Source organism: Serratia sp. ASV30 (assembly GCF_016428815.1).
Lineage (GTDB): Bacteria > Pseudomonadota > Gammaproteobacteria > Enterobacterales > Enterobacteriaceae > Chania > Chania fonticola_C.
Genome location: NZ_JAELTL010000003.1, coordinates 1 through 57,671 on the forward strand (window position 1 = coordinate 1; position 57,671 = coordinate 57,671).

Below are 57,671 nucleotides of genomic sequence, written 5' to 3' on the forward strand. Positions count from 1 at the left end.
CCCGTCCGCCGCTCGTCACCCAGGAGCAAGCTCCTTGTGCTACCGCTCGACTTGCATGTGTTAGGCCTGCCGCCAGCGTTCAATCTGAGCCATGATCAAACTCTTCAATTAAAAGCTTGATTTGCTGACACTGTTCATTAAAGAACGGTGCAGCGATGCTCGAAAATTTACTTTCGTAATAATTCATTCACATGAATTACTGCTTGGTCACTCTTCAAGACTTGATATTTTTTTGCTACCGAAGTAGCTGGATATCGTCTTGTGAGTGCCCACACAGATTGTCTGATAAATTGTTAAAGAGCAGTGAGTTACGCGCTTTCGCTTGCTAACTCGAGGTGGCGTATATTACGCTTTCCTCTTTCAGAGTCAACCTTAATTTCAGTTTTTTTCTCTGCGACCTCCGGAGACTCTGTGAAGTTGTTCACATGTTCCGTGTCGATGGAGGCGCATTATAGGGAGCTGGTTCAGAATGACAAGGGTTAATATGCACTTTTCTTCCGACCGCTCACTATTCATGCATAACGCTGCTTAAACCCGCTTTTTAATCGCTGCAGGCAGCTCTTGCAGGCTGTTTAGCACCCAATCCGCCGCTTTCTCACCTTCTTCAGTTACTGGCTTGCCGGTGCGTACCAACACTTTAGTGCCGACACCTGCCGCTGCTGCCGCCTGCATATCCTCGATTTTGTCGCCAACCATATAAGAAGCGGCCAAATCGATATTCAGTTCTTTCTGCGCCTGTAGCAACATGCCCGGCTGCGGTTTGCGGCAATCACAAACCTGGCGATACTCTTCTATTACTGCTTCAGGATGATGTGGGCAGAAATAGATGCCGTCCAGATCGACATCGCGGTCGGCCATCGACCAGTCCATCCATTCTGTCAGACGCATAAACTGGTCTTCGCTGAATTTGCCGCGGGCAATGCCAGACTGGTTGGTGACCAGCACCAGCGCGAAGCCCATGTTTTTCAGTTCACGACAGGCGTCAATCACGCCATCGATAAACTGGAAATCATCTATTTCATGGACGTAGCCATGATCGATATTAATCGTGCCATCACGATCTAAGAAAATTGCTGGAACGCGTTGTGTCACCGGTATGCTCCTGAAAGCCTGAAAACCGCCCCAGTATCGCATGTTTTCGCCGAGACTGAGAATGATGAAGAATAGCGTTAACGTTGACTTGGACGTCTAGACGCCTTAACATCTGATCCAGACCTTGGCGCTGACCAAGGTCTCTCTTTATTAGGCCACGGCAACCAAGCTAAAAATAAGAAGAATATGATTAAACTTTCCAACATCACCAAAGTGTTCCAGCAGGGGTCGCGTTCCATTAGCGCACTCACCGACGTGACTCTTCACGTTCCTGCCGGACAGATTTATGGCGTCATCGGTGCCTCCGGCGCCGGTAAGAGTACGCTGATCCGCTGCGCCAACATGCTTGAGCGCCCGACGTCAGGTACCGTTCTGGTTGATGGCCAGGATCTGACCTCTCTGTCTGAAGGTGAGCTGACGCGCGCACGCCGCCAGATCGGCATGATCTTCCAACACTTTAATCTGCTCTCTTCACGTACGGTCTTCGGTAACGTTGCCCTGCCGTTGGAGCTGGACAACACCCCACGCGCGGAAATCAAAAAACGCGTGGTCGAACTGCTGGAGCTGGTTGGTCTGTCAGACAAGCACGATGCCTACCCCGCCAATCTGTCAGGCGGCCAAAAGCAGCGTGTGGCCATCGCCCGTGCTCTGGCCAGCAATCCTAAGGTGTTGCTGTGCGACGAAGCGACCAGTGCACTGGATCCAGCCACCACCCGCTCCATTCTCGAACTGCTGAAAGACATCAACCGCCGTCTGGGGCTGACCATACTGCTAATCACCCATGAAATGGACGTAGTGAAACGTATCTGCGATCAGGTTGCGGTGATCAGCCAGGGCCAGTTGATTGAGAAAGACAGCGTGAGCGAAGTGTTTTCACACCCCAAGACGCCGCTGGCACAGCAGTTTATCCAGGCTACGCTGCATCTGGATATCCCGGACGACTACGCCGCGCGCCTGGTGCCTGAGCGTACCGGTGGCCGTCAGCCGCTGTTACGCCTGGAGTTTACCGGCCGCTCGGTTGATGCACCGTTACTGTCAGAAGCGGCCCGTCGCTTCAACGTGAACAACAATATTATCAGCGCACAGATGGATTACGCTGGCGGCGTGAAGTTCGGCGTGATGCTGGCTGAACTGCACGGCTCCGATGAAGATGCACAGGCAACGATTAAGTTCCTACAAGAAAATCAGGTAAAAGTAGAGGTTCTGGGTTATGTCTGAGGCAATGATGTGGTTAATGGCACGTGGCGTGTGGGAAACCGTTACGATGACCTTTGTCTCCGGCTTCTTTGGCTTTGTGCTTGGCTTGCCGGTTGGCGTACTGTTATATGTGACCCGCCCCGGGCAAATCATTGCCAACAATACCGTTTATAAGGTGTTGTCCGGGTTGGTGAACATTTTCCGTTCCATCCCGTTCATTATCCTGCTGGTCTGGATGATCCCGTTCACTCGCATGATCGTTGGCACCTCTATCGGTTTGCAGGCGGCTATCGTTCCACTGACCGTAGGCGCGGCTCCCTTTATCGCCCGTATGGTAGAAAACGCCCTGTTGGAGATTCCGTCAGGTCTGGTTGAAGCCGCTCGTGCCATGGGTGCGACTCCTATGCAAATCATCACCAAAGTGCTGTTGCCTGAAGCGCTGCCAGGTTTGGTGAATGCCGCTACCATCACGCTGATCACCCTGGTGGGCTATTCTGCAATGGGCGGTGCCGTCGGTGCCGGTGGCTTAGGTCAAATTGGTTATCAGTATGGTTATATTGGTTATAACGCTACCGTGATGAATACGGTATTAATATTACTGGTGGTGCTGGTGTATCTGATCCAGTTTGGTGGCGACCGTATCGTGAAGGCCGTTACCCACAAATAGCTTTACCCACGCGCTGACATCTACTCGATAGCTTTGCTGCACCCGGCAGGATAAAGAGTAAAGCGTATTTCATATGCGAGTCTAATTGAGGAAGGGATATGTCGTTAAAATTTAAATCCATCGCAACAATCGGCGCACTGATCGGTACTCTGGCTCTGGCCGGTTGTGGCCAGGATGAAAAAGATCCAAACCATATCAAAGTGGGTGTTATTGTTGGTGCTGAACAGCAAGTGGCTGAAGTGGCACAAAAAGTGGCAAAAGATAAGTATGGCCTGGACGTTGAGCTGGTCACCTTCAACGACTACGTGTTGCCAAACGAAGCCCTGAGCAAAGGCGATATCGATGTCAACGCCTTCCAGCACAAGCCTTACCTGGATCAGCAGATCAAGGATCGTGGTTATAAGCTGGTTACGGTAGGTAACACCTTTGTGTACCCGATCGCCGGTTACTCCAAAAAGATCAAATCCATTGATGAGCTGCAAGAAGGTTCACAGGTAGCACTGCCTAACGATCCAACCAACCTGGGCCGTTCACTGTTGCTGCTGCAAAAACAGGGTCTGATCAAGCTGAAAGACGGTGTTGGCCTGCTGCCAACCGTACTGGACGTGACCGAGAACCCGAAAAACCTGAAGCTGGTTGAGCTGGAAGCACCACAGCTGCCACGTTCACTGGACGATCAGCAAATCGCGCTGGCCATCATCAACACCACTTATGCCAGCCAGATTGGTTTGACGCCGGCCAAAGACGGTCTGTTTGTTGAAGATAAAGACTCACCTTACGTCAACATCATGGTTGCCCGTGAAGATAACAAAGACGCGGAAAACGTGAAGAAATTCGTTCAGGCTTACCAGTCTGACGAAGTTAACGAAGCGGCCAACAAGATCTTTAACGGTGGCGCAGTAAAAGGCTGGTAATCGTTCCTTAGCCATTTTATTCCGATAATTGCAAGACGGGCTACGGCCCGTCTTGTTATTTGCGCCAGAGATTGCTTCAATAGCGCCACTTTGATTATAAAATGGCAGGGACTCTCAATGCGTGTTTTACCTCTCTGTTTGTTAGCGCTCGCGCTGACTGGATGCTCAACGCAGCACACGGCTCCATCCACAACAAACAGCACAACAACTACGGCCGCTCCCGCTCCGGTAAAAGCCACCCCAGCAGCCCGCCCGGCCCCGGTAAAACTGTACAAGAGTGCAGAAGAGCTGGTCGGCAAGCCTTTCCGCGATTTAGGTGAGGTTTCTGGCGAATCCTGTCAGACCACGGTTCAGGACTCTCCGCCAAATCTGAATACCGCACGTAAGCGTATGCAGACCCGGGCTTCCTACATGAAGGCCAATGCGGTGCTACTGCATGACTGCCAGATTGTCAGCGGCGTCGCCGGTTGTTACCAGCAGGCCATCTGCCAAGGCTCTGCGCTTAACGTCTCTGCCAAATGACCGAATTTGTTTTTGAGCAGATCGGCACCATCCGTTCTCCGTATAAAGAGAAATTCGCGGTTCCCCGTCAGCCAGGGCTAGTGGAAGACGGCGGCGGTGAACTGCTGTTGCTGCCGCCTTACAATCAGCCCGAAGCGGTACGTGGCCTCAGTGAGTTCAGCCATCTGTGGGTGATGTTTGTGTTTCATCAAACCATGGAAGGAGGCTGGCGTCCTACCGTGCGGCCTCCTCGTCTGGGCGGCAATGCGCGTATGGGTGTGTTCGCCACCCGTTCGACCTTTCGCCCTAACCCGTTGGGTATGTCCCTGATCGAGCTGAAAGGCATTCGGACTCAAGGGGGCGAGGTGGTACTGGAGCTGGGCAGCCTGGATTTGGTTGACGGTACGCCGGTGGTCGATATCAAACCCTATTTGCCGTTTGCCGAAAGCCATCCGCAAGCGCGAGCCGGGTTTGCTCAGGCGGCTCCTGCTGGCGATATGCCGGTGTATTTCTCGCCCGAAGCGGAACAACAGCTGCAGCAACATGTGCGGCGCTATCCCAACCTGCGCCGTTTTATCACTCAGGTTCTGGCGCAAGATCCTCGCCCCGCCTATCGAAAAGAAGAAGCCAGCGGGCGCGAATATGCGGTATGGTTATTGGAGTTCAACGTGCGCTGGCGGATCGTTGATAGTCAAAGCGAAGTGTTGTCGCTCGACGCCCGTTAAAATTCCGCCCGCTCTCTTTTGACAACCGGCTTGCGCTGGTAAACTAAGCCACTTTTGAAAATTTTGGCGGCCAACCCTGGCAGCCCGATGCAATTTGCAGTTCTAACGGAACCAAAACACCATGCGTACAAGCCAATATCTGCTCTCCACACTGAAGGAGACACCTGCCGACGCCGAAGTGATCAGCCACCAGCTGATGCTACGCGCCGGGATGATCCGCAAGCTGGCCTCCGGTCTTTATACCTGGTTGCCGACCGGCCTGCGCGTTCTGAAGAAGGTTGAAAACATCGTTCGCGAAGAAATGAACAATGCTAACGCGATCGAAGTTTCCATGCCGGTTGTTCAGCCCGCCGACCTCTGGCTGGAAAGCGGCCGCTGGGAGCAATATGGCCCGGAATTGCTGCGCTTTGTCGATCGCGGCGAGCGTCCCTTTGTGCTTGGTCCAACCCATGAAGAAGTGATCACCGATCTGATCCGCAACGAAATCAGCTCCTACAAGCAGCTGCCGCTGAATTTCTTCCAGATCCAGACCAAATTCCGTGACGAGGTTCGTCCACGTTTTGGCGTAATGCGCTCGCGTGAATTCCTGATGAAGGACGCCTATTCCTTCCATACCACCCAGGAATCCTTGCAGGTCACCTACGACGCGATGTACGAGGCCTACAGCAAGATCTTCAACCGCATGGGTCTGGATTTCCGTCCGGTGCTGGCCGATACCGGTTCTATCGGTGGCAGCGCTTCGCATGAATTCCAGGTGCTGGCAGACAGCGGTGAAGACGATATCGTGTTCTCAACCGGTTCCGACTATGCTGCCAACATCGAGCTGGCCGAAGCGGTTGCCCCTGCACAGCCACGTGCTGCGGCAACGGAAGAACTGCGCATCGTCGATACGCCGAACGCCAAAACCATCGCCGAGCTGGTAGAGCAATTCCAACTGCCAGTAGAGAAAACGGTGAAAACCTTGATGGTGCACGCCCGTGAAGAGAGTGGCCACAAGCTGGTTGCCCTACTGGTGCGCGGCGATCACGAGCTGAATGAAATCAAGGCCGAGAAACTGCCACAGGTCGCGGTTCCACTGACTTTCGCCACGGAAGAAGAAATCCGTGCAATCGTCGGCGCAGGCCCAGGATCCCTTGGCCCAGTCAATTTGCCGATCCCAGTGGTTGTCGATCGCAGCGTAGCCGCTATGAGCGACTTCGGCGCGGGTGCCAACATCGATGGCAAACACTACTTTGGCATCAACTGGGAGCGTGATCTGCCGCTACCACAGAGCGCCGATATCCGTAACGTGGTGGAAGGCGATGCCAGCCCAGACGGGAAAGGTACGCTGCTGATCAAGCGCGGTATCGAAGTGGGCCACATCTTCCAGCTGGGTACCAAGTATTCAGAAGCGATGAAAGCCACCGTTCAGGGTGAAGATGGCCGTAATCAGGTGCTGACCATGGGTTGCTACGGCATCGGCGTGACGCGCGTGGTGGCTGCTGCCATCGAACAGAATCACGATGACCGTGGCATTATCTGGCCGGACGCAATTGCCCCGTTCCAGGTAGCGATTCTGCCAATGAACATGCACAAGTCATTCCGCGTGCAGGCACTGGCTGAAGAATTGTACGATACCCTGCGTTCACATGGCATCGACGTGATCCTGGACGATCGTAAAGAGCGCCCAGGCGTGATGTTTGCCGATATGGAACTGATCGGCGTACCTCACTCCATCGTGATCGGCGATCGTAACCTCGACAGCGAAGAAATTGAGTATAAAAATCGCCGTGTTGGCGAGAAGCAGATGATCAAAACCGGCGAAATCGTTGATTTCCTGCTGGGCCAGATCCAACGCTAATCGCTAGACAAAGCCCCCCAGATGGGGGGCTTTATTGATGGATGTTGTTGTTAAAGGATTAACTTATGCCATTACGCAGCCCCCCGGCTACCCGCCTGTTTGCTTTGCTTTCAGTTTTTTTGACCGGTTGTACCATGGACGTAGGCCTATCCGACCGTGATAAACACTCCATCAATCCCGTCAACGTTCAGTTCCAATCGTTAAGCTCCGCCCCTGGAAAAACTCTGCGCGAAATCAATCAGGCCGATCTGCAAGAGGGAGACCTGCTGTTCTCCTCAACTATCGGTTTGAAATCACTCGGGATCCGTATCTTGAGTACTTCGTCAGTCAGCCATGTGGCCGTGTATATTGGCGAAGGCCAGGTTGCCGAAGCGGTAGGGGAAGGCGTGCAGATTATCAGCCTGAAAGATGCGCTGACCCATAGCGACAAGATGTTTGCTTTGCGCATCCCCGATCTGACACCGGAGCAGGCTAGCCAAATCCGCCAATTCGCCAGCCAAAAAGCCGGCAGCCGGTATAACTATCTGGGCATTGCCGAGATGGTGCCCTTTATGATGACCAAGCAGCTGTGTTCGCTGAACCCCTTCTCTGCCGATTTCCGCCAGCAATGTGTCAAAGGCCTGGCCGCAGCCCAGCTCAAGGCGCCGACCGGTGCCGAGTCGTCGTATTTCTGTTCGGAGTTTGTGATTGCCGCGTTTGAAAACGCGGGGCATCCGTTGACATTGGCCGCCCCAGGCTGGGTCAGTCCGGGCGATTTACTGCATATGCGGGAAGGGGATATTGCCACGCTGGCACCTAGCAAAGCGCTGGTTTACGTTGGCCATATCAAGCCGGGGATCTATTTACGCTCGCGGGCGTTGGCAAAAAATCAGGCCCCTCACCCTAACCCTCTCCCACAGGGAGAGGGAACCGATCGAGTTCGCTGATTATTCTGCGTAATACCTTAACTTTTTGTTCCTACTCCCCACATTCCAAAGTCGCACGAACTAATCGAGAGGGAGAGGGAACCGATCCAGTTCGCTGATTATTCTGCGTAATACCTTATCTTTTTGTTCCTACACCCTACATTCCAAAGTCGCACGAACTAATCGAGAGGGAGTGGGAACCGATCGAGTTCGCTGATTATTCTGCGTAATACCTTATTTTTTGGTTCCTACTTCCTACATTCCGAAGCCGCACGAACTCATCAAGAACTCCGGGCAGCTCCCTCTCCCTGTGGGAGAGGGTTGGGGTGAGGGGGATCAGTTAGCACAGCTCTTGCTGCTGTCGAAAGTGATCTTGCCACCGGGTTCCGGGATCAGCGCTTTTTGCATCTGCCCTTCTTCCATGGAAGGCTGCACGCTGAAATGCCCGTTCAACATCAGGAATACCGGTTCGCCCGGCGCCCGCTGAGCCTTCAGATAGCCCTGCTCCAGCGCGATATTATTCGCTACCGGGAAGGTTTTGCCAGTGGCACAATCCTTAAATACCGCCGCGTCGGCCATATAGGTATACAACCCGGTCAACGGCATCGGCGTTTTCGGCAAGGCTTTGGTCACCGGCGACAGCACATAATTAAGCTGAGAGACAATCGGTGCTCCACTGCGGTCCAGCATTCTCAATTGCTTGCCTTCCGGGTGGAAATAACGTTTTTCACCGTTGCTCTCGGTCAGCACCAGCTTATCTGCCGTACGCGCCCATGTGCCGTAACTGGCAAAGGTTTGATCGCCATCTTTAGCGCCACGATAGGTTTCCTGCAACACAAAGGTGCCGTCCTCATCGAGGAACAGCGATGTGTCCAGCCCGGAGCAGTCCGCACAAGGCAATAAGCCCTGATAGCTCTGCTGCATCGGCTGAAGCGCTTGTTCTTTTGGCTGGTATTGATTGTTACATCCCAGCAATGAAAGGGCTCCTGCCGCTAAAAACAGGGCGATAGTTATTTGCTTCAAGTTATTCTCCTGTTGTCATCCATTGATATCCACGGCGTAGGCTAAGGCTGAACCTTGCCGCGCAGTGCCTTGGTGGCACCTTTGCGCACCTTGCCTTCAAGACGGCGTAATTTGGCCCCTTTACTGGGTTTGGTTGCCCTACGCGTCTTTTCGACCACTATCGCCTGCTGGATCAGCGCCACCAGCCGGGCCAGTGCCGCTTCACGATTCATTTCCTGGCTGCGATATTCCTGCGCTTTGATAATCACCACCCCATCACCGGTCACTAAATGATGGTTAAGCGCCAACAGCCGTTCTTTATAGCACTCTGGCAGGCTGGATGCCCGGATGTCAAAGCGCAAATGGATCGCCGTTGAGGTTTTATTCACATGCTGACCACCCGCACCCTGCGCGCGGATCGCCGTTAATTCTATTTCGTTGTCCGGTATGGCTACGTTTCTTGACAGTTCCAGCACCGGTTATTCCTGCGCCTGCTGCCATTCGGCAAATTGAATTTCCAGACTATTCTGAAGGTCTGACAGCCAGATGGTCCCTTCCTGCAGCGTGGCCTGTAGCGTCATATTGCGGCTGGCTAACGCGGTCAAGCGGGACAGTTGTTCATCATCGAGAAAACGAATACTCAGGTTCTTGTGGTTGGCGACTTTGCTCTGCATAGACTGCCACCAGACATGCCCGGCACGATCACCATAGGCGTAAAGCACCACCCTAGGTGACTGATTGCAGGCCTTTTTGATGCGTTTCTCATCCGGCAGCCCCAGCTCTATCCACATTTCCAGCCCGTTATGGTCGTTGCGCCGCCAGATTTCCGGCTCGTCTTCCGCACTCAGTCCCTTGGTAAACACCAGGCGCTCATCGGCATGGCAGATCCAGGCCAGCAGGCGCAGCATCATGCGCTGTTCGGTTTCTGAAGGATGCTGGGCCAGGGTGAGTGTGGTATCACAGTAAAAGTGACGATCCATATCAGCGATATTGAGCGTGGCTTTATAAATTGTTGCTTTCAGCGCCATGGGTAACCTCATTATTAACAGGCCACATTGTACTTGATCAGGGCAGCCCGCAGCCAGCACGGGGAGCATCAGGAGTGGACTAATGCCCAAAAAGAGGAACTAATAACTCCCTAACACCTGTGCTATAGTCCTTTAGATAGGATTTAACCCCGAGTGTCTGTGCCTTATTGCAGCCTGCGTGGCAATAATGCAGAGATCCTAAAGGGAGGCCATTGTGCAACAATACTGTGAGTTAGTACGACGTTTTTACGCTCAGATCGGCAGTGGAGATCTAGGCTACGTGCCGGATGCACTAGCATGTGTGTTAAAGGCATTGGACGAGGTTGCCGCGAATAGCGAGCTGCCGTCCTCCGTTAGGGAACAGGCGGCATTTGCCGCCGCTAACTTATTGGTGAGCGACCATGTTGATGAATGATGAGTACCAATCCATCAATTGCGATGACTATGAAAGCCTGGAACTCGCCTGTCAGCATAACTACATTCTGAAGCTAGAGTTACGCGACGGAGAGAAGTTCGAAGGCATTGCCACCGAGTTGAAATTTACCAAGGGCGTTGAGTACCTGATTGTCGATCAGGCCGGAAGTGCTCTCAGCTTGCGTCTGGATCACATCCTCAGTTTCAGTCATCCGGAAATCGGTACCGTGGTTGTCAGCCTGTCAGACTGACTTTGCGGTAACGCCATCTCCACAGGGCAGCCCAAGGGCTGCCCTCGTCATTTAAGGCTTCAGGCTGGCGTAATAGGCCGCCAGGTCGGCAATATCCTCATCCGACAGACCTGAGACATAGGCCTTCATCACTTCCGCCTGCCCGCCAGAGCGCTCCCCTTTCTTGTAAGCCTGCAAAGAGTGCTCCAGATACATTTGATTCTGCCCGGCCAGATTCGGGTACATCGGAACCGAAACTTTGCCTTCCGCGCCGTGGCAGGCCATGCAGCTGGCCGATTTATCCTTGCCTGCCACCGCATCGCCCGCCGCCATCGCGGAAAAACTCAGTACGCTGGCCATCACTACCATTACGCTCACCAATTTCATTGCCCACTCCTCACAGCAGATTGTTATTATTTTTTTTCCAGCCAAGCCGCCAGGCCGGTTGCCCCGCAGACGCTTGCCCTTCCTCAGTAATAAATACGCCCACGGCAGCGATTAACTGCTCATCATAATAGAGCAACGGGATACGTTCACGCTGCCACGGTGGAATAGCCAACTCTTGCCACAGTTTTTTGATCGGACGTGAACCGGCACGGCCAACAATCCGCGCCCTGCCCTTGGCGGTAAAGCGCACACTGACCGACTCATGCTCTAAAGGGGCGCGTATCAGGCATTCACCTTCGCCCACGTACAGAGTACCCAGTCCGTCTGGTAATGCCAGTGGAGCCTCATTAGGCCAGGTCAATCGTGTGCCGCTCAGATCAGCCATCAGCGGTAGCAGGTACAAGCGCTGGCGAAAACGGCGGATCTGGTAGTTCCCGAGTTGCAGCTGCGGTTCGGCATCTTCCCGGCTTAATGCCACTTCCTGCCATAGCCGATGCAAGCTATCTCGCGCAGGCATGGTGACACCAAACAGCCCAATCCAGCGCCGTAGCAAAGCATAGCGCCTGGCAGCAGAGCAGGTAGCCAATTCGGCGATAGCGAGCGAGTTTTCGCCATCCAGCAGTTGGGTTAATTGCTCAGCCAGCAGCTCATCAAGCAGTTGCTCCTGCTCGGCACATAATTCAGCGCTGCGTGCGGTGGCGGCAGCAAAATGCGGCCAACGTTGATTCACTATCGGCAAAACGTTCAGACGTAAGAAGTTGCGATCGAAGCGGGGATCCTGATTGCTGTCATCGTCGATCCACTGCAGTTGATGCTGGTGTGCGTAGGCTTCCAACTGCTGGCGCGATATTCCCAACAGCGGGCGCAATAAGGGATTGTTACCCAAGCGGGTTTGTGCGGCCATGGCAGACAGGCCCGCAGGGCCGCTGCCGCGTTTTAAGGCCAGCAAGAACGTTTCACATTGATCGTCAAGATGTTGCGCCGTCAGCAAAGTCTCGTCTGCGGTCAACGTTTCTGCGAAAACAGCGTAGCGGGCCGAACGGGCCGCGGCCTCGATCCCCCCAGGCCGCCCCTCTAGCTGAACATGTTTTACCACCAGCGGGACCTGCCAGCGTTCACATTGCTGCTGGCAATGTGCCACCCAATCATCGGCAAAACGGCTCAGGCCATGGTGCACATGCACCGCGCGCAGGGCGATGTCCGGTTGCTGCTGGCGCAACAGCACCAGCAGGTGCAGCAGTACGCTGGAATCCAGACCGCCGCTGAACGCCAGCAGCAGTTGGCGTTCAGCCCCTAGATGGTCGGCAATCTGTGTCAGGAGGTGGTGGGTCTTCATCAATTGAGCTTAGTGACATCTACATAACTGCACGTTAACCAGCCCACCGCCATCAATCAAGCATTAACCGCGCTATCATTGCGACGGGTCATTCCCCACCACAGCACCAGAGCCACCAACACCAAGGCCGCACTGCCTGCTGCTCCCCAGCCAATCTGGGTGAAAACCTTGCCGTAAGCTTCAATCATCGCATTACCCAACTGGCTTTCGGTGGTCTGGTTGGCAATCAGGCCCGCGAGATAATTAGCCACCGAGCCCGTCGCCAGCATATAAATACCGGTCAGCACGCCAGTGACACCGGGAATATCCAACCGGGTGATTTGAGCCATCGCTACCGGATCGATAAACAGTTCGGCAAATCCCATCACCGCCAGCCCTGCCACCATCATCCCCATCGAGGCCTGGCCGTGCAGTTCCCCCCAGCGCGCATTTAATGCCATCAGCATAAAGCCCACAGCAATCAACAGCAGGCCAAAGGCAAACTTGCACCAGATGCGCACGGTCTGAGCGTTTCCCTGGCTGTTACGCATCAGGCAGGCCAGCAGCACGCCGCCGAGCATGACCGCAAAGGCGTTTACCGACTGGAACAGCGCCGTAGGCACCGACCAAGAGAACCATTGCCGGTCAACAAAGTGATCGATAAACAGGCTGATCGAACTGCCGCCCTGTTGGGCAAAGGCCCAAAACAGCGTTCCCAGCAGCATCAAGATGATGATTTGCCATAACGCTCGCCGTTGCTCACCGCTCACCCGCCAGAGGATACGCATGACGATCACCACCGCAGCGGCGCACACCACGCCAAGCAGATACCCGGCCCAGTTGTGAATGAACAACAGCGCGAAAAACAGCGGAGCACACAGCCCCCCTGCCACCAGCCAGAACCAATGCGGCAAGCGTAACGTGGTGGCCTGTATCAGCGGGATATTCACCCCGCGCGTATGCCGAAAGTGTTTGCTCCCCGACAGGAAGATCATCAGCCCGGCAAACATCCCTATTCCCGCCAGTGCAAAGCCGACGTGCCAACCATAGCGTTCAGCGGCTAACCCACAGGCGATCGGAGCCAGGATGGAGCCAACGTTCCCCGCGGCATACAGCAGAGAAAACCCGCCTTCCCGCCGTGGGTCCTGCGCCTGGTACAGCTCTCCCAGCAGGCAGCTGATATTGGATTTAAACAGGCCGTAGCCGCAGATGATGATGCCCAGCGCCAGGTAAAGGGCGTTGGCCGAGACCGCTCCCAGCCCCAATACGATATGGCCCAAGGTCATCAAGGCCGCCCCAGCAATCACCGAGACGCGGTTGCCCAACAGGCGATCGGCCAGCAAGCCGCCCAGAATGGGGGTGACATAAACCAAAGAGGCATAAGCGCTGAAAAGGGTGATGGCGTGGCTATCGGAATAGCCTAACTGGTGGGTCAGGTAGAGGATCAGTAACGCGCGCATGCCGTAAAAACTAAAATACTCCCAGATTTGTATCGCAACGACGTAGTAGATAGCGCGCGGCTGTGAGGGTGTTTTCATGGTGTACTCCCATCAGGATAACAAAGGGGAAAGCGTCTGTGCTTTCCCCTGTGATGCCATTATTCCGCTTTCAACACTTTCACCGTGTAGCGACCATCCGGCTGGCGGTAAGCCCCGTGAATATCGGTCTCAAAGCCCGGATAATGCGCGCCGATTTCACACAGCATTTGCAGGAACTCGAGCACCGGGCGGCTTTCTTCGGTCAGCATTTCACCCGGCATCACCAACGGCACGCCTGGAGGATAAGGCAGGATCATATTGGCATTGACCTTGCCGACCATATCCTCCAGATAGACTTCCTCCACTTCGCCGTGCAGCTCTTTCTGGAAGGCGTGGTAAGGGTTCATCACCATGGTTGGCAGCACTTCAAACGCACGGTACATCAAGTCCGGCAGGTTGTGATGCTCGACCAGGCGATGGATGTTCTGCGCCAGATCCTGGATGCGCATGTTTTCATAGAACTCAGGCGCTTCCTGATACAGCGATGGCAGCATGTTTTTCACTCGCAGGTTCAAATCGAACGAGCGTTTGAAATCGGTCATCGCACGCAGCAGGCTCAACGCCTTGGTTTTATCGATACCAATGCTGAACAGGAACAGCAGGTTGTACGGGCCGGTTTTCTCCACGATGATACCGCGCTCATCCAGGTATTTGGCTACCAGGCTGGCCGGGATACCGAACGGCTGCATCTCACCTTCTTTGCTCATCCCTGGGGTGAGGATGGTCACCTTGATCGGGTCGAGATACATGTGTTCGTTATCGATGTTTTTGAAGCCGTGCCAGGCGCTGTCGGAACGCAGCGGCCAGCATTCTGGCTCATCGATATGCTCCGGCTGCCAGACGTCAAAGAACCAGCCTTCGGACTCCACTTTCAGCCGTTTGATTTCCTTACGGAACTTGATGGCACGCTCGATGGAACCGTTAATCATGCGCTTACCAGCGTTGCCCTTCATCATCGCAGCGGCGGTTTCGGTGGACGCCACGATGCCATAATGCGGCGAGGTGGTGGTGTGCATCATATAGGCTTCGTTAAAGGTCTCTTCGTTGATGTCACCCTTCACGTGGATCATCGAAGCCTGCGAGAACGCCGCCAGCAGTTTGTGGGTCGACTGGGTTTCATAGATCACCTTGCCTTCAACCCGGCCGCCGCTCATGCCGCATTTGCCTTTATAGATCGGATGGAAGTTGGTGTAAGGCACCCAGGCAGAATCGAAGTGGATCGATTTAACATCCAGAGTCTGTTTGATGAAATCGGTGTTGTACAGCAAGCCGTCGTAGGTGGAGTTGGTGATCACCGCGTGCGCTGGCCAACTGGCGTTCGGCGTTTCTTTCACCCGTTTAGCGATGGTGGCACGGCTGAATTCGCTCTGCGGGATGCCACCGAGAATACCGTAGGCATTACGGGTTGGCCGGAAGTAAATCGGCGTGATGTCACTCATCATCATCAGATGGGTCAATGATTTGTGGCAGTTACGGTCGATCAGCACGGTGCTGCCGGCCGGAGCGGCATACATGCCGACAATCTTGTTGGCGGTGGAGGTGCCGTTGGTCACCATGTAGCTGCGTTCGGCATTGAACACGCGGGAAATGTACTCTTCAGCCTCTTTGTGCGGGCCGGAGTGATCCAACAGCGAACCCAGTTCGGAAACCGAAATGGAGATGTCAGACTTCATGGTATTCGGGCCGAAGAAGTCATAAAACAGGCTGCCTACCGGGCTTTTCTGGAAGGCAGTGCCGCCCATATGGCCTGGAGTACAGAAAGTATATTTGCCTTCACGCACGTATTTGAACAGCGCCTTGGTCAGCGGCGGCAGGATGGCATCGATATACTCGTCGGTGTTCTGTTTGATCTTGGCGGCGATATCTTTTGCCGCGCCCAGCGCATATTCGAAGAAACGCACCTGCATACGCAGATCGTTGAGGCTGACATCGAGCGTCGAATAAGTGTTGGCGAAGGCATACAGCGGCATGTATTCATTGAGCTGGCTGATCTCTTCGCACAGCTCAAGGTTGTATTTGTCCCAGTCGAAAATCACGCCGCACAGGCGGGCATTGTTTTCGATCAGCTTTAATAAATCTTCGCGGTCATTAGGGTAGACGATGCGGAAGTCCAGGCTTTCCAGCGCCTGATGCAGTTCGCGGATCGGCTCTTCTTTGAAGTAGACACCCATGTGATTCATGATGGCAATAACGTTCATAATCATTTCTCCAGGCAAAGCGGGCCCCTTCCCGTCGCGGCTGACAGGTCGGAAAGAAAGGGGCTGGGTAAATTCAGTGGGTCAGAGCACGCAATCTCAGTGCGCTTTGGCCGTGGCGCTGTCGTTGACCGCAGCGGCTGCTTTGGCAACCTGGCGGGTATTCATTTTGCGGGCATAGAACATCAGGATGATCAGGCTGACGATAAAGGTGCCGGACAGTTCGAAGGAGTTGGCGCCCATCAGGGCGATAAAGCAGAACCCACAGCCCAGTACCGACGCCACCAGGCTCAGCAGGTTACGCACGTTGACACCTTCAAAGCGGATCAGGTCAACGCAGGAGTAGAAGTAAGGCAGCATGGTCAGCAGCACCGCAATCCCGGTCAGTTCGCCGAACAGGTCGGAAGCTTTGCCGCCGCTGGAGTTCATCACGGTGATCAACACCATCAGCGCGGTCATTTTGCAGCTTGCCAACAGCAGGCCCTTCTTCGGAATGCCGTTTTTATCCAGTTCGCCATACACTTTCGGGAAGTTGCCGTCGTTGGCTGCACGCACCCCGGCCTGACCTACCAGCATCATCCAGGAACCCAACGAGGTCAGGCAGGCAAAGGCGGTGAAAGCGGATACCATCGGAGCTGCCCAGTTGCCCATAATGGCGGAGGCGCTGATGGCGAAGGGAGCACCACTGGCAGCCATTTGCGCTGCAGGGAACATCCCGCTCATCACCTGAGTGGCGGCAATATAGATAATCCCTGCCAGGCCAGTACCGAGCATGGTCGCCAGTGGTACGGTGCGTTTGGGATTTTTCACCATCCCGGTGCTGACGGCGGCGGATTCAACGCCGATAAACGCCCACAGGCAGAGCAGGATACTTTTCACCACTGCATGGCTGTCGGTGGTACCGGAGGTATTCCAGTTGGCTTGATAGGTTGCAACATCAAACCAGTGCCAACCGGCCACGGCGGTGATCACTATCGGGATCAAGACCAGTACCAGACCCAGCGTGGTCAAGCGACTGACCCAGGTACCCCCCAGCAGATTGACAAAGGTGAATATCCAGACGATGGCGATACAGGCAATCCCGGCCGGAACTGGATTATTCAACGCGGGGAAGAAAGTCGAAAGATAAGAAACGGCGGTAATACCGATTGCCAGGTTACCGATCCAGTTGGCATGGTAGTAAAGCACGCCAGTCTGGAAACCAAACGCCGGGGAGATTTCCCCCGCATAGGCAATTGGCCCGCCTTGCTGTGGGTTTTTAGTTGCCAGGCGGGCGTAAACATAAGCCAATGACATCGCGCCGACGATAGAAATCACCCATCCCCAGATGGCGATAGACCCCAGACTTGCCAGGTTTGCCGGTAATAAGGCAATCCCGCTCCCCATCATATTACCGGCGACGACGCCGGTGCAGGCAATAAGCCCTATTTTCTTGGATGAAGCCATGGTCAGTTTCTCCTGATTATCGATGCTGATAAGTGCTGAGCATTAAGAAGCGAGATTAATGAACAGACTTGATAATCAGGATGCTAACGATAGGCCAAAATAAAGTCCTAAAGATAAGGTGAAATTACGCTCATGATCCTACAAATGACAACTTGAGGTTTATGGTGAAAATATCAAGGTGGCAGCATGAGCTAAAGAAAAGGTAAACATTGTTTATAAACAACAGGATACTGGCACGAAGTGGCGGTAGTCAAGAGGGAAGCCGATGGGAGTCATGCAGAACACCGACGCGCCGTAAATCCATTTCTGGGGGCTCGAATCGCGCATCCTTGCGCTCAACGGTCGTAACCGTATGGCTCCCACCTGCCTTGGCTTATAGTGTCGCTGTATTTGTGCCAACGGTTGGCAATGGAGTTATTTTTGTGTGTCGTAGTTGTCTAAATAAGGAACAACTGCGGTGACTGAGGTCTGGAATACACCATTACGGATCCAATGCAGCGTATTTTCACCGGGGCGAAGGTTGAAGGCAGTAATATAAGAATCCGCAGCCTGATGGTTATGGCCCTGCATTTCGTAGACTTTGCCTAGTAATACATAGTTCAACCATGACATCTGTAGATCGATAGCTTTATTAATGGCGCGGTAAGCCTCATCCGTTTTCCCTTGGGAAAGCGCATCGACGGTCACTATCTGCTGCAAGATGGGGGAATCAGCCAATATCGGCAACGCCTCCAGGCGGGTAATTTCCGTTCGTAGCTGTGCCAGCTCGGCCTCATCAAGAGGTTGGTAGGAATTACGCAGCAAATCCACCAGCGCTTTTTCGGCAACGGCATACTCAAAATCCGGCGAGGCTTTGATTATCGCCTCCAATTGGCTGCTGGCGCGGGTCAGTGAGTCCGCATCTCCCTGTACCAGCAATTGATGTGCCTGATAGAAACGCTGCAGCGCCGGGCCATTTTGCGGCAGCAGCAGCGCCAAACGCTGTGCCAGTTGCTGCGGCCAAGGCTGTTTCAACGCCGCCGACAGGCTGGTAAGGAAATCCTGCTGAATTTTTAGCTGATTATCAGTGGTAATAAAGTAGCGCTTATCCAGCATGATCGAGCTGTCGGCATTATCCACCAGCCGCACCGACAGGAAGCATTGCTGGGCACGGTAATGGCGTTGATTGACGAACTCGATATACAGCGACTTGCCGGAGCTGCTCGGCCCGGCAAAGTTGTAGTTGGTCTGATCGTGCACCAGGAACGTGGAATAGGTATTCAGCGCGTCGGTGACCAGTTCACTCACGCCAACCACATAAGAGAGCTGTGGCGTCCAGTTGCTGCAGCTGTTACCACCCTGGATACGAATATCGATATCACGCGGGTTGAGCAACACCGGCATGGTGGACACAGGTATGCGCTGAGACAGGGTCGCAATACCGACAAAGGCGACGCAGGCAGACAGCGCCGCCAGGAAAGTCAGCCAGACCCAAAAGGGTGAGCGTTGATAAAAACGACCTGCCGCAGTGGGTAACAGGGTCTTTGGCTTGGTAGCCGGACGCGGCGGGACATAGGCGGGAGCCTCTTCCTCGCTGCCATCTTCTGGCTCATGCATCACCACGGCCACCTGGGGTACCAACGGCGGCGCGTCTTCCCCTTCCTCACACCACATGACCGGTGCCGTCAGTTTATAACCGCGTTTAGGGACGGTGATGATGTATTCGGGGCTGTCTGGATCGCCGTCTTTCAGATATTTGCGCAGTTCCGAAATACACTGGGTCACCACATGGTTGGTGACGATATTGCGCTTCCAGATGTTATCAATCAGCTCGTCGCGGCTGAGCACCACGTCCGGGTGCTGAGCGAAGTACTGCAACATATCGATCAGGCGCGGTTCCAGCGTCCGTTGACGCCCATCACGGCTTATGCGGTTGTCGGCCGGGGTGATCAGCCACTCCCCGACGCGGAAAACAGGCTCTTGCATGGCGGAAATAACTCTGTGGACACTGAGGGCAAGGGCGCGATGATAGCATAACGGCCCATAACTTGGGCCGTTCTCAGCAGATTAAGCATTCATAGTTCATATAATTCGAGCGGTAATCCGTCAGGATCGCTGAAAAAGGTAAAGCGGGATTGGGTATAGGGATCGACCCGAACCGGCTCGCAAACGACTCCAGCGGCCTGTAAATGCGCAATCGATGCCTGGATATCCTCTACGCTGAATGCCAGGTGACGCAGGCCACAAGCTTCCGGGTGGCTTGGTCTGGCTGGAGGGGATGGGAAGGAGAACAGTTCAATGACGTATTGGCCGTTCAGCGCCAGATCGGCTTTCCAGGAGTCACGCTCTTCGCGGTAATATTCCGCTAACAGGGTGAACCCCAGGATATCGCAGTAAAAGTGCTTACTGGCGGCGTAATCAGAACCAATCACCGCTATATGGTGAACCTGTCGTAATGCCAACATGGATGAGCTCCGTAAGTTATTTAGTGACCCCTCACCCCAACCCTCTCCCACAGGGAGAGAGAGCTAATACAGAGCCGTAATCAGGTATGAGAGTTGGTCTGTAGCACGTTTTATTTCCCCTCCAACCCCGGATACAAAAGTCAGGATGTGGTACGATCGGCCCACTCTCCCTTTAGGAGAGTGTTAGGGTGAGGGGCCATTCTTATCTAATCGGTTTTCAGCACCTTCACCTGATAGCGCCCATCCTCGGTCAGTTTAGCCCCGTGGATATCGGTTTCAAAACCTGGATAGTGTTCGCCGATCGAACACAGCATCAGCAGGAAATCGAGCACTGCGCGGCTCTCTTCGGTGATCATCTCCCCTGGCATCACGACCGGCACGCCCGGCGGATAGGGCAGGATCATGTTCGCCGCCACCTTGCCGACCAACTGGTCAATCTCGCAGGTTTCTACATTGCCGCGCACCTGCTGCTGGAACATCTCATAAGGCGTCAGCTTCATCTCCGGCAATACGTCAAACGCACGCAACATCAGGCCCGGTAAATCGTGCTGGCGGATCAGTTGGTGGATCCCGGCAGCCAGATCCTGAATGCGCATATGGCGGTAGAAGTCCGGATCTTCAGCATACAGATCCGGCAGCATGTTCTTCACCCGCAGGTTAAGATCGTAAGCACGTTTGAAATCCGTCAGGCTGCGCAGCAGGCTCATCGCCTTGGTCTTGTCGATGCCAATGCTAAACAGGAACAACAAATTGTACGGCCCGGTTTTCTCCACCACGATCCCACGTTCATCCAGGTATTTCGCTACCAGCGCGGCAGGGATCCCGCTTTCCTCCAGCTCACCCAGTTCGTTCATCCCCGGCGTCAAAATGGTGACCTTGATCGGATCCAGATACATATGATCGCTGTCGGTCTGGCCAAAGCCATGCCAGTTGTCGTCCGGGTTCAACGGCCAGCACTGTGCCTCGTCAATCTCTTCCGGCTGCCAGATATCGAAGAACCAGGTGTCACTCTCGGCACGCAGGCGTTGCACTTCACGGCGAAAATGCAGGGCTCGCTCCACGGAGCGGTTAATCATGCGCCGCCCCGGATTGCCACGTAGCATCGCCGCAGCGGTTTCCATTGAAGCCACAATGCCATAATGCGGCGAAGTGGTGGTGTGCATCATGTAAGCTTCGTTAAAGGTGTTCTCATCATAATCCCCTTTAATGTGGATCATCGAAGCCTGAGAGAACGCCGCCAGCAGCTTGTGGGTTGATTGAGTTTCATAGATCACCTTGCCCGGGATACGATCGCCACTCATGCCGCTTTTGCCTTCATAAATCGGGTGGAAATTGGTGTAAGGCACCCAGGCCGAATCGAAGTGGATCGACGCCACGTCCAGCGTTTGCTTGATATAATCGGTGTTATACAACAGGCCGTCATAGGTAGAGTTGGTGATCACCGCATGTACCGGCCAACTGGCGTTGACAGTGCTTGCCACCCGCTCGGCAATGCTGTCGCGGGTAAATTCGCGCTGGGGAATGCCGCCTAAAATACCGTACGCATTTCGCAACGGGCGCAGATAAATCGGCACGATGTCACACATCATCAGCAGGTGACACAGCGACTTATGGCAGTTACGGTCAATAAGCACCGTGCTACCGGCAGGTGCCGAATACATGCCGACAATCTTGTTGGCGGTAGAGGTGCCGTTGGTCACCAGATAGCTCTGCTCCGCGTTGAACGTGCGGGCAATATACTCTTCCGCCTCCAGATGCGGGCCGGTGTGGTCCAGCAGCGAGCCGAGCTCCGTCACCGAGATGGAAATATCCGCCTTCAGGGTGTTGGCACCAAAGAAATCGTAGAACAGGCAGCCCACCGGGCTTTTCTGGAACGCGGTGCCTGCCATATGGCCCGGCGTACAGAAGGTATATTTCCCCTCCTTGACATAGGTGAACAGCGCCTTGGTCAGCGGTGGGGTGATGGTGTCCATATACTCATCGGTATACTGGCGAATGCGCTGGGCGATATCGTCGGCAGCGTTCAGACCATACTCGAAGAAATAGAGCACCATACGCATTTCGTGCAGGTGGACATCGAAGGTGGAGTGAGTGTTGATAAACGCATACAGCGGCAGGTATTCATTCAGCTCGTTGATTTCGCTGCACAGCTCCAGGCTGTATTCGTCCCAGTCGAACACCACCCCGCAGATACGCGCATTGTGTTCGATCAGCTTGAGCAGATCGCCGCTGTTCTTCGGGAACACCAGTTGGAAGCCCATTGAGGCCAGCGCCACGTGCAGCTCCCGGATAGGCTCGTCTTTGTAATAAACGCCCATCGGGCTCATGATCGCAATGATATTCATCGCAGCTATCCTTTAGTTAACTACCAATAGCTTATAACAACATAAAAAGCCGAGGCTGTCTTACGCGCATAAAAAAACCGCCCGGAGGCGGTTAGTCATCAGGCGTACAAACTCAGCAATAGCCGTAGTTCATCAGCCGTTGATAGCGACGGTTGAGCAACTCTTCGTTGTTCAGGCCATCCAGATCCGCCAGGTCCGCCAACAGTTGGGCTTTCAACGAAGCCGCCATTGCCGGTACGTCGCGGTGAGCAGAGCCCAAAGGCTCTGGGATCACAGAATCGATCAGCTTCAGCTCTTTCAGGCGCGGTGCAGTGATGCCCATTGCTTCTGCGGCAATCGGTGCCTTATCGGCACTTTTCCATAGGATCGAGGCGCAGCCTTCCGGCGAGATCACCGAATAGGTGCTGTACTGCAGCATATTCACTTTATCGCCAACGCCAATCGCCAATGCCCCGCCGGAGCCGCCTTCGCCGATCACGGTGCAGATCACCGGGATATTCAGGCGAGACATTTCACGCAGGTTGCGGGCGATCGCCTCAGATTGGCCACGCTCTTCCGCGCCCACGCCAGGATAAGCACCTGGGGTGTCGATGAAGGTGATCAGCGGCATCTTGAAGCGGGAGGCCATTTCCATCAGGCGCAGCGCTTTGCGATAGCCTTCCGGTGCCGGCATACCGAAGTTGCGGCGGATTTTCTCTTTGGTTTCACGCCCTTTCTGATGACCAATGATCATCACCGGGCGGCCATCGAGGCGCGCAATACCACCGACAATGGCTTTGTCATCGGCATAGGCGCGATCGCCTGCCAGCTCTTCAAAGTCGGTAAAGATGTGTTTGATATAATCCAGGGTATAAGGACGGCGCGGGTGGCGTGCCAATTGGGCAATCTGCCAGGCCCCAAGATCGGAAAAAATCTTGCGCGTCAGCTCAACGCTCTTCTCACGCAGGCGCTGAACCTCTTCGTCCAGATTAATATCTAATTTTTCGTCTTGACGGCTGACTGCGGTCAGCGAGTCAATTTTCGCTTCCAGCTCTGCAATCGGCTGTTCAAAATCAAGAAAATTCAGACTCATAGCATTCCTATTTTAGTCAAATTCCAGTTCCACCTGCTCATTACCTACCAAGGTCCGCAAATCTATCAACAAGCGGTCGGTCGGCGTCACGCGCCAAGTTGCACCAAAGCGCAATCTTGCCCGTGCATCTTCCCGTTGATAGTAGAGATGCACTGGAATCGTCCCCGAGCGATGGGGTTCCAAAGACTGACGGAGACGGTTCAAAAGCTGGTCATCAATTTGCCTGTCCGTCAGCGAGATAGCAAGCCCGCGAGCGTATTTTTCACGTGCTTCACTGATGTCCATTAATTCACGAGCGGTCATTTTAAGCCCGCCGTTAAAGTCATCAAAGCTGACCTGTCCAGTCGCGATCAGGATACGGTCTTTTTCCAACAAATGCTGGTATTTTTCCAAGGCATCGGTGAATAACATGATGTCCAGACGGCCAGAGCGGTCATCCAGCGTACAAATACCGATGCGGTTACCGCGTTTGGTCATCATGATCTTGGAAGCAATCACCAACCCGACGGCGGTAGTCATCTTGCCGCGATCCGTCGGGTGCATATCTTTCAGACGCTGGCCACCGGCATAGCGTTCGATTTCTTTGAGGTACTGGGTGATCGGGTGGCCAGTAAGATACAGCCCCAGCGTTTCCCGTTCACCATCCAGCACCACCTGTTCCTGCCAAGGGGGAACGTTGGCGTAAGATTGTTCCACCTGCTCCGGCGCTTCCGCCAACACGCCAAACATATCCGCCTGGCCGATGGCTTCGGCTTTGGCGTGCTGATCGGCCGCTTTAAGCGCATCCCCCAGGGAGTTCATCAACGCGGCACGGTGTGGCCCCAGGCGATCGAACGCCCCAGACATGATCAGCTTTTCCAGAATACGGCGGTTGAGCTTTTTAATATCGGAACGAGCGCACAGGTCGAACAGATCTTTGAAATACCCCTGCTCGCCGGAATTACGCGCTTCGATAATCGCTTCGATCGGCCCTTCCCCTACTCCCTTGATGGCACCGATGCCATAGACGATCTCACCCTCGTCATTAACGTGGAAGTGATATTGCCCGCTGTTGATGTCCGGCGGCAGGATTTTCAGGCCCATGCGCCAGCACTCATCCACCAGCCCCACCACCTTATCGGTGTTATCCATATCGGCGGTCATGACCGCGGCCATAAACTCGGCCGGATAGTGGGCCTTCAGCCACAGCGTCTGGTAAGACACCAATGCATAGGCAGCGGAGTGCGATTTGTTAAAGCCGTAACCCGCGAACTTCTCTACCAGATCGAAGATTTTTACCGACAGTTCGCCGTCAATACCGCGCGATTTCGCGCCATCTTCAAAGCCGCCGCGCTGCTTGGCCATCTCGACCGGGTTCTTTTTACCCATGGCGCGACGCAGCATGTCCGCGCCGCCCAGCGTATAGCCAGCCAGCACCTGAGCGATCTGCATCACCTGTTCCTGATACAGGATGATGCCATAGGTTGGCTCCAGCACCGGCTTCAGCGATTCATGCTGCCACTGGATATCAGGATAGGAGATCTCTTCACGCCCGTGCTTACGGTCGATAAAGTTATCTACCATGCCGGACTGTAACGGGCCGGGACGGAACAGCGCCACCAGTGCGATCATGTCTTCGAAGCAGTCGGGCTTCAGACGTTTGATCAAATCCTTCATGCCGCGCGATTCAAGCTGGAATACCGCAGTGGTTTCCGAGCGTTGCAGCATGTCGAAGCTTTTCTTGTCATCGAGCGGAATGGCCGCGATATCTATCGGTTCCAACCCGGTCTTGGCACGACGGGCATTAATCATCTCCAACGCCCAGTCGATGATGGTCAGAGTACGCAGGCCGAGGAAGTCGAACTTGACCAGCCCGGCGTATTCCACGTCGTTCTTGTCAAACTGGGTGACCGGGTGGTTACCTTCGGCATCGCAATAGAGCGGGGCAAAGTCGGTGATCTTGGTTGGCGCAATCACCACGCCCCCAGCGTGTTTACCGGCGTTACGCGTCACGCCCTCCAGCTTGCGTGCCATGTCGATCAGCGCTTTGACCTCTTCGTCTGCCTCATAGATTTCCGGCAGTTGCGGCTCTGCAGCAAAGGCTTTTTCCAGCGTCATGCCCGGATCGGGCGGCACCAGCTTGGAGATACGGTCAACGAAGCCATAAGGGTGGCCCAGCACGCGCCCCACGTCGCGGATCACCGCTTTCGCCGCCATGGTACCGAAGGTGATGATCTGCGATACCGCCTCACGGCCATACATGTCCGCCACGTGTTCGATGACCAGGTCGCGTTTTTCCATGCAGAAGTCGACGTCGAAGTCGGGCATCGAGACACGTTCCGGGTTCAGGAAGCGTTCGAACAGCAGGTCAAATTCCAGCGGGTCGAGATCGGTGATTTTCAGCGCATAGGCCACCAGCGAACCGGCACCAGAGCCACGGCCCGGGCCTACCGGCACGTCGTTATCTTTCGACCACTGGATGAACTCCATTACGATCAGGAAGTAACCCGGGAATCCCATCTGGTTGATCACTTTCAGTTCCAGATCCAGACGCTCATCGTATTCAGGACGGCGCTCGGCACGAACTTCCGGATCCGGGAACAGGAACTCCAGGCGTTCTTCCAACCCCTCTTTGGACTTGAGCACCAGGAAATCTTCGGTGGTCATATCGCCGGTGGGGAACTGCGGCAGGAAATATTCGCCCAGACGGATGGTGACGTTACAGCGCTTGGCAATTTCCACGCTGTTTAGCAACGCTTCAGGGATGTCGGCAAACAGCTCGCACATCTCCTCTTCGCTGCGCATGTACTGTTGCGGGCTGTAGTTTTTCGGGCGTTTGGGATCGTCGAGCGTAAAGCCATCATGGATCGCTACGCGGATCTCATGGGCGTCAAAGTCATCTTCCACCAGGAAACGGACATCGTTGGTGGCGACTACCGGCAACCCACGTTCGGTCGCCAGGGCTACAGCGGCGTGCAGATAGTTTTCTTCATCCCCACGGCCGGTGCGGATCAGTTCGAGATAATAGCTGTCCGGGAAATGCTGCTGGTAAAACTCCAGGCATTGATCGACCAGGGCCTGGTTGCCACGCAGCAGAAACTTGCCGACGTCGCCCATGCGTGCACCGGAAAGCAGGATCAACCCGCTGCGATGTTCTATCAGCCAGTCGCGATCGATCACCGGGCCTGCCGGGCCATAACCGCGCTGATACGCCCTGGAGATTAATAGTGTGAGGTTTTGATAGCCAACGTTATCGGCTGCCAGCACGGTAAGCTGTGCCAGCTCATCGCCCAGCTCTTCGCTTTGCACATGGAAATCCGCACCGATGATCGGTTTGATCCCGGCACCGTGCGCACTGCCATAAAACTTCACCAGACCACACATATTGGTGAAGTCGGTGACGGCCAAGGCTGGCATGGCTAACGCGGCAGCTCTTTTCACCAACGGGCCAATCTTGGCTAATCCATCAATCATGGAGTAGTCACTGTGCACGCGCAGATGAATAAAACGAGGTTCGGCCATATCCAGATACCAACGTGTTGGGGTTCAGCTTACTGAACCAGGGTTACATTAGGGTGTGGGGAAGATCACCGTAGCCATTTCCCCTCACCCCGACCCTCTCCCAAAAGAAGAGGGGGCGTAATATTAAGCATCGTGTGAACTATGCGGCTTGGTTACTTAGCTGACGAGCCAGTCTCCAGCGCCCGTCTTACCGGGGCAAAACTGCGGCGATGATGCTCGGTAGCCCCCAACACGGCCAGCTTTTCCAGATGGAACGCGGTGGGATAGCCCTTGTGTTGGGCAAAGCCGTAATCCGGGAAAATCGCATCCAGCTCGGTCATTTCGCGATCGCGGGTCACCTTCGCCAGAATTGATGCGGCACTGATTTCCGCCACCCGGCTATCCCCTTTCACCACCGCTAACGAGCGCATCGGCAATTTGGGGCAACGGTTGCCGTCAATCAACACCATGTCCGGGGCGATATGCAAACCCGCTACCGCGCGCTGCATCGCCAGCATGGTGGCATGCAGGATATTCAGTTGGTCGATCTCGACCGGCTCAGCCCGCCCCAGGCTCCAGGACAGCGCCTTTTCCACGATCTCGTCGTATAACGCCAGACGGCGCTTCTCGCTGAGCTTTTTGGAATCCGCCAGGCCGACAATCGGCCGTGCCGGATCGAGGATCACCGCAGCGGTCACAACGGCACCCACCAAAGGCCCGCGCCCCACTTCATCCACACCGGCAAACAGCCGGGCGGCAGGGTAAACAAAGGGTTCCATCATGCTTTTGCCAGCTCCAACACAGCCTGAGCGGCCTGTTCATCGGCACCACAGCGAATACTCTGATGCAATTCAAGGAAGGTCTGTTTCAACAGCTCCGCCTGCGGGCTGTCTTCCAGCAACGGCAATAACGCCGCGGCCAGCTTATCCGGTACACAATCGTGTTGCAGCAGTTCGGTGACGATTTCACGCCCCGCCAGCAGGTTAGGCAATGAGACATACGGGGTTTTCACCAGCCGCTCCGCCAGCCAGAAGGTAAATGGCTTCATGCGGTAGCCCACCACCATCGGGCATTTTGCCAACATACACTCTAACGCCGCGGTGCCGGAAGCCAACAGAGCCGCATCGCTGGCCACCATCGCCTCACGGCCTTTGCCATCCAGCAGGTGAACCTTGAGCTCAGGCGCTACCTCTGCCTTGATACGCTCAAACTGCTCACGGCGCTTGGCGTTGACCAAAGGCACCACCACTTCCAGATCGGGATAATGCTCGCGTAGCAGTTGAGCGGTACGCAGGAAGTCGCCACTGAGCATTTCCACTTCGGCATTACGGCTGCCGGGTAGCAATGCCAAACAGCGAGCGGCCGGGTCAATGCCCAGCGTAGCGCGTGCGGCCAGCTTATCCGCCTGCAATGGCATCGCATCGGCCATGGTATGCCCGATAAAGCGGCAAGGGACGTTGAAACGATCGTAAAACGCTTTTTCGAAAGGGAGGAACGCCAACACCAGGTCGGTCGCTTTACCAATTTTGAAAACGCGTTTCTGACGCCAGGCCCACACGGACGGGCTGACATAGTGAATAGTGCGGATACCGCGCTGTTTCAGGCGGCCTTCCAGCGTGAGGTTGAAGTCTGGCGCATCGATACCGACAAACACGTCAGGCTTCAGCTCACTGAACCGGCGGGTCAGATCCTTGCGGATCTTCAACAGGCGTGGCAGACGCTCAAGCACCTCTACCACGCCCATCACCGCCAGCTCTTCCATTTCATACCAGGTTTCACACCCTTCGGCCTGCATCAGCGGGCCAGCAACACCGACAAAGCGGGCGCTTGGGTAGTGCGTCTTAAGCGCACGAATTAATCCGGCACCCAGAATATCACCGGAGGTTTCCCCGGCGACCAATCCGATAGTCAATGGACGATTTGGCATAACTCAGCGAATAATCCCACGGGTAGAACGCGCAAAGAAATCGAGGAACTGCTGCACCACTGGCTGCTGTTGCGCCAGGGTTTCGATCTCTGCTTTAGCCTCGTCGAAGGTCTTCTCGCTGCGATAGAGGATCTTGTAAGCGTTGCGGATCGCCTGCATTTCATCCTTATCAAAACCACGGCGTTTCAGGCCAACGGCGTTCACGCCAAATGGCGTCGCGTGGTTACCCTGCGCGATGACAAAAGGCGGTACGTCCTGAGCGACACCGGAACAACCACCGACCATCACATGGGCACCAATCACACAGAATTGGTGGATCGCGGTCATGCCGCCAATGATGGCGAAATCGTCGATCTCCACGTGACCAGCCAGCGTGGCGTTGTTGGCCAACACGCAGGAATTGCCCACTACGCAGTCATGAGCAACGTGCACGTTGACCATCAGCAGGTTGTCATTACCGACTTTGGTCAGGCCCGTTCCCTGTGCAGTACCGCGATGAATGGTGACGCTCTCACGAATGCGGTTACGATCGCCGACTTCAACCCGAGTCGGTTCGCCAGCGTATTTCAGATCCTGGTTCACTTCGCCGATAGAGGCAAACTGATAGATCTCGTTATCGCGGCCAATCTTGGTGATACCGTTCACCACCACATGCGATTTGAGGACCGTACCCGCGCCGATTTCCACCTGGGAGCCGACGTAGCAGAAGGGACCGATATGCGCATCAGCGCCGATGACGGCGCCTTCTTCAACGATCGCACTTGGATGGATAAAGGCGGTTTTATCAATCACGGATTATGCCTCCCGGCTGCGGGCACACATCATGGTTGCTTCGCAGACAATTTTTCCATCGACGGTCGCCACGCCTTTAAAGCGGGTCAAACCACGACGGGTTTTTTCGAAAGTGACTTCCATAATCATCTGGTCGCCAGGCACCACAGGGCGCTTGAAGCGAGCTTCGTCAATACCGGCGAAATAGTACAGCTCGCCCGGTTCCAGTTTACCCACGCTCTTGAATGCCAGGATACCCGTGGCCTGAGCCATAGCTTCCAAAATCAGCACGCCTGGAAAAATCGGTTTACCAGGGAAATGCCCCTGGAAAAACGGCTCATTAACGGATACGTTCTTCACTGCACGCAGATATTTATGCTCTTCGAAATCCAATACACGGTCAACCAGCAAGAATGGATAACGGTGAGGAAGCAGTTCCAGAATTTCTGCAATATCTAGAGTATGAGTGTCAGTAGTCAAAATACTCTTCCTGTCTCTAAAAACTGATGGCATCAACAACACGGCCTGCGTTGACCCCAAAAAGGAGATCATCAGGCAGGCCGCAAATTAACAACTCTTTGCGCTTTTGGCATCATTGCCAACGCGTTTCGTTTTATACCCAGCATCCCGGGCCGTGGTGATTAGTCTTTTCCGACTTTTCGTTCGACAGCTTTCAAGCGCTTGCTAATCTCATCGATATTCATCACCAACGCCGCGGTTTTACGCCAAACTTTGTTGGGTTGTAACGGAATGCCAGAGGAGTATACCCCAGGTTCGGTGATTGGTCGCATAACCATTCCCATCCCGGTGACAACTACCTGGTCAGCAATCTCCATGTGACCGTTGATCACACTGGCGCCGCCAATTTGGCAATAGCGCCCGATTTTCAGGCTACCCGCCATGATCACACCGCCCGCGACGGCGGTATTCTCGCCAATCACCACGTTGTGTGCAATCTGACACTGGTTATCTATGATAACACCATTCCCAATCTGGGTGTTATCCAACGCGCCGCGATCGATGGTGGTACAGGCACCAATCTCAACGCGATCGCCAATAATCACCGTGCCAAGCTGCGGGATCTTGATCCAGTTGCCACGCTCGTTGGCGTAGCCGAAACCGTCCGCACCAATCACCGTTCCCGATTGGATCAGGCAGTGCTGGCCGATTTCCACTTCATGATAAATCGTTACGTTGGCCCACAGACGCGTACCTGCGCCGATGCGTGCCTGCTTGCCGATAAAGCAACCCGGGCCGATGACCACGTTATCGCCCAGTTCAACACCGGATTCGATAACCGCATTCGCCCCAATAGCAACGTTCTGCCCCAGCTTGGCCTGCGGAGAGATCACCGCGCTTGGCGCGATATCTGCTGCGGGTGCTGGCGTGGTGTCCATCAACTGCGCCATACGCGCATAGGTCAGGTAAGGGTTTTTAACCACCAGCGCTGCGCTACGGCAGTGTGGTAGGTCTGCTTCGGTGAGTACCACGGCACTCGCCTGGCAGGAAGCCAGCTGATCTTGGTAGCGGCTGTTTGACAAAAACGTGATTTGGCCAGGCTGTGCGGAATGCATAGAAGCAATGCCGGTGATGACGAGATCGCCATCACCGTGCAATTGTGCATCCAACTGCTGCGCTAAATCAGCCAGTCGAATTGAAGGCATGGCGTTATTTAACCTGTTTCAGCACGTCTGCAGTAATATCTTTGCCTGCCGCGAAGTAAGCAGTAGCGTTAACATCGACGACGACGTCATAGCCTTCTTTGCTAGCAATGACTTTCACTGCATCCTGAATACGGCTCAGGATCTTGTTACGCTCTTCCATCTGGCGACGACGATTATCCTGCTCGAAAGCCTGCGCTTTCTGAGAGAACTGCTCACGCTGAGCCATCACATCTTTTTCCATCTTGGTGCGATCGCTGGCTTTCATGGTAGAACCATCACGCTGCAACTTCTGCATTTTGGTTTGCAGATCGCGTTCCATGTTCTGGAGTTCGCTTGCACGGCCTTTGAATTCGCCTTCCAATTGCTTGGCTACGGTTTCACGAGCTGGCAGCTGTTGGAAAATGCTAGAAACGTTAACAACAGCAATCTTGTCAGCTGCCTGAACGCCTGCAGAAGCAGCCATTGCTAAACCGAGGCCTGCGGCACATAACCACTTTTTCACTATAAACTCCTTACCATCACCCATTTGTGTCACATGACACTTTTGAAAGTACACAATTTGCCAGACTTATCACATTACACAATGAGATTTCTCTCGCTATGAGCTGGTTTAAGCCTGGCATTTGCGATTCTTGTACCGCTATGCCCACAGGTGAAACCGGTTATTACCAGGTTTTACCGATGTTAAACTGGAACTGCTCCGACCTGTCGCCGTCGTATTTCTTGATCGGATCCGCATAGGAGAAGACCAACGGCCCCAGTGGAGACATCCACTGCAGCGCAAGACCGGCAGACACGCGAATGTTGCTCGCCTTGCTGTAGTCTGGTACCCCGTACATCAGCGTCTGATCGGTGTTTTCCCAGTGGGTATCCCACACGGTACCGGCATCGACAAACAGTGAAGTACGCACCGAGTTGGCGTATTTCTCGCTGAGGAACGGCGTAGGCGTGATCAACTCCATGCTTGCCACGGCCATGGCGTTACCGCCCACCGCATCGTTCGAGCTACAAATCGGCTGAGCGGTGCTGGTGCCTGGCGCGTACTGGCAAGAATACGAGTTGGAGTTGTAGTACACGGCTTTTGGACCAATGGTGTTGGACTGGAAGCCACGTACGGTACTTGAACCACCCGCATAGAAGTTTTCATAGAACGGCATTTCTTTACCGCCCAACCCATCGGCATAGCCCAGACGGCCACGACCCAGCAACACCCAGGTCTTGTCATCGTTAAGCGGCATATACTGCGCGGTGTCCAACGTCATCTTGTAGTATGAGTTGTCGGAGCCCGGCACGGTCACCTTGGTGTTGAACGTAGTGCGGTTACCCTGGGTAGGGAAGTAGCCACGGTCCAGATTATTATAGGTCCAGCCCAGGTTCAGCGTGAAGTCATCGGCTGTAAAGCTGGCGCGATCCTTAAAGTCAGGATAATCGCCCATCGAGTTCAGATAGCGCCACATGGCGATCTGCGGCTGCATTTCTGACAGGGAGTTATGGACGTAACCCAGGCCAGCACGCAGCGAGTTGTTCTCGTTGATCGGGAAGCCTAGCGTGCCGTCAATACCATAACTGCTGTTGGTATAGTCGGACAGATCGGCATTATTCGCTTTAAAGTCGTTATAGAAGATACGGCCGCCCAAACTCACACCGTCAACGGTGAAGTACGGGTTGGTCACCGACAGCTCGGTATAGGTCTGGTAGTCGTTCTTGGTGCCGCTGATGCCAACAGAGTAGCCCGTGCCCAGCCAGTTATCCTGCTGTACGCCCGCCTGGAAGCTGACGCCACTTTCGGTACCGTAACCCACACCAAAGTTCAGCGTCCCGGTGTTACGTTCTTTCACCTTATAGGTGATATCAACCTGATCGGGGGAACCCGGTACACGCTGGGTTTCTACATCGACCGTCTCGAAGTAACCCAGACGGTTCAGACGTTCTTTACCCTGCTCGACCTGATCGTTACCCAGCCACGCCCCTTCCATCTGGCGCATTTCGCGGCGCAGAACGGAATCTTTACTGGTGTCGTTGCCTTCGAACTTGATGCGACGCACATAGAAACGGTTACCCGCGTCGATGTTGACGTTCAACTTCACGGTTTTATCCGTGTCGTTGATTTCAGGCTGAGTCTGTACGCGAGGATAAGCGTAACCATAACGGCCAAACATCTTCTTGATGTTATCTTCCATTTTGGTCACTTTGGTGCCGTTAAACAGCTCACCCGGCTCAATCTTGGTCAACTGAGCCACTTCTGCCGAATGACCGGCAAGGTTGCCATTTACCACCACGCCAGAAAGCTTGTACTGATCGCCTTCGGTGATGTTAACGGTGATATAGATGCCTTTTTTATCTGGCGTCAGGCTGACCTGCGTCGAATCAATATTGAAACGGGCATAGCCGCGATCCAGATAGAAGCTGCGCAGGCTCTCAAGGTCCCCTGCCAGCTTTTGCTTCTGGTATTTGCGATCGGCCACCACGTTCCACCACGGCACATCATCACGCAACTGGAAGTGCGCGATCAGCTCATCGTTGGTGAAGGCATGGTTGCCGACAATGTTGATTTGTTGAATCTTGGCGGAAACCCCTTCCGTGAACACCAGTTTCAGGTCAACACGGTTGCGCGGCAACGGCGTGACAACGGCTTTCACCGAGGCACTGTATTTACCGACGCTGTAGTAGAAGTCTTCCAACCCTTTTTCAATGCTGGATAAGGTGGTGCGGTCGAGTGCTTCACCAACCCGGACGCCAGAGGCTTCCAGGTTTTGCTTGAGCATGTCATCTTTCACCGATTTGTTACCGGAGAAAGTGATGCTGGCAATGGTAGGGCGTTCCTTAACCTGAACAATCAGCGTATCACCATCGCGCAGTACGCGAACGTCCTCGAAGTTGCCAGTGGCAAACAAGGCACGGATGGTGTTACCGATATCATCATCAGAGACGGTATCGCCTACGCGAACCGGCATGTTGAGTAACGCCGCACCGACGGCGACTCGTTGCAGGCCTTCGAAATGAATATCCTTCACTACGAACCCGTCTGCACCGTATACGGTGGCGCTGCCAAACAGCAGCGACGCTATGAGCAACTTTTTCATCGCCATCGTTGTTATGCGTTCTTCCTAACCTGTCCCCGCCCCTAAAGACGAGAAAAATCATTGAAAAGTGCAAGACCCATCAGCAGTACCAACAAGATCGAACCAATGCGGTAGCTGTAGTCCTGTACTCGCTCAGAAACTGGCCCCCCCTTCAGCTTTTCTATCGCCAGGAAGAGGAGATGCCCACCATCTAATACCGGTAATGGGAAGAGGTTGATGATCCCTAAGTTGACGCTAATCAACGCCAGAAACATCATATAATACACAAAACCCACCTCTGCTGATGCCCCTGCTCCCTGTGCAATGGAAATCGGGCCACTCAGGTTGTTCAGCTTCACATCACCGGTAATTAATTTACCTATCATGCTGACCGTAAGATGCATCAGCTGCCAGGTTTTGTCCCCCGCCTGATACAGCGCAGAGAACGGCCCATATTGACGAATGGTCTTGTACTCATCCGGCAGAGGGATAACTTTAGGTACAATCCCGGCAAACCCCACCGCTTTGTCTTTTCCCACCGGCTTTGTATCTGGTATCAGCGTTAAAGACAAGGGGGCGCCGTTTCTTTCTATCTCTAAAACCAGCGGAAGCCCTGGAGCATTGTGGATACGTTTAACCAACGTAACCCAACGGCCAAGTGGCTGACCATCGACTTTAACGATCCTGTCCCCCGCTTGTAAACCTGCCTTTTGCGCAGCCGACCCGGCCTGCACTTCTGCCAGCACGGATTCAATCTGCGGGCCACGCGGGATCATGCCTAGAGAACGCACGGGATCTTCTTTGTCCGGCTCAAAGCTCCAGTGGCGCAAATCCAGGGTCTTGCTCAGCTTTTGTGAAGAACCAAACGGAGCAATTTCTACCTCGGTTTGCGCATCACCGATTTTGGTCACCAACGCCAGGCGAACAGATTCCCAATCAGGCGTTTCGATACCGTCAACGGACTTAAGTTCCATTCCCGGAGAAATTTCGGCCTGGGCGGCAATGGATTGCGGAGTAATTTCACCGATGACCGGGCGGTAACTCGGTACGCCGATGATAAAGACGATCCAATAGGCAAGAATGGCAAACAGGAAATTGGCAATGGGGCCCGCGCTGACAATCGCCGCGCGCTGCCAGACGGTTTTATTGTTGAACGCCTCATGACGCAGCTCGGGAGCCACCGTTTCGACGCGCTCATCGAGCATTTTGACATAGCCGCCAAGGGGGATCATGGCGACGACATATTCGGTGCCCTGGCGATCGGTGCGGCGCCATAGCGCACGGCCAAAGCCGATAGAGAAACGCTCCACACGGACGCCACAGCGGCGAGCCACCCAAAAGTGCCCGAACTCATGCACGGTGATCAATATACCCAGAGCGATAATAAACGCGACCAAGTTCCAGAGTACGCTGACCATAGAATCCCTTTACTCCCCCCGCCGATAACGGATTAAAACACTAACAGCATCAAGCAGGCAAATACCGGTACCGCTGCGGTCAGGCTATCGATACGATCCAGAATGCCGCCGTGCCCCGGGATCAGATGACCACTGTCCTTGATACCGGCTTCACGTTTAAACATGCTTTCCGTCAGATCGCCCAACACCGAAGCCAGAGCAGCAATCACCGAACAGACCAATAGGGTCATGGGTACCACGTTCAACGGCGCATAGCGGCCAAACAGCCACGAAATCACGGCAGACGTTACCAGCCCACCGACCAGCCCTTCCCAGGTTTTCCCCGGAGAGACCTTCGGTGCCAGCTTGTGTTTGCCAAACAGCTTGCCGAACATGTAGGCACCGGAATCTGCGCCCCAGACCAGCAGCATAACGTACAGCAACCACCATGCACCGGTAAAATGATTCTCTTCATAGCCGAACTGACGCAGCGCCAGCATGCCCCAGAAAAACGGCACGATGGTCAACAGGCCAAAGACCAGCCGTAAGGTGCGCGAATTACGCCACAGCGCAGCCGAGCCTGGATAGAACAGCACCAGCAGCAGGGCCACCAGCCACCATCCCAGCGACAGCCATAGCGGGCCAGCGATCTGCAATTGGTGAACAGATTGATGGTAGGCAGGCACGCTGAGCATCATCAGCGTCAATAGGAAACCGCATAATATCGCCAGCCAGATACGTTGGGGGCGGGCAGCAAAGCCAGCCAACTGCCCCCATTCCCAGGCGGCTAACATGCACACAGCGAGTGTTACCAGGGCAAAGCCCATCGGCGGCAGCAAGAACAGCGCTGCGATAACAATCGGAATTAAAATCAGAGCCGTTATGATGCGAGACTTCAGCAAAAGTTCCCCCTAGGACGCATTGGCATCGATAGGTGTTGTTCCTCCGAAGCGACGCTCGCGTTGTGCAAATGCATTCAGCGCACCTTCAAAGACAAGTTCATCAAAATCTGGCCAGAGTACATCAGTAAAGTAAAGCTCGGCGTAAGCAATTTGCCACAACAAAAAGTTACTGATGCGATGTTCGCCGCCGGTACGGATCACCAGATCCACCGGAGACAGATCGCTCATGCAGACGCGCTCGCCCAGTAACTCTTCGCTGATCTGATCTACGCACAGCGTACCTTGCTGTACTTGCTCGGCCAGATCCTTCACTCCCTGAATAATATCCCAACGGCCACCGTAATTGGCGGCAACGTTAAGCGTCAGGCCATCGTTATTTTCTGTCAGTTGCTCCGAGCGGCGGATACGCTCTTGCAAACGTGCGCTGAACCGGCTGACATCGCCGATCACACGCAACCTGACATTATGTTTATGCAGGCTTTTTACTTCGCTGTCCAGTGCGCGGACAAAAAGCTCCATCAGCGCGGAGACTTCCTGCGCCGGGCGGTTCCAGTTTTCGCTGCTGAAGGCATAAAGCGTGAGTGCATCTAAATGGTGACTGGCGGCAAAACTGACCGCACGGCGTACCGATTTCACCCCTGCTTTATGACCGAAGATACGTAACTTGCCCTGGCGTTTAGCCCAACGCCCATTGCCGTCCATAATGATCGCGACATGACGTGGCCCATGAGCAGAAAGATTAGCTTCTTGTTGGTTTGCGGACGACATAACTCGTACTTATTTCCTCGGTAGAAACGCCTTGCCATGCCGGAATATCGGACCTTACGCGCAAAAAAAGCCGTGTGCCTGACACAGCTTTTCAGTCTGCCTGCCTGGTGCCCCAAGGAGCGCCCGGCAAAGATTGGCGTAAATTTTCCCCGTCTTCTGGCTTGGCACTGCCCTATTGGCCGCGCTTGTCAGGTAAAAAGGTCTGCCAATCCGGCCATTATTCAACGGTATAACCGGTGATTATGGCGCAGACTATAACACCTCCGTGAAGCCTGAACAAACGGCCACACGGCGGCCTGGCTAGTTTACCAGCAAATTCAGACAATGTAGCAGAGCCGAATTTACCCGCGGTATAACCCGCTCAAGTGATTAAACTCGCAGGTTACGAACCAAACCGCCAGCCACCTCACGCGCCTGACGATCGATCTCCAGCACCATCTCAATGCTGGTGGGTTCCGGCAGCGCCATACATTCAACAACCTTTTGGTTCACGACTGAAATATCAGTGAAACGAATTTGTTGCTGCAAAAATGCCGCTACGGCAATCTCATTGGCCGCGTTGAGGGCGGTGGTCGCCGCCTGGCCTGCATCGAAGGCTTCGATTGCCAAATACAGGCAAGGATAGCGCTCAGGTTCCGGCTCAGAGAAGGTCAGCGCCCCGATACGGCAGAAATCGAGCGCTGCCACCCCGGAGTGGACCCTCTGCGGATAAGCCATGGCATGAGCGATAGGCGTGCGCATATCCGGCGTACCCAGTTGGGCCAGCACGCTACCATCGGCATAGCGCACCATGGAGTGGATCACCGACTGCGGGTGGAGGATCACTTCCATCTGCTCTGCCGAGGCGTTGAACAACCAGCGAGCTTCGATATACTCCAGCCCCTTGTTCATCATGGTGGCGGAATCTACCGAGATTTTGCGCCCCATCGACCAGTTGGGATGCGCACAGGCCTGATCCGGCGTCATGGTGGCGAACTGTTCCATCGGCGTGGTACGGAACGGGCCACCGGAACCGGTCAGCACGATGCGCGAAACGCCGTGGGCTTCCAGCGAGCTATAACCCAGTTGGCGTTGGATGCTTTCTGGCAGGCTCTGGAAGATAGCGTTGTGCTCGCTGTCCAGCGGCAGCAGTTGGGCCTTGCTCTTTTGCACCGCGTCCATAAACAGGCGGCCACAGGTGACCAGCGACTCTTTGTTCGCCAGCAGCACCTGCTTACCGGCTCGGATCGCGGCCAGAGTGGGCAACAGCCCAGCGGCCCCAACAATGGCGGCCGTTACCTGATCGACGTCGTCTAATGCGGCCAGCTCGCAGGCTGCCTTTTCACCTGCCAGCACTTCGGTTTTCACACCGTTTTCTGCCAGTACGGCGCGTAACTCATTGGCGGCCTGCTCATCGGCCATTGCCGCATAGCTCGGGCGGAACTCTATGCACTGCTGCGCCATGACCGCCACATTACGGCCAGCTACCAGTGCCTTGATTGCGAAAAGGTCGGGATTTTCCCTGACCACGGCCAGGGTGCTGGTGCCCACAGAACCGGTGGAACCCAGAATTGTCAGTTGCTTCATGAGATCGCTCTGAATCTACTGCGTGATGAGATCGGAGGTACACCACAGTGTAACTTGCATCACGGCTGGTTTACGCTCTGTGCGTACGATAAAACGAGATCTGCACCACAAAAAATAAAGCGCCGCCAAGGCGACGCTCTATTTCAAGGCGATGGAGATTAGAAATCCATCAGTTCTTTTTCTTTATCGGCCAATGCCGCATCAAGCAGTTTGATGTAGGCATCGGTCATTTTCTGGATGTCGTCTTGTGAACGGCGATCTTCATCTTCGCTGATTTCTTTGTCTTTCAGCAGCGCCTTCACTTTATCGTTGGCATCGCGGCGCACGTTACGCACGGCCACACGGCCCTGCTCGGCTTCGCCACGTACGACCTTGATCAGATCCTTACGGCGCTCTTCCGTCAGCGGAGGAAGCGGAACGCGGATCACGGTGCCAGCCGAGCTTGGGTTAAGGCCCAGATCGGAAGACATAATGGCTTTTTCTACCGCCGACCCCAGAGAACGGTCAAACAGGTTGATCGCCAGCGTACGGGAATCTTCTACCGTGACGTTGGCCAGTTGGCGCAGCGGCGTTGCTGCACCGTAGTATTCCACCATGATACCGTCCAGGATGCTTGGAGAAGCACGGCCAGTACGGATCTTGCTGATTTGGTTTTTGAATGCTTCGACGCTTTTTTCCATGCGTGAATCAGCATCTTTTCTGATTTCATTAATCACGTTGCGAACCCTTGGAAGCTGGTTACTTGGCAGGCTGTACTGAAAAGTATAGCCCGTGAATTTTACTTATCAGAAGCACACAACGCCTGGCGTTACCCGCTCCTGGGAAATTTGGCCAAACAGCCGTTATTTGGTGATCAGAGTACCTTCGTTCTCACCCATCACCACGCGACGCAGTGCGCCCGGCTTGTTCATGTTGAATACGCGGATCGGCAAGCCATGGTCGCGAGCCAGCGTAAACGCCGCCAGATCCATCACTTTTAACTCACGCTCCAACACGTCCTGGTAGGTGATCTGTTCGTACAGCGTTGCGTCCGGGTTTTTCACCGGGTCAGCGGAGTATACACCATCCACTTTAGTCGCTTTCAATACCACATCGGCTTCAATTTCGATGCCGCGCAGGCAGGCCGCAGAATCCGTGGTAAAGAACGGGTTACCCGTACCGGCGGAGAAAATGACCACGCGGTTGTTACGCAGCAGGCTGATCGCCTCTGCCCAGCTGTAGTTGTCACATACGCCATTCAACGGAATGGCAGACATCAGGCGGGCGTTCACATAGGCACGGTGCAGTGCATCACGCATAGCCAGGCCGTTCATCACGGTAGCCAGCATTCCCATGTGGTCGCCCACTACGCGGTTCATGCCGGCTTGTGCCAGACCTGCACCACGGAAAAGATTGCCACCGCCAATAACTACACCGACCTGGATGCCCAGCTCGACCAGCTCTTTTACTTCCTGAGCCATGCGATCCAAAACGCTAGCGTCGATCCCAAAGCCTTCTGCACCTTGCAGGGCTTCACCACTCAGTTTGAGCAGGATACGCTGATAAACGGGTTTTGCATTGGTTGCCATGGTGTTCTGTCCTAAGAAGCAGTAGTTATAGTATTGGGGTTTTCAACCGATTAGCCTGGGCACGCGGGGCCCACCATCGGCATTTCTCTGGCTGGATAAAATGGAGCCGCCTCGCGGCGGCTCCATTAACAGCATTAAGACTGTTTGCTCATTGCTGCAACTTCAGCAGCAAAGTCAGCTTCAACTTTCTCAATGCCTTCACCCACTTCAAAGCGGATGAAATTGGTCACGTCAGTGTTGTGCTCTTTCAGCACCTGAGCAACGCTCTTGCTTGGTTCGATCACGAAAGGCTGACCGGTCAGAGAGACTTCGCCGGTGAATTTCTTCATGCGGCCTTCAACCATCTTCTCTGCGATTTCTTTCGGCTTGCCAGACTGCATGGCGATGTCCAACTGAACCTGGTACTCTTTCTCTACCACTTCAGCAGACACATCTTCAGGCTTGACGAATTCAGGCTTGCTAGCGGCAACGTGCATTGCCAGCTGCTTAACCAGCTCTTCATCCGCGCCTTTGGTAGCGGCAACCAGAACACCGATGCGAGCACCGTGCAGGTAGCTACCCAACACGTCGCCTTCCAGGGCAGCAATGCGGCGAATGTTGATGTTCTCACCGATTTTTGCCACCAGCGCAACGCGCTCTTCTTCGAACTGCGCTTTCAGCACATCAACGTCAGTGATTTTGCCAGCAAAAGCCGCATCCAACACTTTGTCAGCGAAAGCCTGGAAACCGCCGTCTTTAGCAACGAAGTCGGTCTGGCAGTTAACTTCCACGATCATGCCGAAGTTGCCTTCGATCTTGGTTTTGATCACGCCGTCAGCAGCTACGTTGCCTGCTTTTTTCGCCGCTTTGATCGCGCCAGATTTACGCATGTTTTCGATTGCCAGCTCGATGTCGCCGTTAGATTCGATCAGCGCTTTTTTGCAATCCATCATACCTGCGCTGGTACGCTCACGCAGTTCTTTTACCAGGGCAGCGGTAATATCAGCCATTTCTTTTTCCTCGGTTATCTCGCTCGGAGATAGTTCTCATTCAGATAAGCAAAGGGGGCCCTTAAAGGCCCCCCTAACCAACATATTCAATACCTGGTTAATAAGGGCTTGACCTTATTATTCAGCTTCTACGAAGCTTTCTTCCGCCTGAACGGCCAGATCTTGAGAACGACCTTCACGGATGGCGGCAGAAACGGCGGTCAGGTACAATTTGATTGCACGGATTGCGTCGTCGTTACCAGGGATGATGAAGTCAACGCCGTCTGGATCGGAGTTGGTATCAACGATAGAGAATACCGGGATACCCAGGTTGTTGGCTTCTTTGATCGCGATGTGTTCGTGATCGGCATCGATAACAAACAGAGCGTCTGGCAGACCACCCATGTCCTTGATACCACCCAGGGAGTTTTCCAGCTTGGCCAGTTCACGAGTGCGCATCAGCGCTTCTTTCTTGGTCAGCTTGTCGAAGGTGCCGTCTTGGGACTGGATTTCCAGATCTTTCAAACGTTTGATTGACTGACGAACGGTTTTCCAGTTAGTCAGCATGCCGCCCAACCAGCGATGGTTCACGAAGAACTGATCGCAGCCGTTAGCATATTCTTTTACCGCTTCGCTTGCTGCGCGCTTGGTACCAACGAACAGGATCTTACCTTTACGGGAAGAGATCTTGGTCAGTTCAGCCAAAGCCAGGTTGGCCATTGGTACGGTTTTTTCCAGGTTGATGATGTGAACCTTGTTACGTGCGCCGAAGATGAAAGGCTTCATTTTCGGGTTCCAGTAACGGGTCTGGTGACCAAAGTGTACACCAGCCTGGAGCATGTCGCGCATGGAAACAGTTGCCATGATTAAAACCTCTATTAGAGTTGATTGGGGTTATGCCTCCACGTATCCCATAACGCCGACCCGGACAATGACGTGAGTCATCTCAAGGCACCCCGGCGGATGTGTCGATACGTGTGTGTTATTTACACAATGTGAGTGCAGTTGAACTACTTTCGGTCATTTCCTCACTGGCACTCAAGGCCGAATGCGGATCTGCCGGCGCGCTTTATACCATAAACCCGCCCCAGACACCAACTTTTGTTGCAGTTGGCCTGGCCCTTCACAAATGAAATTTGGCAGCCTCAAGCCGGGCTGATACCATAACTCAATGCCTTATCTTTCTACCTTGTCGACCATAACGACACCTGCGGACTAACTTTCATGGCAATTTCAATTAAAACACCTGATGACATTCAAAAGATGCGCGTTGCGGGCCGCCTGGCCGCAGAAGTGCTGGAAATCATCGAGCCCCACGTTAAACCCGGCGTCACCACCGGCGAGCTAGACAGGATCTGCCACGAGCATATCACCAATACACAACAGGCAATCTCGGCCTGCCTGGGCTACCATGGCTTCCCAAAATCGGTCTGTATCTCGGTGAATGAAGTGGTGTGCCACGGCATCCCAAGTGACGACAAGGTGCTGAAAGACGGGGATATCGTCAATATCGACGTGACCGTGATCAAAGACGGCTTCCACGGCGATACCTCCAAGATGTTCATCGTCGGTAAACCGACCATTCTGGGCGAGCGCCTGTGCCGCATCACCCAGGAAAGCCTGTATCTGGCCTTGAAGATGGTCAAACCGGGTATCCGCCTGCGCACTCTGGGTAAAGCCATCCAGCAGTTTGTTGAAGCAGAGAAGTTCTCCGTAGTGCGCGAATATTGCGGCCACGGTATCGGCGAAGGTTTCCACGAAGAGCCTCAGGTACTGCATTACGATGCTGATGACGGCGGCGTGGTGCTGCAGGCCGGTATGGCCTTCACCATTGAACCCATGGTCAATGCCGGTGATTACCGCATCCGCACCATGAAAGACGGCTGGACGGTGAAAACCAAAGATCGCAGCTTGTCGGCACAGTATGAGCATACTATTGTGGTGACTGATAACGGCTGCGAGATAATGACGTTGCGCAAGGATGACACCATCCCCAACATCATTACTCACGAAATGTAAGAACCACAGGGTTCTTGTGACAAGCCGGCCTATGCCGGCTTTTTTTATGGGCGGCGAAACATGTCTGAAAATTATCGTGAGCTAGAGACCCCGGCCGTTCCCAAAAAGCCGGATGCTCCCAGCACCTATGGCGATGAAGAGATCAATTGCCTGGCCCTTAAACAGCGGCTTGAGCAGTTTCAGCAGTGGCTGGCAGTAGCCTTCAATGCCGGAGCCAGTGCCGAAAGTCTGGTGGCGGCGCGCAGCAAGTTTATCGATCGGCTATTGCGGCGGCTGTGGCTGTTTTACGGCTTTGACACTATCCCCGAAACGGCGCTGCTGGCCGTCGGCGGCTATGGCCGTGGTGAACTGCACCCGCTGTCTGATATCGACGTGCTGGTGCTCAGCCAGACTCGCCTGAACGATGAACAGGCCGCTCGCGTCGGTGAATTCATTACCCTGCTGTGGGATCTCAAGCTGGAAGTCGGCCACAGCGTACGCACGCTGGAAGAGTGCCTGCTGGAAGGCTTGGCGGACCTGACCGTTGCCACCAACCTGATCGAATCCCGCATGATCTGCGGTGACGTCGCCCTGTTCCTGCAATTGCAGAAGCATGTTTTCAGCGACGGCTTCTGGCCTTCGCCCAAATTCTTTGACGCCAAACTGGTTGAGCAACAACAACGTCACCAGCGCTATCACGGCACCAGCTACAACCTGGAACCGGATATCAAGAGCAGCCCAGGTGGCCTGCGTGATATCCATACGCTGATGTGGGTGGCCCGCCGCCATTTCGGCGCCACCTCGCTTGATGAGATGGTCGGTTTTGGCTTCCTGACCCAGGCCGAACGCAACGAATTGAACGAATGCCAAAGCTTCCTGTGGCGTATTCGTTTTGCCCTGCACCTGGCGCTACCGCGTTATGACAACCGCCTGCTGTTCGATCGCCAGCTCAGCGTGGCCCAGCTGTTGCGCTACGAGGGGGAAGGCAATGAGCCGGTAGAGCACATGATGAAGGATTTCTATCGCATGACGCGCCGCGTCGGCGAGCTGAACCACATGCTGCTACAGCTGTTCGATGAAGCGATCCTGGCATTGGACGCCACGGAGAAGCCGCGCCCGCTGAACGATGATTTTCAACTGCGTGGCGATTTGATCGATCTGCGCGACGAAACGCTGTTTATCCGCCAGCCCGAAGCCATCATGCGCATGTTCTACCTGATGGTACGCAACCGCGAAATCAAAGGCATCTACTCCACCACCGTACGCCAGTTGCGCCATGCCCGCCGCCACCTGAAACAGCCGCTGTGCAACATTCCCGAGGCCAGGGAGCTGTTTATGGCCATTCTGCGGCACCCTGGCGCAGTCTCACGGGCGTTGGTGCCAATGCATCGCCACAGCGTGCTGTGGGCCTATATGCCGCAATGGGGCAGCATCGTCGGCCAGATGCAGTTCGACCTGTTCCATGCCTATACCGTCGATGAACATACCGTGCGCGTGCTGCAAAAGCTGGAAAGCTTCTCCGATGAGGAAACTCGCCCACGCCATCCGCTGTGCGTGGAGCTTTATCCTCGCTTGCCTCACCCAGAATTGCTGTTGCTGGCAGCGCTGTTCCACGATATCGCCAAAGGGCGCGGGGGCGATCACTCCATTTTAGGCGCCCAAGACGCCTTGGAGTTTGCTGCATTGCATGGCTTGAACTCACGCGAAGCACAGCTGGTTGCCTGGCTGGTACGCTGCCACCTGCTGATGTCGGTTACCGCACAACGGCGTGATATTCAGGACCCGACCGTGATCCAGCAGTTCAGCAGCGAAGTGCAAAGCGAAACCCGGCTACGCTACCTGGTTTGCCTGACGGTCGCCGATATCTGTGCCACCAACGAGACCTTGTGGAACAGTTGGAAACAGAGCCTGTTGCGCGAGCTGTACTTCGCCACCGAGAAGCAACTGCGCCGTGGCATGCAGAACAGCCCGGATCTGCGTGAGCGGGTGCGCCACCATCGTTTACAGGCACTGGCCCTGTTGCGCATGGACAATATCGATGAAGAGGCGCTGCACCATATCTGGAGCCGCTGCCGCGCCGACTATTTCCTGCGCCACTCACCGAATCAGCTCGCCTGGCACGCCCGCCACCTGCTGGCCCATGACTCAACCAAGCCACTGGTGCTGGTCAGCCACCAGGCCACGCGTGGCGGCACCGAGATCTTTATCTGGAGCCCGGATCGCCCTTACCTGTTCGCCGCCGTTGCCGGTGAGCTGGATCGGCGCAATCTCAGCGTACATGATGCCCAGATCTTCACCAACCGCGACGGCATGGCCATGGACACCTTTATCGTGCTGGAGCCGGATGGCAGCCCGTTGGCCCAGGATCGTCATGCCGCGATCCGCCATGCGCTGGAGCAAGCCATCACCCAACGAGATTACCAACCGCCCCGCGCTCGGCGTCCGTCGTCCAAGCTACGCCATTTCAGCGTACCGACCGAGGTCAGCTTCCTGCCAACCCACACCGATCGCCGCAGTTATCTGGAACTGATCGCCCTCGATCAGCCCGGCCTGCTGGCGCGTGTGGGTGAAGTTTTCGCCGATCTGGGCCTGTCGCTGCACGGTGCACGTATCTCCACCATCGGCGAACGGGTCGAAGATTTGTTTATTTTGGCCGATGCCGATCGCCGGGCGCTGGATCCGCAAACACGCAGAAAATTAGAACAACGGTTGACAGAGGCACTCAATCCAACCGATAAAATGTGATAAAAGTAACCTTTCGTAAATAAAATCAGGACAGAGAACAGCATGCAGCAATTACAGAACGTTATTGAAAGCGCCTTCGAACGCCGCGCGGATATTACCCCGGCCAACGTAGACACCGTAACGCGTGAAGCGGTAAACCAGGTGATCGCCCTGCTGGACAGCGGCGCCCTGCGCGTTGCCGAGAAGATCGAGGGGCAATGGGTTACCCATCAGTGGCTGAAAAAAGCCGTCCTGCTGTCTTTCCGTATCAACGACAACAAGGTAATGGACGGTGCAGAAACCCGCTATTACGACAAAGTGCCGATGAAATTCGCTGACTACGATGAAGCACGCTTCCAGAAGGAAGGCTTCCGCGTGGTGCCACCGGCTACCGTACGTCAGGGGGCATTTATCGCTCGTAACACCGTGCTGATGCCTTCTTACGTCAACATCGGTGCCTACGTCGACGAAGGCACCATGGTAGACACCTGGGCCACAGTAGGTTCTTGTGCGCAGATCGGCAAAAACGTTCACCTGTCCGGCGGCGTCGGCATCGGTGGCGTGCTGGAGCCATTGCAGGCCAACCCAACTATCATCGAAGACAACTGCTTCATCGGCGCGCGTTCAGAAGTGGTTGAAGGTGTGATCGTAGAAGAAGGTTCAGTGATCTCCATGGGCGTTTATCTGGGCCAAAGCACCCGTATCTACGATCGTGAAACCGGTGAAGTGCACTATGGCCGCGTACCTGCAGGCTCCGTGGTCGTGTCCGGCAACCTGCCTTCCAAAGATGGTTCCTACAGCCTGTATTGCGCAGTGATCGTCAAGAAAGTGGACGCCAAGACCCGTGGTAAAGTCGGGATTAATGAGTTATTGCGCACTATCGACTAAGCTTGAACGGCGGGTGTATCACCCGCCATTTTTTTGCCTTCAATACGCGGGCCGTCACAGTCTGTGACGGGCGTTTTCGCCATACTCTCTGGCAGTGGAATATTCCTGATGTGTTTCGATTTGCAGCTTACAAAACTGCATATTGCGCGTTCAGGGGAATATAGTTGATTAAAAGGTGGCGCTATTATGTATGACAACCTGAAAAGCTTGGGTATCAATCAACCGGAAGATATCGATCGCTATAGCCTGCGTCAGGAGGCCAATAACGACATCCTCAAGATTTACTTCCGCAAAGATAAGGGCGAGTTCTTTGCCAAGAGCGTGAAGTTCAAGTATCCGCGCCAGCGCAAAACCGTGGTGGCAGACAATGCCGGCCAGGGTTACAAAGAGATCCATGAGATCAACCCGAACCTGCGCTACGTGATCGATGAACTGGATCAACTCTGCCAGCGCGATCAGGTAGAAGTAGATCTAAAACGCAAGATCCTCGATGACCTGCAGCATCTGCAAAACGTGGTCACCAACAAAATTGCCGAGATCGAATCCGATCTGGAAAAGCTGACGCGCGGTAAATAACCGCAACCCTTGGCGATAATTTGATCGCCTGTGTGCCAGCGGGTTCACATTTTGCCGGTTTTCTGTGTGATAGGGTAAATCGGTAATCGATAGGGTTGTTACTGCTTCGGCAGGCAAAACCTAATTCTTTAACGCTTGATGGCTGCGGCCTTGAGTGCTTAAGGGATTAGGTTTTTTTTTGCTTTATCTTCACCACTGGAGATAGCAGAAATAAAGTCGTGCCTGGCCGCTCGTAACCAGGCATCGAGAGGCTATTTCAACAAAGTGCCCCACTGCTCTACCCACGGGCAGGAAACCACTTCCGGTTCGGGTTGCTCGATCGCATCGATCTCCAGCACTTCACCTACGCGCGTTGCCCCCTGCTCTTGCAGCAAGGCATCAAAGGTACGCCCGGCACCGCAGAAGTTGTCATAGCTGCTATCGCCCAGAGCAATCAAGCCATAACGCAGCTCCGGCTGATAGCCCACCTGGTCGCGAATAGCCTGGAACAGCGGCGCAATACTGTCAGGCAAGTCCCCTTGCCCGGTGGTGGAAGTCACGACCAGCGCATAATGCTGGCGGTAAAACTGCCACTCTGCCAGCGTCCCTTCTTCAAACACTTTGACCTCATGGCCCTGTTGTTGCAGGATATTTTCTGCCTCTTCCGCTACTAACAAAGAGTTACCGTAGACCGTTCCGACGAAAATGCCGACCTGAGCCATCGTTGCTGCTCCCTTATGACCGTTAAAAAATGATTAGCTATCCTGACCGTTAGCCTGCGGAAACTCAAGTTCTGGCAGCACGTTATGCCAGCCAAATTGTGACATGACACCTTGCCAATCTGCTTCCCAGGGCGCGGAAATATGCAACGGCTGGCCACTCACCGGATGACTAAGTTGAAGATGGCTGGCGTGCAACATCAGGCGCGAACAACCAAAGTGTTCGGCCATACCACGGTTTTGCCGCAGATCGCCGTGAGCGGTATCACCAATAATCGGATGGCGCAGGTGCACCATATGACGGCGCAGCTGATGCTTACGCCCGGTCTCTGGTTTCAGCTCAACCAGGCTATAGCGCGAGGTGTCATAGCGGCCAATCGCCACTGGCATCTCTACCGTTGCCAAGGGCTGAAAATGACTTACCGCCGGTTTTGGACCTTTGTCCGGATTGGCATGTTTATCCGCCAACTTATCCAGCTCTTCAGTCAGCGCATAGTCAACGGTGCCGCCCTCTAAAACATAGCCCCGCACCACCGCGTGATAGGTTTTCTGTACCTGATGCTGTTCAAACTGTTGCGACAATAACCGAGCTACATCGCTGGACAACGCCATCAGCAATACGCCGGAAGTAGGACGATCCAGACGGTGTACGGTAAATACGTGCTGGCCAATCTGATCGCGCACGGTTTGCATCACAAACTTTGTCTCGTGACGATCCAGCCAGCTACGATGCACCAGCCAACCTGAGGGTTTGTTAACGGCGATCAGATGTTCGTCCTGGTACAACACCTTCATAGAGTGATTTTTTCCATAGATTAATCATGCATTTTATCTCCTTGCCCCTGCAAGCTGCAGCCTGCTGGCCGGTTTCAGGGCGAGGGAAGAGGTAATTGATTGATTCTATCGTCAAACATAAATAATGACGAAACGAAAATCCCGTTTGGCGCTCTCGTTTTTGCCCCACGGGTCAGTAGTGCCTACACTGTACAAAAAGTAGCAAGGAGAGATAACATTGAATTGGAATATAACGCTTTTGATAGCCCCCCTTTTACTGTCTATATGCAGCATTCTGTTTTCACCACAGTTGGCAATGGCCTGTACTCGCGCGGTCTACCACGGCGAAGATAACCTGGTGATCACCGGCCGAACTATGGACTGGAGAGAACAGCTGCACTCTGACCTGTGGATTTTTCCTCAAGGAATGGAGCGCAGTGGTAACGCAGGCAGCAACTCGATCAAATGGACGTCTAAATACGGCAGCGTTGTGACTTCCGCCTATGGTGTTGCAACCACCGATGGCATGAATGAAAAAGGTCTGGTAGCCAATATGCTGTGGTTGGTTGAATCCCAATACCCGGCATTCGATGGCCAGCAGCCAACCTTATCATTGGCAGCATGGGCACAGTATGCATTGGATAATTTCGCCACGGTGCAAGAAGCCGTTAACTCACTGGAAAAGTCCCCCTTTATCGTAGTGACCGGCGGCGTGCCTGGCCAGGAACGTTTGGCCTCCCTTCATTTGTCGTTGTCCGATGCCAGTGGAGACAGCGCTATTTTTGAATATATTAACGGCAAATTAGTGATTCACCATAGCCGCGACTATCAGGTCCTGACCAATTCCCCTACCTTCGATCAACAGTTGGCCATCACCAAGTACTGGCAAGGGATTGGGGGTAACGTCATGCTGCCTGGCACAAACCGTGCTGCCGACCGTTTTGTACGCGCACAGTTTTATATCAACGCTATCCCGAAATATCATCAGGCCAGGCTGGCAGCCTCTAGCGTACTGAGCGTTATGCGCAATGTTTCTGTTCCCTTTGGCATCACGACCCCTGAAGAACCCAATATTTCTTCCACTCGTTGGCGCACCCTGGCCGATCAAAAGAACAAGCTGTACTACTTTGAATCAGCACTGGGCAGCAGTACATTTTGGGTAGACCTTAAACGGGTCGACTTTGCTGCTGGCGCTCCGGTTAAAAAGCTGGCGCTGGGTAAAGATGAGATGGCAGATTTTACCGGTGAGGTTTCCGCTGAGTTTAAAACCAGCCCTCCTTTTGAATTCCTTGCTGCCGACGTCATCGATAACGGCTGAGCCCGACCGATGTTGACTGGTGGCTCCGCCCTGCCACCAGTCCCCCCCTTTTTATTCTCAGATAAGAATACTTATTCAGTCACACCCTCACACGTATTGACTAAAATTTAATCATTAGTGCATTTGCTAAGTTCCTTCCGCCTGTTACGCTGATGTTCACTCTTCAAACTCCGGACCATTCTTGCTTATCGATAAAATGGAGTAGATCTGAACGCTCCAGATAAACACCGATATGGCATTAAAATAACCGGCAGAAAAAAGAGAACACCATAACAGGGAGAGAAAAACATGAGCGTTGAACGAGAATATTTGTTGCCAGCGATCTGGGTACGTGAACACCTGGTCCAAGTCCCGCTGAATTGGTTCGATAGCAAGGATACCCGCACCATTGAGATCTTTGCCCGTGAGTTGGTTGACCCGTTACGCCGTGATGAGCAACTCCCTTGCCTGCTGTTTTTACAAGGTGGCCCTGGAGGGAAAAGCCCACGCCCTACGGCACGCAGCAGTTGGATTGCCGAAGCCCTCAAAAGTTATCGGGTGATCCTGCTCGATCAGCGTGGCACCGGGCGCAGCAGCCGCATTGAAGGTAAAAGTCTGGCCGGGCTAACCGCCCACCAGGCAGCAGATTACCTGGCCTGCTTCCGCGCCGACTCGATAGTGAGCGATGCCGAATATCTGCGTAAAAACTGCTTTGGCGATCGCCCGTGGAGCACGCTTGGGCAAAGCTATGGCGGCTTTATCACGCTGACCTATCTTTCTCAGGCTCCGGAAGGCCTACACTGCTGCTTTATGACCGGCGGCCTGGCAAGCCTGCAGCCCGATGCCGATGAAGTCTACGCTCATACCTATCCGCAGGTGATCGCCAAAAATCGCATCTTCTATCAGCGTTACCCACATCTGGAGCCGCTGCTTGGCCAGATTGCCGACAAGCTGGAGCAGGAAGAGGTGTTGTTGCCCGATGGCGACCGGCTGACCGTACGCCGTCTGCAAAGCCTGGGGATCGATCTTGGCATGAGTGAAGGTTACGAGCGGCTACTTTGGCTGTTTGACGAAGCCTTCAACCCAGACGGTGAATTCAGCGATACCTTCCTGTCGCAGGTAATGGCGTTGACCAGCTACGCGGAGAATCCGCTGTTTGCCGCGCTGCATGAAAGTATTTACGCGCAGGATAAGGCTACCAACTGGGCCGCCGAGCGGCAACGGGGCAACTTCGATGCTTTCGCCGAGGATCGGCGCCCGCTTTACCTGACCGGGGAAATGATCTATCCCTGGATGTTCACCGAGATCGCCGCTCTGCGCCCCTTCAATGAACCCGCCAAGCTGCTGGCCGATCGCCGCGTGTGGTCACCGCTGTATAACAGCGATCGCCTGCTCGACAATCGGGTACCGGTATTCGCCGCCATTTATTTCAGCGATATGTATGTCGATTTGAAGCTCTCGCTGGCGACGGCGCAACAGGTGGGTAATTTGACGCCGTGGATCACCAACGAGTATGAGCATAACGGCTTACGCGTTGGTAATGTTTTTGGTCATTTGCAGACGATGGCGCAGAAAGCGGGCATTTACGCCCCCTCTCCCCACACCTCTTTCGCAGGAATAGGGAGCTGGTAGGCCCTGCTCTTTTGGAGGTAAAAGGTAATCTCAGCAAGCTAGAGCCCCTACTTCCAAGGTGAGTCACTACAATTTCAAACACACGCGTTCGGTTCCCTCTCCCTCTGGGAGAGGGTTAGGGTGAGAGGGCATCTTAGTTCACCAGCTCAATGGTGATCAGGCGGCTATCGGCCCGGCCATGATCGTCCACCGCCCGGATGCGATACTGGCCATTGTTGACCGGCCGCCAATCGATGGCGGTTTTACTGGCGCTGCTGCCAAGATAAATATCATCGACAAACCAATACACCGTTTTACTGTCCGCATCCGTCACCGCATTGAAGGAGATTTTGTCACGCCCCTGCTGCGATTGCCGCAAGGTATAGGTGGTATTTTTCAGCGGCGAGGTAATGCGCGGCGGGCTGCCACCGATCGCCACCGCATTATCCTTGCAATGGTTTAGCGGCGGAGCCCGTTTGGGTAATCCAGCCTGAGCAAACACGTTAGCCAAATCGGAAGGCCAGAACTCAAATACCTCGGTGCGGGTTTGTGTTTCATCATATGGCGGGCAGGCCACCTCACCGCTGTGAATATCCAGCACCACCGGACGATAGACGGTATCGACCTTGATCGGCGACTTGCCGGGGATAAACCAGGTTTTGCCTTTCTGCTGGCACCACTGAGTTGGTAAGTTACCGCTGGCCAGGCAGATATCCACCCGCTTCAACTGTTTCGGGAAGGGGTGTTTCGGCTCCTGCAAGGCCGGATAGCTGGCGTTAATGCTGTCGATAATATTGAAAAATAGCGGAGCTGCCGCATCGGCCCCCACAAACACGTTGTTGCCTCTGCTGTCGAAATTCCCTTCCCACACCACCAGTACGTAAGGCCCAAAAATCCCGACGCTCCAAGCGTCGCGGAAGCCCCAGGAAGTCCCGGTTTTCCAATAGACCGGCAGGGATGACGAACGTTGTGCCAAAGTGTCACCTGGCCGACGATGCTGGCGCAGCATATCCAGCGTAGTAAAGCTGGCTTCTTCACTGAGCAAACGGATCGGTGGTGGATAGGCGTCATTCTTTTGCATCCTCAATGGACGTAATACGCCCCGGTTAGCCAACAGCGCATACAGCTTCGCCAGTTCCTGGGCAGTGATTTCCCCCCCGCCCAACACCAGCGACAGCCCATAATGATTCTCACTGGCCAGATTGGCGATGCCGGAAAGGCTTAAAAACTGATAAAACGTCGGCTGCCGTAGCTGCGAAGCCACATACACCGCAGGAATATTACGGCTGAAGTTCAACGCGTCTGTCGCCGTTACCGGCCCGAGGAAACGTCGGTCAAAGTTTTCTGGCGCATAGGCGCCAAAGGACGAGGGCACGTCCTTCAGGATGGTCATCGGATGCAGTACCCCTTGCTCCATCCCCAAGGCATAAATAAAGGGCTTGAGGGTCGAGCCAGGTGAGCGTTTGGCATTGGTCCCGTTAACCTGCCCCTGGATCTCGCGGTTGTAATAATCAGCAGAGCCCACCAACGCCCTTATCCCCATATCACGGCTGTCCACCAACAGCACCGAGGCATTATGGATCCCCCGGCTCTGGTTTCGGACGATAAACGCATTCACCTGCCTTTCGATCAACCGCTGTAGCCCGGCATCCAACGTAGTATCCACACGGGTATCCAGCTGCACTAACTGCTGGGTCTGTTGGCGTAACTGTTCGATAAAGTGTGGAGCAATGTACGGCATCCGTTCTGGCTGGCGCAGTGCCAAAGGGAGTTGAAACAAGGCTCGCTGGCTGCTGTCGGTGCTATACACGCTCTGCCAGCGTTGAAACAGGCGGTTACGGGCCTGCGTCAGAGCTTGCCCCAACACGCCGGTTTTAGGGTCGATGCGATAGCTGGGTGACTGCGGCAACACCGAGAGCGTCAGCGCCTCCGGCAAGGTCAGATCCTGAGGTGCCTTGGCAAAATAGATCAGGCTGGCCGCACCGATGCTTTCAATATTGCGGCCATAGGGGGCGTAATTGAGATAGGCTTCCAGAATATCGTGCTTGGAGTAGCTGAGTTCCAACTGAACGGCCCGCAGTACCTGCATCAGTTTGCCGCCAGGTGTGCGGGTATTCAGATGCCAATGCATGCGTGCCAGCTGCATGGTGATGGTCGAACCGCCCTGCATTTTGCCACCGGCTACGTAGCTGCGCCAAAAACCACGCAGCAGGCTGACGGGGTTAAATCCGGGGTTGTAATAGAACCAGCGATCTTCATGCAGCAAAATACCCTGCACCGCCAGCGGTGAGATCTTTTCCAACGGCGTCCACAGGCGATAGCGATCGTCATTGGCCAACGTGAGACGCATCAGCGTCCCGTGACGATCGTAATAAACCGTGGAAAAGGGCACGCCATGCGAAAGAGGAGGATGCGGCCACAGCCGCGCACCTACCAGGCCCAGCGCCAGCAGAAATACCGCCATCAAGATATTTTGCAGCCAGCGTTTTGCCCTAGCAGATGCAGAAAGGATTTTCATGGAGTCTCGGTACCCACGAACCCCGCAGCTCAACGCTGCGGGGCATCGCGATGGCTTATTGACTTTCCGCCGGTACAACCACCAGTTTACCGCTGTTGGCCGACATGGCCTGCACTTCACGATCGTACATGGCTTCACCATAAGCAGGAGGGATCACAAAGCTACCGGTGTTGGTCGCTTTAATCTGGTAGACAAACTCCTGCACGTCGGTACTGGCGCTACCATAGATAATCACCCGGTCTTCGCGGATATCGCTGTAATCAGGTGCCCAAGTGGAGCCCGAGGCAGCCAGTGGCGACTGCCACCCTGCGTCCGTATTCTCGCTGGCTTCACCGTCTTCGCCGGTCGATTCTGGCTCTGGTGCCGTTTGCTGCACCACTTCAAATCCACCAGGCAGCAGATCGACAATCGCCAGGTTGCTCTGCCCTTCTTTCGAATTGGCGCGGATTTTCAGATGAACGTTGATCTTCTGCCCCAGCGTCACCTGAGTGACAGGTTTACCCTGTTCATCGGTGTAATCACGGGTAATTTCCAAACCGCGAGCAATGGCTTTCTGTGGAGCAGCCAGATCGTAACCGGCCTGAGTGACCACATACCAGGCCGGAGCGTCGGCACTGTTGGTAAAGCGGATGGCTTTGGCCTCGGCCGTAAACTGGCCTTTGGCAAACAGCCCTATCATCTCTGAAATCACCTGCGGATCGACGTTACCTTGCTTGCCGAGCTGCGCAATCGTCAGCGAATCTGTGGCATTGGCCTGCGCCGCCACCTGAGCCGAGTAGCTTTCCAGCGCCAGGATACTCATCGCCGAAGAGTAAGTGGTGTAGCGCTCTTCTTTCAACGCCTTGACCATGTTCTCCAGCACCTGCGGAGGGATGGAAGAAACCTTCTCCGGGAAGTGGCGAGCGATCAGGTACAGACGCGTTGCGTCCTGCACCAACGGATCGAAGTAATTCTGCGTCCACCAGCCTTTGTCATAGGCTTTGCTCAGTTGCTTCCAGCTAGGCTGCAGCAAAGCATTGGCCTCATCGTCCATTTTCAGCAGACGGTAAGACGATGCAAGATACAGGGCGCTCAAATCGGTTTTCCAGCTGTCTGGATACAGTTTCTGCAACGTATCCTGCACCGAGGCCAGCGAGTTGGTGGTAATTTCGCCCTGCAAGGTCAGCAGGTAGACCGCCCAGGTACGCAGACGCAGATGATACATATCATCATAACGGTTGGCTGCCAGCTCACGCAGCGCGCCGTTGGCATCTTCCAGCATCCCTACCGGCAAGGCATAGCCCGCCGCTTTGGCTTCCAGCAGGTATTGCACCACGTATGGCGTGACGAAAGGATCGGTTTCCGGCGATGAACGCCAGGCACCAATGGCCCCGCTGTCGTTCTGGCGGGAACGCAGTACGCCGAGCAGGTTTTTCAGCTGTTTGCTGACTTCGGCCTGGCTCAGGCTGCTTTTCATTTCCGGATGCTGGCTTTGCATGATCAGCGGAATAGAACGGCTGACGATCTGCTCAGAACAGTAATACGGATAATCTGCCAGATACTGCGCCAGACCGTTGGTCAGCACCAACGGCGAGTGGGATACCGCCGCGCTACGCTGCGCATAGGCATCAAACATCTGCCGCAGATTATCAATATTCTGGCTGCTGCCACTCATCCGGCCCATCACCGTCTGGGTGCGGTAAGGCATTGCCGGACGTACCGAGGTGCTAATGGTACGGCGGCTGGTTTTATCACCATAACGTGCATCAAATACCAGCGGAGCATCACCCAGTACCGCCTTGGCACGTAGGCGGAAGTTGATCACGCCTTCACGCTTCTCTGCCAATGACAGGCTTTGCTCGGCCTTACCCACCACTTCCAACTGCGGCGGTGGAGTCAACTGCACGGCGATCGCCACAGGTTTACCGTTCAACCCTTCGAGGTTATTGCTAACCCCTACGCTAACATCAAACTCATCCCCCGGAGCCACCATGTAAGGCACGTTCGGCGTCATGATGAAGTTGTCACGTACCGTCGCGGAGGTTTGAGCCTTGCCGATTTTGCTTGGCGTCACCGAAATGGCCATCACGCGGATCTTGCCGTTGAAGTAATCCGGCACCGGATAGGTAAACTGCTTCTCGCCGTTGACTTCGGTAATGCCAGACCAATAAGCCACCGGCTTGTCACGCTTGCGTTTGAACGGGTTCAGGTTGAGATCCAGCCCTTCCCCCGCATCACCGCCTGGTGCCGCCGAAAGTGCCATCAGCTTGCTGAATTCCGGCAGGATCAGATCGAGGATCTGCGAGCTTTCTACGCTCAGTTCACGCTTACGGAAGAAGTACTCCAGCGGATCTTTCAGGCGGTAACGCGCTACCTGCAAGATCCCCTCATCTACGGCAAACAGTGCCACCTGCTGAGGACCATCGGTTTTCACCGTCATCGTCAGGTTTTCACCCGGCTTAATTACCTCAGGTGTTACTATTTCCAGGCCGTTTTGCCGGGCTTTGGTGCTGATTTTAAACGGCATGACGCCATAGCTCAGCGGGCTCATAAAGATCTCGCTGGAGTTCACATCGCGCACAAACTGCACGTTGATATACCCGTTGCCTTCCATCCCGGCCGGAACCCGGATTTTCTGCACCGAGCTGGTGGTATCGGTGTGGAACCACTGCCAGGCATAGACACGGTCTTTTTCAATGGTGATCAAACCGCTGCCGGTATAAGGCGCGTTGATCGCCACTTCTATTTCTTCACCCGGCTGATATTCCGCCTGGTTCAGTTTCAGCTTCAGTTCGGCATTGCGATCCAGCGAACGGCTGAGGTTGGCGTTGCCCGCCACGCTATAGGCGATACGGTTGAGCACCTTGCCCTGCGCATCTTCAATCACCAGAACAAAGTCACCTGGGGTTTCGGTTGCCAAGGTCAGATCGGTGCCCTGCTCGCTCAGCGCCAACGGCTGCTCGGACAGCTGCACCTCTTTCATTTTCGACTGGTATTTATAAACGCCAGAATCCTGCTTGGTCAGCACCGAGATGTATTTCTGCTCGATCAACACCTGCTTCAGATCGGCGAGTGCGATCTGTTTCAGGGAAGGATCGACGGCAATCACGTTCAAATGCCGCGCCGAACCCCGGTTGATGTAGCCTAAATCACCGTCTGGCTTCACCCCCACCAGATAGTCATACGGCGACACCAGTACCCGAGCAGTGGCGGCAACGGAACGTCCACCGCCCGCTACAAAGGCCTCCGACAGCAGTTGCAACTGGTAGGTCGCATCC

At 54.5% G+C, this 57,671-nt stretch carries 48 protein-coding genes and 1 rRNA gene (1 of these 49 running past the window's edge); 15 read left to right on the plus strand and 34 right to left on the minus strand.

Annotated elements, in window-relative coordinates; all coding sequences use genetic code 11:
* Together JHD74_RS01585 and gmhB are read right to left on the minus strand one after the other, a co-directional pair.
* A 16S ribosomal RNA gene (locus JHD74_RS01585) occupies positions 1-111 on the minus strand; the annotation flags it as partial.
* A 417-nt stretch (positions 112-528) separates the two neighbouring features.
* Positions 529-1,092 carry a D-glycero-beta-D-manno-heptose 1,7-bisphosphate 7-phosphatase gene (gene gmhB, locus JHD74_RS01590; RefSeq protein ID WP_024529528.1) on the minus strand — a complete coding sequence of 188 codons (564 nt, stop codon included), beginning with the start codon at positions 1,090-1,092 and terminating at the stop codon, positions 529-531.
* 186 nt (positions 1,093-1,278) lie between these two features.
* Here gmhB and metN point away from each other — a divergent pair, with 186 nt between their 5' ends.
* The 7 genes from metN to JHD74_RS01625 all read left to right on the plus strand — a co-directional run bounded on the left by metN (position 1,279) and on the right by JHD74_RS01625 (position 7,862).
* Complete coding sequence (metN, locus tag JHD74_RS01595; RefSeq protein WP_074031341.1) at positions 1,279-2,310, plus strand: methionine ABC transporter ATP-binding protein MetN; 1,032 nt, start codon at positions 1,279-1,281, stop codon at positions 2,308-2,310.
* Entirely contained in the window at positions 2,303-2,956 is a 654-nt protein-coding gene (locus tag JHD74_RS01600) for a methionine ABC transporter permease MetI (protein WP_021179942.1), read from the plus strand. The genes metN and JHD74_RS01600 overlap by 8 nt, the downstream gene beginning before the upstream one ends.
* A 98-nt stretch (positions 2,957-3,054) precedes the next feature.
* Positions 3,055-3,870: a MetQ/NlpA family lipoprotein gene (locus JHD74_RS01605; protein ID WP_021179941.1), complete on the plus strand. Its 816-nt coding sequence runs from the start codon at positions 3,055-3,057 to the stop codon at positions 3,868-3,870.
* Between the two features lie 117 nt (positions 3,871-3,987).
* A complete protein-coding gene (gene rcsF, locus JHD74_RS01610) occupies positions 3,988-4,392 on the plus strand; it encodes an Rcs stress response system protein RcsF (RefSeq protein WP_024485562.1) in 405 nt (134 codons plus the stop codon).
* Positions 4,389-5,096, plus strand: a complete 708-nt coding sequence (gene tsaA / locus JHD74_RS01615; RefSeq protein ID WP_024529526.1) for a tRNA (N6-threonylcarbamoyladenosine(37)-N6)-methyltransferase TrmO — start codon at positions 4,389-4,391, stop codon at positions 5,094-5,096. Before rcsF ends, tsaA begins: the two co-directional genes overlap by 4 nt.
* Positions 5,097-5,217: 121 nt before the next feature.
* Positions 5,218-6,936 (plus strand): proline--tRNA ligase, encoded by a 1,719-nt coding sequence (proS, locus tag JHD74_RS01620; RefSeq protein ID WP_024529525.1) that lies wholly within the window; start codon positions 5,218-5,220, stop codon positions 6,934-6,936.
* Between the two features lie 65 nt (positions 6,937-7,001).
* The gene (locus JHD74_RS01625; RefSeq protein WP_199061391.1) at positions 7,002-7,862 is read left to right on the plus strand and encodes a YaeF family permuted papain-like enzyme; all 861 of its coding nucleotides are present in this window, start codon (positions 7,002-7,004) and stop codon (positions 7,860-7,862) included.
* A gap of 315 nt (positions 7,863-8,177) precedes the next feature.
* Here JHD74_RS01625 and nlpE read toward each other — a convergent pair whose 3' ends face one another.
* From nlpE to JHD74_RS01640, 3 genes are read right to left on the minus strand one after another with little or no spacing between them, the layout of a single operon-like run.
* The gene (gene nlpE / locus JHD74_RS01630; RefSeq protein WP_074031343.1) at positions 8,178-8,864 is read right to left on the minus strand and encodes an envelope stress response activation lipoprotein NlpE; all 687 of its coding nucleotides are present in this window, start codon (positions 8,862-8,864) and stop codon (positions 8,178-8,180) included.
* A 41-nt stretch (positions 8,865-8,905) separates the two neighbouring features.
* Positions 8,906-9,319 (minus strand): alternative ribosome rescue aminoacyl-tRNA hydrolase ArfB, encoded by a 414-nt coding sequence (arfB, locus tag JHD74_RS01635; protein ID WP_199061393.1) that lies wholly within the window; start codon positions 9,317-9,319, stop codon positions 8,906-8,908.
* A gap of 3 nt (positions 9,320-9,322) precedes the next feature.
* A complete protein-coding gene (locus JHD74_RS01640) occupies positions 9,323-9,871 on the minus strand; it encodes a YaeQ family protein (RefSeq protein ID WP_065685544.1) in 549 nt (182 codons plus the stop codon).
* Between the two features lie 214 nt (positions 9,872-10,085).
* On the opposite strand from JHD74_RS01640, the gene JHD74_RS01645 reads away from it, so the two are divergent.
* Entirely contained in the window at positions 10,086-10,286 is a 201-nt protein-coding gene (locus JHD74_RS01645) for a YaeP family protein (RefSeq protein ID WP_024529521.1), read from the plus strand.
* Entirely contained in the window at positions 10,279-10,536 is a 258-nt protein-coding gene (gene rof / locus JHD74_RS01650) for a Rho-binding antiterminator (RefSeq protein WP_223499701.1), read from the plus strand. Before JHD74_RS01645 ends, rof begins: the two co-directional genes overlap by 8 nt.
* A gap of 51 nt (positions 10,537-10,587) precedes the next feature.
* Here the strand turns inward: rof and JHD74_RS01655 are convergent, their stop codons facing one another.
* The 25 genes from JHD74_RS01655 to rpsB all read right to left on the minus strand — a co-directional run bounded on the left by JHD74_RS01655 (position 10,588) and on the right by rpsB (position 42,194).
* Positions 10,588-10,902 carry a cytochrome c gene (locus tag JHD74_RS01655; protein ID WP_074031344.1) on the minus strand — a complete coding sequence of 105 codons (315 nt, stop codon included), beginning with the start codon at positions 10,900-10,902 and terminating at the stop codon, positions 10,588-10,590.
* A gap of 10 nt (positions 10,903-10,912) precedes the next feature.
* Positions 10,913-12,238: a tRNA lysidine(34) synthetase TilS gene (tilS, locus tag JHD74_RS01660; protein WP_199061395.1), complete on the minus strand. Its 1,326-nt coding sequence runs from the start codon at positions 12,236-12,238 to the stop codon at positions 10,913-10,915.
* A 56-nt stretch (positions 12,239-12,294) separates the two neighbouring features.
* The gene (gene dtpD / locus JHD74_RS01665) at positions 12,295-13,755 is read right to left on the minus strand and encodes a dipeptide permease DtpD (RefSeq protein WP_199061397.1); all 1,461 of its coding nucleotides are present in this window, start codon (positions 13,753-13,755) and stop codon (positions 12,295-12,297) included.
* A gap of 59 nt (positions 13,756-13,814) precedes the next feature.
* Positions 13,815-15,953, minus strand: a complete 2,139-nt coding sequence (gene cadA, locus JHD74_RS01670; RefSeq protein ID WP_021806099.1) for a lysine decarboxylase CadA — start codon at positions 15,951-15,953, stop codon at positions 13,815-13,817.
* Positions 15,954-16,049: 96 nt separating this feature from the next.
* A complete protein-coding gene (gene cadB, locus JHD74_RS01675; protein WP_024485571.1) occupies positions 16,050-17,396 on the minus strand; it encodes a cadaverine/lysine antiporter in 1,347 nt (448 codons plus the stop codon).
* 414 nt (positions 17,397-17,810) lie between these two features.
* Positions 17,811-19,361, minus strand: coding sequence for a lysine decarboxylation/transport transcriptional activator CadC (cadC, locus tag JHD74_RS01680; protein WP_161712816.1), 1,551 nt, complete (start codon positions 19,359-19,361; stop codon positions 17,811-17,813).
* Positions 19,362-19,450: 89 nt separating this feature from the next.
* A complete protein-coding gene (locus JHD74_RS01685; RefSeq protein ID WP_024529516.1) occupies positions 19,451-19,840 on the minus strand; it encodes a VOC family protein in 390 nt (129 codons plus the stop codon).
* 206 nt (positions 19,841-20,046) lie between these two features.
* Positions 20,047-22,185, minus strand: coding sequence for a lysine decarboxylase LdcC (locus JHD74_RS01690; RefSeq protein ID WP_199061399.1), 2,139 nt, complete (start codon positions 22,183-22,185; stop codon positions 20,047-20,049).
* 112 nt (positions 22,186-22,297) lie between these two features.
* Positions 22,298-23,257: an acetyl-CoA carboxylase carboxyl transferase subunit alpha gene (gene accA, locus JHD74_RS01695; RefSeq protein WP_021806103.1), complete on the minus strand. Its 960-nt coding sequence runs from the start codon at positions 23,255-23,257 to the stop codon at positions 22,298-22,300.
* Positions 23,258-23,269: 12 nt separating this feature from the next.
* Positions 23,270-26,758, minus strand: a complete 3,489-nt coding sequence (gene dnaE, locus JHD74_RS01700; protein WP_024529514.1) for a DNA polymerase III subunit alpha — start codon at positions 26,756-26,758, stop codon at positions 23,270-23,272.
* 152 nt (positions 26,759-26,910) lie between these two features.
* Positions 26,911-27,519, minus strand: a complete 609-nt coding sequence (gene rnhB / locus JHD74_RS01705) for a ribonuclease HII (RefSeq protein WP_199061400.1) — start codon at positions 27,517-27,519, stop codon at positions 26,911-26,913.
* Positions 27,516-28,664, minus strand: coding sequence for a lipid-A-disaccharide synthase (lpxB, locus tag JHD74_RS01710; RefSeq protein ID WP_024529512.1), 1,149 nt, complete (start codon positions 28,662-28,664; stop codon positions 27,516-27,518). Before lpxB ends, rnhB begins: the two co-directional genes overlap by 4 nt.
* 3 nt (positions 28,665-28,667) lie before the next feature.
* Positions 28,668-29,456, minus strand: coding sequence for an acyl-ACP--UDP-N-acetylglucosamine O-acyltransferase (lpxA, locus tag JHD74_RS01715; RefSeq protein WP_199061402.1), 789 nt, complete (start codon positions 29,454-29,456; stop codon positions 28,668-28,670).
* Between the two features lie 3 nt (positions 29,457-29,459).
* Complete coding sequence (gene fabZ, locus JHD74_RS01720) at positions 29,460-29,915, minus strand: 3-hydroxyacyl-ACP dehydratase FabZ (protein WP_021179919.1); 456 nt, start codon at positions 29,913-29,915, stop codon at positions 29,460-29,462.
* A gap of 161 nt (positions 29,916-30,076) precedes the next feature.
* Positions 30,077-31,099, minus strand: a complete 1,023-nt coding sequence (gene lpxD, locus JHD74_RS01725) for a UDP-3-O-(3-hydroxymyristoyl)glucosamine N-acyltransferase (RefSeq protein ID WP_199061404.1) — start codon at positions 31,097-31,099, stop codon at positions 30,077-30,079.
* Between the two features lie 4 nt (positions 31,100-31,103).
* A complete protein-coding gene (gene skp / locus JHD74_RS01730; RefSeq protein WP_199061406.1) occupies positions 31,104-31,601 on the minus strand; it encodes a molecular chaperone Skp in 498 nt (165 codons plus the stop codon).
* A gap of 163 nt (positions 31,602-31,764) precedes the next feature.
* The gene (gene bamA / locus JHD74_RS01735; protein ID WP_074031351.1) at positions 31,765-34,188 is read right to left on the minus strand and encodes an outer membrane protein assembly factor BamA; all 2,424 of its coding nucleotides are present in this window, start codon (positions 34,186-34,188) and stop codon (positions 31,765-31,767) included.
* Between the two features lie 35 nt (positions 34,189-34,223).
* On the minus strand, positions 34,224-35,579 hold the full coding sequence (rseP, locus tag JHD74_RS01740; RefSeq protein ID WP_024529507.1) for a sigma E protease regulator RseP: 1,356 nt from the start codon (positions 35,577-35,579) through the stop codon (positions 34,224-34,226).
* A gap of 32 nt (positions 35,580-35,611) precedes the next feature.
* Positions 35,612-36,460: a phosphatidate cytidylyltransferase gene (gene cdsA, locus JHD74_RS01745; RefSeq protein ID WP_024529506.1), complete on the minus strand. Its 849-nt coding sequence runs from the start codon at positions 36,458-36,460 to the stop codon at positions 35,612-35,614.
* A 9-nt stretch (positions 36,461-36,469) separates the two neighbouring features.
* Positions 36,470-37,228: a (2E,6E)-farnesyl-diphosphate-specific ditrans,polycis-undecaprenyl-diphosphate synthase gene (gene ispU, locus JHD74_RS01750; protein ID WP_024529505.1), complete on the minus strand. Its 759-nt coding sequence runs from the start codon at positions 37,226-37,228 to the stop codon at positions 36,470-36,472.
* A gap of 369 nt (positions 37,229-37,597) precedes the next feature.
* A complete protein-coding gene (ispC, locus tag JHD74_RS01755) occupies positions 37,598-38,794 on the minus strand; it encodes a 1-deoxy-D-xylulose-5-phosphate reductoisomerase (protein WP_199061408.1) in 1,197 nt (398 codons plus the stop codon).
* A gap of 158 nt (positions 38,795-38,952) precedes the next feature.
* Positions 38,953-39,510, minus strand: a complete 558-nt coding sequence (gene frr / locus JHD74_RS01760) for a ribosome recycling factor (RefSeq protein ID WP_024484316.1) — start codon at positions 39,508-39,510, stop codon at positions 38,953-38,955.
* Positions 39,511-39,636: 126 nt separating this feature from the next.
* Complete coding sequence (gene pyrH, locus JHD74_RS01765) at positions 39,637-40,362, minus strand: UMP kinase (RefSeq protein ID WP_021179910.1); 726 nt, start codon at positions 40,360-40,362, stop codon at positions 39,637-39,639.
* A gap of 134 nt (positions 40,363-40,496) precedes the next feature.
* Positions 40,497-41,351 carry a translation elongation factor Ts gene (tsf, locus tag JHD74_RS01770; RefSeq protein WP_021179909.1) on the minus strand — a complete coding sequence of 285 codons (855 nt, stop codon included), beginning with the start codon at positions 41,349-41,351 and terminating at the stop codon, positions 40,497-40,499.
* 117 nt (positions 41,352-41,468) lie between these two features.
* Positions 41,469-42,194: a 30S ribosomal protein S2 gene (gene rpsB / locus JHD74_RS01775; protein WP_021179908.1), complete on the minus strand. Its 726-nt coding sequence runs from the start codon at positions 42,192-42,194 to the stop codon at positions 41,469-41,471.
* 360 nt (positions 42,195-42,554) lie between these two features.
* Here rpsB and map point away from each other — a divergent pair, with 360 nt between their 5' ends.
* The 4 genes from map (at position 42,555) to JHD74_RS01795 (ending at position 47,516) form a co-directional block, all read left to right on the plus strand.
* The gene (map, locus tag JHD74_RS01780; protein ID WP_024529503.1) at positions 42,555-43,349 is read left to right on the plus strand and encodes a type I methionyl aminopeptidase; all 795 of its coding nucleotides are present in this window, start codon (positions 42,555-42,557) and stop codon (positions 43,347-43,349) included.
* Positions 43,350-43,409: 60 nt separating this feature from the next.
* Complete coding sequence (gene glnD / locus JHD74_RS01785) at positions 43,410-46,073, plus strand: bifunctional uridylyltransferase/uridylyl-removing protein GlnD (RefSeq protein WP_199061410.1); 2,664 nt, start codon at positions 43,410-43,412, stop codon at positions 46,071-46,073.
* 42 nt (positions 46,074-46,115) lie between these two features.
* Positions 46,116-46,940: a 2,3,4,5-tetrahydropyridine-2,6-dicarboxylate N-succinyltransferase gene (gene dapD, locus JHD74_RS01790; RefSeq protein ID WP_021179905.1), complete on the plus strand. Its 825-nt coding sequence runs from the start codon at positions 46,116-46,118 to the stop codon at positions 46,938-46,940.
* Positions 46,941-47,126: 186 nt separating this feature from the next.
* Complete coding sequence (locus JHD74_RS01795; RefSeq protein ID WP_021179904.1) at positions 47,127-47,516, plus strand: DUF3461 family protein; 390 nt, start codon at positions 47,127-47,129, stop codon at positions 47,514-47,516.
* A gap of 251 nt (positions 47,517-47,767) precedes the next feature.
* Here the strand turns inward: JHD74_RS01795 and JHD74_RS01800 are convergent, their stop codons facing one another.
* Positions 47,768-48,217 (minus strand): flavodoxin, encoded by a 450-nt coding sequence (locus tag JHD74_RS01800; protein WP_024529501.1) that lies wholly within the window; start codon positions 48,215-48,217, stop codon positions 47,768-47,770.
* A 33-nt stretch (positions 48,218-48,250) separates the two neighbouring features.
* Positions 48,251-49,009, minus strand: coding sequence for a tRNA pseudouridine(65) synthase TruC (truC, locus tag JHD74_RS01805; RefSeq protein WP_199061412.1), 759 nt, complete (start codon positions 49,007-49,009; stop codon positions 48,251-48,253).
* Positions 49,010-49,304: 295 nt separating this feature from the next.
* Here truC and JHD74_RS01810 point away from each other — a divergent pair, with 295 nt between their 5' ends.
* Positions 49,305-50,306 carry a linear amide C-N hydrolase gene (locus JHD74_RS01810; RefSeq protein WP_199061506.1) on the plus strand — a complete coding sequence of 334 codons (1,002 nt, stop codon included), beginning with the start codon at positions 49,305-49,307 and terminating at the stop codon, positions 50,304-50,306.
* A 288-nt stretch (positions 50,307-50,594) separates the two neighbouring features.
* A complete protein-coding gene (locus JHD74_RS01815) occupies positions 50,595-51,917 on the plus strand; it encodes an alpha/beta fold hydrolase (RefSeq protein ID WP_024529498.1) in 1,323 nt (440 codons plus the stop codon).
* A gap of 133 nt (positions 51,918-52,050) precedes the next feature.
* On the opposite strand, the gene pbpC is transcribed toward JHD74_RS01815, so the two are convergent.
* Together pbpC and JHD74_RS01825 are read right to left on the minus strand one after the other, a co-directional pair.
* A complete protein-coding gene (pbpC, locus tag JHD74_RS01820; protein ID WP_199061414.1) occupies positions 52,051-54,414 on the minus strand; it encodes a penicillin-binding protein 1C in 2,364 nt (787 codons plus the stop codon).
* 55 nt (positions 54,415-54,469) lie between these two features.
* Positions 54,470-57,671 carry the 3' portion of an alpha-2-macroglobulin gene (locus JHD74_RS01825; protein WP_199061416.1) on the minus strand. The gene runs 2,795 nt beyond the window's last position, so the window shows 3,202 of its 5,997 coding nt (coding positions 2,796-5,997); its start codon lies off the right edge, out of view; its stop codon occupies positions 54,470-54,472.

Coding starts and splice junctions, on each gene's coding strand:
- JHD74_RS01690 (WP_199061399.1), bottom strand. CDS start 22,185: ATGAATATCATTGCGATCATGAGCCCGATGGGCGTTTATTACAAAGAC.
- rseP (WP_024529507.1), bottom strand. CDS start 35,579: ATGGTCAGCGTACTCTGGAACTTGGTCGCGTTTATTATCGCTCTGGGT.
- JHD74_RS01800 (WP_024529501.1), bottom strand. CDS start 48,217: ATGGCTCAGGTCGGCATTTTCGTCGGAACGGTCTACGGTAACTCTTTG.
- tsf (WP_021179909.1), bottom strand. CDS start 41,351: ATGGCTGATATTACCGCTGCCCTGGTAAAAGAACTGCGTGAGCGTACC.
- bamA (WP_074031351.1), bottom strand. CDS start 34,188: ATGGCGATGAAAAAGTTGCTCATAGCGTCGCTGCTGTTTGGCAGCGCC.
- glnD (WP_199061410.1), top strand. CDS start 43,410: ATGTCTGAAAATTATCGTGAGCTAGAGACCCCGGCCGTTCCCAAAAAG.
- JHD74_RS01600 (WP_021179942.1), top strand. CDS start 2,303: ATGTCTGAGGCAATGATGTGGTTAATGGCACGTGGCGTGTGGGAAACC.
- tilS (WP_199061395.1), bottom strand. CDS start 12,238: ATGAAGACCCACCACCTCCTGACACAGATTGCCGACCATCTAGGGGCT.
- lpxB (WP_024529512.1), bottom strand. CDS start 28,664: ATGCCAAATCGTCCATTGACTATCGGATTGGTCGCCGGGGAAACCTCC.
- metN (WP_074031341.1), top strand. CDS start 1,279: ATGATTAAACTTTCCAACATCACCAAAGTGTTCCAGCAGGGGTCGCGT.
- cadA (WP_021806099.1), bottom strand. CDS start 15,953: ATGAACGTTATTGCCATCATGAATCACATGGGTGTCTACTTCAAAGAA.
- cadB (WP_024485571.1), bottom strand. CDS start 17,396: ATGGCTTCATCCAAGAAAATAGGGCTTATTGCCTGCACCGGCGTCGTC.
- rcsF (WP_024485562.1), top strand. CDS start 3,988: ATGCGTGTTTTACCTCTCTGTTTGTTAGCGCTCGCGCTGACTGGATGC.
- rnhB (WP_199061400.1), bottom strand. CDS start 27,519: ATGATGGAACCCTTTGTTTACCCTGCCGCCCGGCTGTTTGCCGGTGTG.
- map (WP_024529503.1), top strand. CDS start 42,555: ATGGCAATTTCAATTAAAACACCTGATGACATTCAAAAGATGCGCGTT.
- JHD74_RS01625 (WP_199061391.1), top strand. CDS start 7,002: ATGCCATTACGCAGCCCCCCGGCTACCCGCCTGTTTGCTTTGCTTTCA.
- JHD74_RS01640 (WP_065685544.1), bottom strand. CDS start 9,871: ATGGCGCTGAAAGCAACAATTTATAAAGCCACGCTCAATATCGCTGAT.
- truC (WP_199061412.1), bottom strand. CDS start 49,009: ATGAAGGTGTTGTACCAGGACGAACATCTGATCGCCGTTAACAAACCC.
- tsaA (WP_024529526.1), top strand. CDS start 4,389: ATGACCGAATTTGTTTTTGAGCAGATCGGCACCATCCGTTCTCCGTAT.
- pbpC (WP_199061414.1), bottom strand. CDS start 54,414: ATGAAAATCCTTTCTGCATCTGCTAGGGCAAAACGCTGGCTGCAAAAT.
- dtpD (WP_199061397.1), bottom strand. CDS start 13,755: ATGAAAACACCCTCACAGCCGCGCGCTATCTACTACGTCGTTGCGATA.
- JHD74_RS01810 (WP_199061506.1), top strand. CDS start 49,305: ATGGCCTGTACTCGCGCGGTCTACCACGGCGAAGATAACCTGGTGATC.
- proS (WP_024529525.1), top strand. CDS start 5,218: ATGCGTACAAGCCAATATCTGCTCTCCACACTGAAGGAGACACCTGCC.
- JHD74_RS01685 (WP_024529516.1), bottom strand. CDS start 19,840: ATGTTGGCATTACGACAGGTTCACCATATAGCGGTGATTGGTTCTGAT.
- pyrH (WP_021179910.1), bottom strand. CDS start 40,362: ATGGCAACCAATGCAAAACCCGTTTATCAGCGTATCCTGCTCAAACTG.
- rpsB (WP_021179908.1), bottom strand. CDS start 42,194: ATGGCAACTGTTTCCATGCGCGACATGCTCCAGGCTGGTGTACACTTT.
- dapD (WP_021179905.1), top strand. CDS start 46,116: ATGCAGCAATTACAGAACGTTATTGAAAGCGCCTTCGAACGCCGCGCG.
- ispC (WP_199061408.1), bottom strand. CDS start 38,794: ATGAAGCAACTGACAATTCTGGGTTCCACCGGTTCTGTGGGCACCAGC.
- accA (WP_021806103.1), bottom strand. CDS start 23,257: ATGAGTCTGAATTTTCTTGATTTTGAACAGCCGATTGCAGAGCTGGAA.
- ispU (WP_024529505.1), bottom strand. CDS start 37,228: ATGTCGTCCGCAAACCAACAAGAAGCTAATCTTTCTGCTCATGGGCCA.
- JHD74_RS01795 (WP_021179904.1), top strand. CDS start 47,127: ATGTATGACAACCTGAAAAGCTTGGGTATCAATCAACCGGAAGATATC.
- JHD74_RS01605 (WP_021179941.1), top strand. CDS start 3,055: ATGTCGTTAAAATTTAAATCCATCGCAACAATCGGCGCACTGATCGGT.
- cadC (WP_161712816.1), bottom strand. CDS start 19,361: ATGCAAGAGCCTGTTTTCCGCGTCGGGGAGTGGCTGATCACCCCGGCC.
- JHD74_RS01815 (WP_024529498.1), top strand. CDS start 50,595: ATGAGCGTTGAACGAGAATATTTGTTGCCAGCGATCTGGGTACGTGAA.
- dnaE (WP_024529514.1), bottom strand. CDS start 26,758: ATGGCCGAACCTCGTTTTATTCATCTGCGCGTGCACAGTGACTACTCC.
- JHD74_RS01655 (WP_074031344.1), bottom strand. CDS start 10,902: ATGAAATTGGTGAGCGTAATGGTAGTGATGGCCAGCGTACTGAGTTTT.
- lpxD (WP_199061404.1), bottom strand. CDS start 31,099: ATGCCTTCAATTCGACTGGCTGATTTAGCGCAGCAGTTGGATGCACAA.
- rof (WP_223499701.1), top strand. CDS start 10,279: ATGAATGATGAGTACCAATCCATCAATTGCGATGACTATGAAAGCCTG.